At 68.8% G+C, this 56720-nt stretch carries 52 protein-coding genes, 1 tRNA gene and 2 pseudogenes (2 of these 55 running past the window's edge); 30 read left to right on the forward strand and 25 right to left on the reverse strand.

Features of this window, described 5'->3' with window-relative positions; translation table 11 throughout:
* From PFX91_RS02295 to PFX91_RS02305, 3 genes are all read right to left on the reverse strand, one after another.
* A protein-coding gene (locus PFX91_RS02295; protein ID WP_285729049.1) for a styrene monooxygenase/indole monooxygenase family protein crosses the window boundary here: on the reverse strand, window positions 1-1174 show its 5' portion. 155 nt of this gene lie to the left of the window's left edge; only the first 1174 of its 1329 coding nucleotides appear in the window; it begins with the start codon at window positions 1172-1174; its stop codon lies beyond the left edge, outside the window.
* On the reverse strand, window positions 1171-1860 hold the full coding sequence (locus PFX91_RS02300) for a hypothetical protein (RefSeq protein WP_285729050.1): 690 nt from the start codon (window positions 1858-1860) through the stop codon (window positions 1171-1173). Before PFX91_RS02300 ends, PFX91_RS02295 begins: the two co-directional genes overlap by 4 nt.
* Before the next feature lie 290 nt (window positions 1861-2150).
* Window positions 2151-2618: a roadblock/LC7 domain-containing protein gene (locus PFX91_RS02305; RefSeq protein WP_285729051.1), complete on the reverse strand. Its 468-nt coding sequence runs from the start codon at window positions 2616-2618 to the stop codon at window positions 2151-2153.
* Between the two features lie 360 nt (window positions 2619-2978).
* On the opposite strand from PFX91_RS02305, the gene PFX91_RS02310 reads away from it, so the two are divergent.
* Window positions 2979-3743: a transposase family protein gene (locus PFX91_RS02310; RefSeq protein WP_285729052.1), complete on the forward strand. Its 765-nt coding sequence runs from the start codon at window positions 2979-2981 to the stop codon at window positions 3741-3743.
* A gap of 108 nt (window positions 3744-3851) precedes the next feature.
* A pseudogene (locus PFX91_RS02315) lies at window positions 3852-4178 on the forward strand (integrase core domain-containing protein); the annotation flags it as partial.
* Here PFX91_RS02315 and PFX91_RS02320 read toward each other — a convergent pair.
* A complete protein-coding gene (locus PFX91_RS02320) occupies window positions 4175-4399 on the reverse strand; it encodes a hypothetical protein (protein WP_285729053.1) in 225 nt (74 codons plus the stop codon). The pseudogene PFX91_RS02315 and the gene PFX91_RS02320 overlap by 4 nt on opposite strands.
* 160 nt (window positions 4400-4559) lie before the next feature.
* Here PFX91_RS02320 and PFX91_RS02325 point away from each other — a divergent pair, with 160 nt between their 5' ends.
* On the forward strand, window positions 4560-5282 hold the full coding sequence (locus PFX91_RS02325; protein ID WP_285729054.1) for a hypothetical protein: 723 nt from the start codon (window positions 4560-4562) through the stop codon (window positions 5280-5282).
* 12 nt (window positions 5283-5294) lie between these two features.
* On the forward strand, window positions 5295-5969 hold the full coding sequence (locus tag PFX91_RS02330; RefSeq protein WP_285729055.1) for a tyrosine-type recombinase/integrase: 675 nt from the start codon (window positions 5295-5297) through the stop codon (window positions 5967-5969).
* Window positions 5970-6212: 243 nt separating this feature from the next.
* Here the strand turns inward: PFX91_RS02330 and PFX91_RS02335 are convergent.
* From PFX91_RS02335 to PFX91_RS02345, 3 genes are all read right to left on the reverse strand, one after another.
* Window positions 6213-6288: transfer RNA gene (locus PFX91_RS02335), tRNA-Arg, on the reverse strand.
* A 305-nt stretch (window positions 6289-6593) separates the two neighbouring features.
* Window positions 6594-7778, reverse strand: a complete 1185-nt coding sequence (locus PFX91_RS02340) for a glycoside hydrolase family 64 protein (protein ID WP_285729056.1) — start codon at window positions 7776-7778, stop codon at window positions 6594-6596.
* Between the two features lie 337 nt (window positions 7779-8115).
* Complete coding sequence (locus tag PFX91_RS02345; protein ID WP_285729057.1) at window positions 8116-9369, reverse strand: aspartate aminotransferase family protein; 1254 nt, start codon at window positions 9367-9369, stop codon at window positions 8116-8118.
* Between the two features lie 146 nt (window positions 9370-9515).
* Between PFX91_RS02345 and PFX91_RS02350 the strand changes: the two genes are divergently transcribed.
* Window positions 9516-10979 (forward strand): NAD-dependent succinate-semialdehyde dehydrogenase, encoded by a 1464-nt coding sequence (locus PFX91_RS02350; protein ID WP_285729059.1) that lies wholly within the window; start codon window positions 9516-9518, stop codon window positions 10977-10979.
* Window positions 10980-11587: 608 nt separating this feature from the next.
* On the opposite strand, the gene PFX91_RS02360 is transcribed toward PFX91_RS02350, so the two are convergent.
* The 4 genes from PFX91_RS02360 to PFX91_RS02375 all read right to left on the reverse strand — a co-directional run bounded on the left by PFX91_RS02360 (window position 11588) and on the right by PFX91_RS02375 (window position 14536).
* The gene (locus tag PFX91_RS02360; protein WP_285729060.1) at window positions 11588-12274 is read right to left on the reverse strand and encodes a GntR family transcriptional regulator; all 687 of its coding nucleotides are present in this window, start codon (window positions 12272-12274) and stop codon (window positions 11588-11590) included.
* 54 nt (window positions 12275-12328) lie between these two features.
* Window positions 12329-13081: a maleate cis-trans isomerase family protein gene (locus PFX91_RS02365; protein ID WP_285729061.1), complete on the reverse strand. Its 753-nt coding sequence runs from the start codon at window positions 13079-13081 to the stop codon at window positions 12329-12331.
* A gap of 29 nt (window positions 13082-13110) precedes the next feature.
* Complete coding sequence (locus PFX91_RS02370) at window positions 13111-13905, reverse strand: maleate cis-trans isomerase family protein (RefSeq protein ID WP_285729062.1); 795 nt, start codon at window positions 13903-13905, stop codon at window positions 13111-13113.
* Window positions 13906-14053: 148 nt separating this feature from the next.
* Window positions 14054-14536, reverse strand: coding sequence for a DUF3830 family protein (locus tag PFX91_RS02375; RefSeq protein ID WP_285729530.1), 483 nt, complete (start codon window positions 14534-14536; stop codon window positions 14054-14056).
* 305 nt (window positions 14537-14841) lie between these two features.
* Here PFX91_RS02375 and PFX91_RS02380 point away from each other — a divergent pair, with 305 nt between their 5' ends.
* The 3 genes from PFX91_RS02380 (at window position 14842) to PFX91_RS02390 (ending at window position 18290) form a co-directional block, all read left to right on the forward strand.
* The gene (locus PFX91_RS02380; protein ID WP_285729063.1) at window positions 14842-15861 is read left to right on the forward strand and encodes a D-2-hydroxyacid dehydrogenase; all 1020 of its coding nucleotides are present in this window, start codon (window positions 14842-14844) and stop codon (window positions 15859-15861) included.
* A gap of 29 nt (window positions 15862-15890) precedes the next feature.
* Window positions 15891-17393 (forward strand): amidase, encoded by a 1503-nt coding sequence (locus PFX91_RS02385; protein ID WP_285729064.1) that lies wholly within the window; start codon window positions 15891-15893, stop codon window positions 17391-17393.
* A gap of 225 nt (window positions 17394-17618) precedes the next feature.
* Window positions 17619-18290: a response regulator gene (locus PFX91_RS02390; RefSeq protein WP_285729065.1), complete on the forward strand. Its 672-nt coding sequence runs from the start codon at window positions 17619-17621 to the stop codon at window positions 18288-18290.
* A 5-nt stretch (window positions 18291-18295) separates the two neighbouring features.
* On the opposite strand, the gene PFX91_RS02395 is transcribed toward PFX91_RS02390, so the two are convergent.
* On the reverse strand, window positions 18296-18751 hold the full coding sequence (locus PFX91_RS02395; protein ID WP_285729066.1) for a hypothetical protein: 456 nt from the start codon (window positions 18749-18751) through the stop codon (window positions 18296-18298).
* Between the two features lie 349 nt (window positions 18752-19100).
* The gene (locus PFX91_RS02400) at window positions 19101-20840 is read right to left on the reverse strand and encodes a sensor histidine kinase (RefSeq protein ID WP_285729067.1); all 1740 of its coding nucleotides are present in this window, start codon (window positions 20838-20840) and stop codon (window positions 19101-19103) included.
* Between the two features lie 900 nt (window positions 20841-21740).
* Here PFX91_RS02400 and PFX91_RS02405 point away from each other — a divergent pair.
* Both PFX91_RS02405 and PFX91_RS02410 read left to right on the forward strand, forming a co-directional pair.
* Window positions 21741-22757, forward strand: a complete 1017-nt coding sequence (locus PFX91_RS02405) for a hypothetical protein (protein ID WP_285729069.1) — start codon at window positions 21741-21743, stop codon at window positions 22755-22757.
* Window positions 22758-23101: 344 nt separating this feature from the next.
* On the forward strand, window positions 23102-24157 hold the full coding sequence (locus tag PFX91_RS02410) for a hypothetical protein (protein WP_285729071.1): 1056 nt from the start codon (window positions 23102-23104) through the stop codon (window positions 24155-24157).
* Between the two features lie 361 nt (window positions 24158-24518).
* Here the strand turns inward: PFX91_RS02410 and PFX91_RS02415 are convergent, their stop codons facing one another.
* The 3 genes from PFX91_RS02415 to PFX91_RS02425 all read right to left on the reverse strand — a co-directional run bounded on the left by PFX91_RS02415 (window position 24519) and on the right by PFX91_RS02425 (window position 28714).
* A complete protein-coding gene (locus PFX91_RS02415) occupies window positions 24519-26117 on the reverse strand; it encodes an LCP family protein (RefSeq protein ID WP_285729073.1) in 1599 nt (532 codons plus the stop codon).
* A gap of 449 nt (window positions 26118-26566) precedes the next feature.
* The gene (locus PFX91_RS02420) at window positions 26567-27232 is read right to left on the reverse strand and encodes a hypothetical protein (RefSeq protein ID WP_285729075.1); all 666 of its coding nucleotides are present in this window, start codon (window positions 27230-27232) and stop codon (window positions 26567-26569) included.
* Window positions 27233-27526: 294 nt separating this feature from the next.
* On the reverse strand, window positions 27527-28714 hold the full coding sequence (locus PFX91_RS02425; RefSeq protein WP_285729077.1) for an ROK family transcriptional regulator: 1188 nt from the start codon (window positions 28712-28714) through the stop codon (window positions 27527-27529).
* Window positions 28715-28914: 200 nt separating this feature from the next.
* Here PFX91_RS02425 and zwf point away from each other — a divergent pair, with 200 nt between their 5' ends.
* From zwf to eda, 3 genes are all read left to right on the forward strand, one after another.
* Window positions 28915-30393 (forward strand): glucose-6-phosphate dehydrogenase, encoded by a 1479-nt coding sequence (zwf, locus tag PFX91_RS02430; RefSeq protein ID WP_285729078.1) that lies wholly within the window; start codon window positions 28915-28917, stop codon window positions 30391-30393.
* A complete protein-coding gene (gene edd, locus PFX91_RS02435) occupies window positions 30390-32231 on the forward strand; it encodes a phosphogluconate dehydratase (protein WP_285729080.1) in 1842 nt (613 codons plus the stop codon). The genes zwf and edd overlap by 4 nt, the downstream gene beginning before the upstream one ends.
* An 82-nt stretch (window positions 32232-32313) precedes the next feature.
* The gene (gene eda, locus PFX91_RS02440) at window positions 32314-32946 is read left to right on the forward strand and encodes a bifunctional 4-hydroxy-2-oxoglutarate aldolase/2-dehydro-3-deoxy-phosphogluconate aldolase (RefSeq protein ID WP_285729081.1); all 633 of its coding nucleotides are present in this window, start codon (window positions 32314-32316) and stop codon (window positions 32944-32946) included.
* A 98-nt stretch (window positions 32947-33044) separates the two neighbouring features.
* Here the strand turns inward: eda and PFX91_RS02445 are convergent, their stop codons facing one another.
* From PFX91_RS02445 to PFX91_RS02455, 3 genes and pseudogenes are all read right to left on the reverse strand, one after another.
* Window positions 33045-33791 carry a class I SAM-dependent methyltransferase gene (locus PFX91_RS02445; protein ID WP_285729082.1) on the reverse strand — a complete coding sequence of 249 codons (747 nt, stop codon included), beginning with the start codon at window positions 33789-33791 and terminating at the stop codon, window positions 33045-33047.
* Between the two features lie 179 nt (window positions 33792-33970).
* Window positions 33971-34735: a TetR/AcrR family transcriptional regulator gene (locus tag PFX91_RS02450; RefSeq protein WP_285729083.1), complete on the reverse strand. Its 765-nt coding sequence runs from the start codon at window positions 34733-34735 to the stop codon at window positions 33971-33973.
* A gap of 141 nt (window positions 34736-34876) precedes the next feature.
* Window positions 34877-35431: pseudogene (locus PFX91_RS02455) on the reverse strand (DNA-3-methyladenine glycosylase I); the annotation flags it as partial.
* 248 nt (window positions 35432-35679) lie between these two features.
* Here PFX91_RS02455 and PFX91_RS02460 point away from each other — a divergent pair.
* From PFX91_RS02460 to PFX91_RS02475, 4 genes are read left to right on the forward strand one after another with little or no spacing between them, the layout of a single operon-like run.
* Entirely contained in the window at window positions 35680-36621 is a 942-nt protein-coding gene (locus tag PFX91_RS02460) for an ABC transporter ATP-binding protein (RefSeq protein ID WP_285729084.1), read from the forward strand.
* Complete coding sequence (locus PFX91_RS02465; RefSeq protein WP_285729085.1) at window positions 36618-37397, forward strand: ABC transporter permease; 780 nt, start codon at window positions 36618-36620, stop codon at window positions 37395-37397. The genes PFX91_RS02460 and PFX91_RS02465 overlap by 4 nt, the downstream gene beginning before the upstream one ends.
* A gap of 10 nt (window positions 37398-37407) precedes the next feature.
* Window positions 37408-38199, forward strand: a complete 792-nt coding sequence (locus PFX91_RS02470) for an ABC transporter permease (RefSeq protein WP_285729086.1) — start codon at window positions 37408-37410, stop codon at window positions 38197-38199.
* 20 nt (window positions 38200-38219) lie between these two features.
* Window positions 38220-38738 carry a DUF3995 domain-containing protein gene (locus tag PFX91_RS02475; RefSeq protein WP_285729087.1) on the forward strand — a complete coding sequence of 173 codons (519 nt, stop codon included), beginning with the start codon at window positions 38220-38222 and terminating at the stop codon, window positions 38736-38738.
* Between the two features lie 273 nt (window positions 38739-39011).
* On the opposite strand, the gene PFX91_RS02480 is transcribed toward PFX91_RS02475, so the two are convergent.
* The gene (locus PFX91_RS02480; protein ID WP_285729088.1) at window positions 39012-39632 is read right to left on the reverse strand and encodes a hypothetical protein; all 621 of its coding nucleotides are present in this window, start codon (window positions 39630-39632) and stop codon (window positions 39012-39014) included.
* A complete protein-coding gene (locus PFX91_RS02485; protein ID WP_285729089.1) occupies window positions 39629-40300 on the reverse strand; it encodes a hypothetical protein in 672 nt (223 codons plus the stop codon). Before PFX91_RS02485 ends, PFX91_RS02480 begins: the two co-directional genes overlap by 4 nt.
* Before the next feature lie 181 nt (window positions 40301-40481).
* Here PFX91_RS02485 and PFX91_RS02490 point away from each other — a divergent pair, with 181 nt between their 5' ends.
* The 11 genes from PFX91_RS02490 (at window position 40482) to PFX91_RS02540 (ending at window position 47884) form a co-directional block, all read left to right on the forward strand.
* Window positions 40482-41738, forward strand: coding sequence for an FAD-dependent oxidoreductase (locus PFX91_RS02490; RefSeq protein ID WP_285729090.1), 1257 nt, complete (start codon window positions 40482-40484; stop codon window positions 41736-41738).
* A gap of 454 nt (window positions 41739-42192) precedes the next feature.
* Window positions 42193-42501, forward strand: coding sequence for a gas vesicle protein GvpO (locus tag PFX91_RS02495; protein WP_285729091.1), 309 nt, complete (start codon window positions 42193-42195; stop codon window positions 42499-42501).
* Between the two features lie 75 nt (window positions 42502-42576).
* Complete coding sequence (locus tag PFX91_RS02500; RefSeq protein ID WP_285729093.1) at window positions 42577-43011, forward strand: gas vesicle structural protein GvpA; 435 nt, start codon at window positions 42577-42579, stop codon at window positions 43009-43011.
* Window positions 43008-43739, forward strand: a complete 732-nt coding sequence (locus tag PFX91_RS02505) for a GvpL/GvpF family gas vesicle protein (RefSeq protein WP_285729095.1) — start codon at window positions 43008-43010, stop codon at window positions 43737-43739. The genes PFX91_RS02500 and PFX91_RS02505 overlap by 4 nt, the downstream gene beginning before the upstream one ends.
* A 37-nt stretch (window positions 43740-43776) precedes the next feature.
* Window positions 43777-44031 carry a gas vesicle protein GvpG gene (locus PFX91_RS02510; protein WP_285729097.1) on the forward strand — a complete coding sequence of 85 codons (255 nt, stop codon included), beginning with the start codon at window positions 43777-43779 and terminating at the stop codon, window positions 44029-44031.
* Window positions 44032-44042: 11 nt separating this feature from the next.
* Window positions 44043-44702 (forward strand): hypothetical protein, encoded by a 660-nt coding sequence (locus PFX91_RS02515; protein WP_285729100.1) that lies wholly within the window; start codon window positions 44043-44045, stop codon window positions 44700-44702.
* Window positions 44689-45834 carry an SRPBCC family protein gene (locus PFX91_RS02520; protein WP_285729102.1) on the forward strand — a complete coding sequence of 382 codons (1146 nt, stop codon included), beginning with the start codon at window positions 44689-44691 and terminating at the stop codon, window positions 45832-45834. The genes PFX91_RS02515 and PFX91_RS02520 overlap by 14 nt, the downstream gene beginning before the upstream one ends.
* 101 nt (window positions 45835-45935) lie before the next feature.
* Window positions 45936-46334, forward strand: coding sequence for a gas vesicle protein (locus PFX91_RS02525; protein ID WP_285729104.1), 399 nt, complete (start codon window positions 45936-45938; stop codon window positions 46332-46334).
* Entirely contained in the window at window positions 46331-47134 is an 804-nt protein-coding gene (locus tag PFX91_RS02530; RefSeq protein WP_285729106.1) for a GvpL/GvpF family gas vesicle protein, read from the forward strand. The genes PFX91_RS02525 and PFX91_RS02530 overlap by 4 nt, the downstream gene beginning before the upstream one ends.
* Window positions 47131-47442: a gas vesicle protein gene (locus PFX91_RS02535; RefSeq protein WP_285729107.1), complete on the forward strand. Its 312-nt coding sequence runs from the start codon at window positions 47131-47133 to the stop codon at window positions 47440-47442. The genes PFX91_RS02530 and PFX91_RS02535 overlap by 4 nt, the downstream gene beginning before the upstream one ends.
* Window positions 47435-47884, forward strand: coding sequence for a gas vesicle protein K (locus PFX91_RS02540; RefSeq protein WP_285729108.1), 450 nt, complete (start codon window positions 47435-47437; stop codon window positions 47882-47884). The genes PFX91_RS02535 and PFX91_RS02540 overlap by 8 nt, the downstream gene beginning before the upstream one ends.
* Window positions 47885-47906: 22 nt before the next feature.
* Here PFX91_RS02540 and PFX91_RS02545 read toward each other — a convergent pair whose 3' ends face one another.
* The 4 genes from PFX91_RS02545 to PFX91_RS02560 all read right to left on the reverse strand — a co-directional run bounded on the left by PFX91_RS02545 (window position 47907) and on the right by PFX91_RS02560 (window position 52202).
* Window positions 47907-48380 (reverse strand): hypothetical protein, encoded by a 474-nt coding sequence (locus PFX91_RS02545; protein WP_285729110.1) that lies wholly within the window; start codon window positions 48378-48380, stop codon window positions 47907-47909.
* The gene (locus PFX91_RS02550; protein WP_285729532.1) at window positions 48377-50746 is read right to left on the reverse strand and encodes a molybdopterin oxidoreductase family protein; all 2370 of its coding nucleotides are present in this window, start codon (window positions 50744-50746) and stop codon (window positions 48377-48379) included. The genes PFX91_RS02545 and PFX91_RS02550 overlap by 4 nt, the downstream gene beginning before the upstream one ends.
* A gap of 408 nt (window positions 50747-51154) precedes the next feature.
* Window positions 51155-51886: a hypothetical protein gene (locus PFX91_RS02555; RefSeq protein ID WP_285729111.1), complete on the reverse strand. Its 732-nt coding sequence runs from the start codon at window positions 51884-51886 to the stop codon at window positions 51155-51157.
* Window positions 51870-52202 carry an ArsR/SmtB family transcription factor gene (locus PFX91_RS02560; protein WP_285729112.1) on the reverse strand — a complete coding sequence of 111 codons (333 nt, stop codon included), beginning with the start codon at window positions 52200-52202 and terminating at the stop codon, window positions 51870-51872. The genes PFX91_RS02555 and PFX91_RS02560 overlap by 17 nt, the downstream gene beginning before the upstream one ends.
* 169 nt (window positions 52203-52371) lie before the next feature.
* On the opposite strand from PFX91_RS02560, the gene PFX91_RS02565 reads away from it, so the two are divergent.
* Window positions 52372-53628, forward strand: a complete 1257-nt coding sequence (locus tag PFX91_RS02565) for a sensor histidine kinase (RefSeq protein ID WP_285729113.1) — start codon at window positions 52372-52374, stop codon at window positions 53626-53628.
* A gap of 830 nt (window positions 53629-54458) precedes the next feature.
* On the forward strand, window positions 54459-56720 hold the 5' portion of the coding sequence (gene lanKC, locus PFX91_RS02570) for a class III lanthionine synthetase LanKC (RefSeq protein WP_285729114.1). 351 nt of this gene lie beyond the right edge of the window; only the first 2262 of its 2613 coding nucleotides appear in the window; it begins with the start codon at window positions 54459-54461; the stop codon falls past the right edge of the window.

Here is a 56720-nt window from a genome sequence, read left to right on the forward strand (position 1 = left end):
CCTGTGGGCTCCAGATCTGGTCGAGGACCTGGCTCAGACCAGCGGCGGCCTGCCCCATGCCGGCGAAGGGGAGCTCCTCATCGGGGGTCCCCGCCCAGTGCCCGATGAAGGTCTCGGTCATCCACGCACGGTCGAACGGGGCGTTGCCGTGGGCGAGGATGCGGGACAGGTAGTGGTTCGCGCTGGCCGTGCTCACGTTCGCGGCCTGAGCCGCGACCGGGTCGTCCGTGCTGACCACGGCGTCGGCCATCCCCAGAACGAGTCCGCCCGAGGGCAAGGTGGCCACAGGGGTGCGTACGTGGGGGTTGTACTGGTGGACGCTGACGTCCTGATCGTTGAGCGGCGATGCCTCGGCCACCCTGTCAGCGAGCACGGGGGCGTGTTCGCGCACCAGACGCTTCATCAGCCGCAACAACTCCTCAGGGTCGGGGCGGTCGGGCCAGGCGTCCATCTCTCCGCCCACAGGCCCCATGAGCTGGAGTACGTGCTGGGGGCCGGCGTCGATCAGGACTGGGGAGAGGATCGCCCGCACCTGAGGAGTGGACACCACTTCGGCGTAGTCGGACACCACCGGTTCGGGCTTGTACCCGGGATGTGAGCCTGCGGGGGCTGCGACCGGGTGCCACTGGGCGTGCTCGGTGTGGGGGACACCGTCCAGGATCGCCTGGGCGACCGCTCGGCGGGGCGGCTGCCCCGACTCACTCACACCCTGGTCGAAGAGCTGTCCCAGCTCGCCGTGTCCCGTCGCGAGGATGACCAGGTCGAACATCCGCGAGAAGTAGTCGAGGTCGGTGACGGTGACGCCGTGGATGACGACCTTGCCACCCCGGTCCTCGAACGCCTCCAGCCAGTCGGCCATCTTCTCCCGGCGGTCCACACTGACCCCGTAGGCATCGAAAGGGGCACTCACCGTCACCGGTTCCGCCCCCGGCGGGTGCAGGTGCAGGTTGGTGCCGGTGATTCGCGGGGCCACGTGTTCCCACATCGCCAGGCCGGCCGCTTCCTCATAAGCCAGAGCGCTCGGGAGTGTGAACTGGGTGATCGACGGGCGGCTCGCGCGGATCTCCCCGCTGCTGGACCCGTTGATGACCGTGACGTCGTAGTCGAAGCGAGCCAGACCATGGGCAAGGTGGAGACCGGCGGTACCGGCCCCCACGATCAGGATCTTCCTCATCGGTGACCTTCCTCAGGGAGCCCGGACGCGGACTCTTGGCCCTCGTCCTCGGTGGGGTGGTGCGGGGTGCGCAGGTGGATCCGGTCAGGACGTCGAGGGTCTTGGTGAATGAGATCGCGCAAAGCGGTGCGGGAGGCCGGGACGGAGCGCACGTCGGCCAACGTCACCTCCTCGGGGGAGAGCCCAAGGGCCGCGGCCACCGCCACCGGGTCCGGAGCGGTGCCGTCGGGGTGGTGGAGCACGACCTGTACGGGTAACTCCAAGCGGCGCGGTACCACCAGTGCCCGCTCGGCGGCGTCGAGATGGTCGGGGTGGGAGAGCAGGATCGTGCCGTAGGCGTCACGGATCGCGCTCGGCCACAACGCGTCCCATACCTCCGGTTCGGGGAAGGCGAGCAGGCGCAGGTGTAGGGGACCGAGTGGGAGCGAGCCCAGGGAGATCAACAAGGACCCGGAGCGGATCCTCCCAGTCCCGTTTTCGGTGTCATCATCAGGGGTGATGACCGTTTCCTGCACGGCCAGAGGTCGGGTGTGGGAGCAGGCCCCCACGAACCGGCGGGCCAGAACCTCGGGTGAGCCCAAAACCAGGATCTTCGCCGACCTCAGAGCAGGGTCGTAGTGGGTGGCGGGCAGGCCGTCGCGCACCTCCTCGATGGGGATGCGGGGGGCGGTGTGAGGACGACTCACCCGAACCCGCCCACGCCGCAGGAGTTCAGTGACGGCCAGAATGACCGTGCCGCGACTGAGTCCGGACCGGGAAGCGATCTCCAACACCGACAACGGATGTGTCCGGCCCCCTCCGAGATCGTGGACGAGCCGCCACAGGGACGCCATCAGGTGGTCCAGCTCGGTCGCTCCGGAAACCGCACCTGCGCCGACCGAGCGGACGAGCGTGTGTTCCCCGACCAGGGGCAGTGGAGGGTTCTCCGGGAGGTAGGGGGAAGGGGCGGTTGAAGAACGCAAAGATCGGGAGGTGGTCACCGTCGGGCCCCGTTCCCGGCGTCCGCCAACGCCACTGCGGGCAGGCTCAACCCCACCTCGCTGGGGACCAGGGACATGATCCGCTCGGTGAACAGGGACAGTGTGTGAGCGGTGTCGCTCACCCGACCGAGTTCCGCCAGACAACCCGCCCAGATCACCTCGTTCACGGGTAGCAGGACCAGGGCCCCTCCGGCATATCGGGTGACCAGACGCTCTACGCCTCCGATCTGAGCACGGTCACCGTAGCCGCGTGCCCCGTTGACCAGACCGGAGCTGGAGGCAGCGATCTGCTCGATCGTCTGGGTGTGGCATCCGAGGCTGGCACCGATGAGGCGCCCCTCAGCGGCGAAGACGAACACATCAAGGCCCTGTTCAATAGCCAGTGCAGCGATTTCTTCGTGCAGGAACTGATAGGGGTCATCGGTGCTCGGCCGGTTCGGTGCCTGGGGGCGGGCTTTGTTCATGAGTCCCATCGTGGAATCGCGCATGTTCTGGAGGTATCGGTGAGCCGATAAAGAATATCGGGATCACCGATGGCTAATCCTCAGATATGGTACTAGCGGAATGGTTTAGTGGCTGACATTGGTCCTTTTTCGGACATGCGTGGCCATGGGTGTCGGTGTGTGGTTACCGTTGTTCTCTGTGTCCCCGCCCCTCACCCGGTAGGTCCAGGTCCACCATGGCGACGTCCTCCAATGAGCCTTTTTCATCTTGAAGGCACAGGTCACAGCCGTGTACCGACCACGTAGAAGCACCCCTGACAACAAGAAGCCCCTGGTAGGTGGGTTAACGACCAAGAAAACCTGCCACACCAAGGGCTCTGCATGCTGTTCTACCGCTCCGCGCTGCCGTTGTCACGCCGCACCCTGAACCTGGCAGCCCTTACCATCCGCGCCCACCGCTCCCGAGCCGGGTCCCGGTGGCGCCGCCTGGATCCGGCACAACAGGCCCTGCTGGTGCTGGTCCACCTGTCCAAGGGCGAGCCGTTCACCCACCTCGCGGCCGGGTTCGGCATCGGCACCACCACCGCCTGGCGGTACGTGCAAGAAACCATCGGTCTGCCGGCTGAGCAGGCGCCCACCCTGGAACAAGGGCTGCGCCGCGCCCGCCGCAAAGACTGGGCGTACGTGATCGTCGACGGGACCCTCCTCGCCTGTGACCGGGTGGCGGCCGACCGGCCGTTCTCCTCCGGCAAGCACAAACAGCACGGCATGAACATCCAGGTCGTCGCGGCCCCCGACGGTGAACCGCTGTGGACCTCCTGGTCGCTGCCCGAAGCGGTACACGACACCAAGGCCGCCCGGATCTGGAAGATCGCCGAGCGCATCGAGGACGCCGGCCTGCTCGGCCTGGGCGACAAGGGCTACGCAGGCCTGGCCGAGGTGGTGTTCTGCCCGTTCAAGGGCCGCGGCAAGCCGCGGTGGAAGAAGGACGCCAACGCCGCCCACGCCAAGCTCCGCTCACCGGGTGAACGCGCGATCGCCCAGCTCAAGCAGTGGCACATCCTGCGCCGCCTACGCTGCTGCCCGCACCGAGCCGGCCAGATCACCCGCGCGGCGCTGGTCCTTCAGCTCCGAGAAGCAGGATGAAAAAGGCTCACTCCCGCCGCGTGGTGGGCTGGCAGACTCCGGCCGAGGTCTTCGAAGAGCAACTACGCTCACTCCAGCAGCCCGGTGTTGCAACGACCGATTGAACTCACCCAATATCTGGCGGTGCGCTATACCCAGCGGCTGGCCGAGGCGGGGGCGGGGGCGGTGGCCTCGGCCGGCTCCACCGGCGATTCCTACGACAACGCTCTGGCCGAGGCGTTCCACTCGCTGTTCAAGGCCGAGCTGGTCCGTAACCGGGGTCCGTGGCGGGGGCTGGACGAAGTGGAGATCGCGGTGGCCGAGTACGTGGACTGGTTCAACCACCGCCGTCTGCACGGCGAGATCGGGCTGGTCCCGCCAGCGGAGTTCGAAGACAACTTCTACCAGCAGGAATCGATGTCAGAGCAGGACGAAGCGTTGGTTCCGAGCCTCTAAAGAACCCGGCACGAAACACGGGAGATGTGGTTGTCCCTGGCCAGGGCCTCGATGGCGGTGTCGTCACGAAACCAGCGCAGGAGCAGGACGGCCTGCTTGTAGCAGGTCAGGGCACGGGAGCGGGCGGGGGTGCCGATGCGGCGGCGTTCGGCCGCTAGGAGGGCGGGAACGTGCCAAACGGTGGCCTGGTCCACGTCGAGGGTGGCAGTATAGGGAACCACGTGGAGCCTTTCATGGTGGTCCGGCGGAAATTCGACACCTCGCCTTCTACCTGGGGCTCCACGCCCGTGTCAGGGGAACGACGGTTCACACCCCGGTATCACCTTTCAGCTGTTCTCGGCTTTCCTCCCGGCCTCTGAACTCATTGAGATCACCTCACTGATGGAGAACACTACCTACGATGTGAAAATCTGGAGCGCCAGGAAGTACAAAGGAAAGAACGGAACCACCTCCACTGTCAGGTGGAAAGTTGGAAAAAAGGCGTGGCCGGAAACCTTTCCCACAAGCGCCCTGGCGGATTCTTTCCGCTCGGAACTCAAGACTGCCGTCAACCGCGGCGAAGCTTTCTCCCTCACCACCGGGCGACCGGTCTCCTGGACAAAGAGAGAAGAGGTGAGCTGGTACGCCTTCGTCTGCAGGTATGTCGATGACCACTGGAAGGGGGTCTCTGGAAATCATCGCAAGGACCGCGCCCGGATCCTCACGGATGCCACAGAGGTCCTGTGGAAGAAGACCACCGGAAAGCCGCAGCGCGACCTCATCAGGAAGGCCCTGCAGGCATGGTCATATAACGCCGAGCACAGGGGTACAGACAAACCCGCCGACATCGCTTCCGCGATCCACTGGATCGAACAGAACACTGTTCCGCTGAGTGCCTTTGAGGATAACGCGACCACCCGTACTTTCCTGGCGAGGGTCAGCGAGAAGAAAGACGGAACACGAGTCGCGGCGAGAAGTGCCATCAAGGCCAAGCGAGTCCTGTCCCATCTCTTTGACTACGCCGTTGAGTGCGGGCACCTCAAGGTCAATCCCCTGTCCCAGGTGAAGTGGAAGGCTCCCAAGGTGAGCCAAGAGCTCGATCAGACCTCGGTGCCCAACCCGTAACAGGTGCGTGCCATGGTCGACGCGATTGCAGCTCAGAGACCGAGTGGGCCCCGGCTGGAGGCGTTCTTCTCCACTCTCTATCTGTCAGCCCTGAGACCGGAGGAGGCCGTCAACCTCAAGTGGTCCGCGGTGCACCTGCAGCCTCGGGTATGGGATCCCGAGCAGGAGCAGTGGTGCGATCCCGAGCCTGAAGAGGACTGGGGGCGACTCATCGTCCGCGAAGTCACGCCCGATGTCGGTAAGCGATGGACGGACTCCGGCCGGCAGCGCGATCGCCGGCAACCCAAGGGGCGAGCCGAGAACGAAAGCAGGCCCGTGCCCTGCTCGCCGCGCCTGTCCCGGATCCTGCGGGCTCACCGGGACGAGTTCGGAGAAGGTCCGGACGGGTTGGTCTTCTTCGGTGTGCGTGGCCACCAGTTGGCCACAGGTGTCTACCGGCAGGCGTGGCACCGGGCTCGCAAGACCGTATTCACCAAGGAGCAGCAGGAGAGCACGCTCGCCCAGGTGCCCTACGACCTGCGACGCGCGTGCGTGTCCACCTGGCTCAACGAGGGCATCAGCCCCGCCCAGGTGGCGGCTTGGGCTGGCCACAGCCAAGAGGTGCTCCTGCGGGTCTACGCCAAGTGCATCGACGGCAACGAAGAACGCGACAAGCGTCGTGGGGCGAAGGGTTTTGAGGGTTTCTGACCATCACGCCCGTATCGGACCGCACCTCAGGACACAGAAAACCATGAGTGACCAGGCTCATATCCCTGGTCGAGCCAAGCGTCTCTGTGGAACCTGGGGCGCTGAAAACTTCACCACGTATTCGCCACAGCCGTCCGTAGGAGGCCGGATCCGGTCGCTGCCAGCCGGATGCCCTGCCCTGGCACAAAAGGGAACGCCCGGCCTGTTGGTGCAGGTCCGGGCGCTCTCTCCACTGTCTCAAGGTGGCGCACTCGGGAGGATTCGAACCCCCAACCTTCTGATCCGTAGTCAGATGCTCTATCCATTGAGCTACGAGTGCCTGCTGTTCAGTTGTGTGTCGCTTGGTCTCCCCGGCGACGTCTCCGACTCTATCACGATGAAGGAAGCGGTCCGACCGGATTCTCCGTGTGAGGCGGGTCATGGACGGGGCGTGACGACATCGGCCCGCCCCCGGAGAGAAACGCCCTCGCGGTGGGGGAGGGGACCGCGTCGAGGGGCGGGTAGGCCGCGCGCCGGCCGACCCGCCCCTCGATCCCTCGACGGTTCGCACCGTGGGAGCACGGTCCCCGTCGCCGCCCCTCCTCGCGCCTTCGTCGGAGGGTCCGGGCGCTGGACGGGGGCCTGTCAGAACGGAGTGAGGGTCACGTGCAGCGACACCGGGGCGTGGTCCTGGATGTAGGAGGCGAAGTCCGACACGTCGTCGAACGCGAAGCCGTAGGCCTTGCCGTCCACGGTGTTGTCGTGGAAGGCGGCCGCGTACCGGTTGGTGATCTCGTGGCCGTAGAAGGCCGCGGGGTCGGTGACGGGGTGTTCGGCGGTGTCGAGCAGGGTGGAGCGGTTGAACGCCGCGCCCAGGATCGCGGCCACCGGGCCGGTGATCCCGTCGTTGGGAGCGTGCAGCGCCCCGTCGCAGAAGAACACGTCGCGGGTGCTGGGCTTGGCGATCGGGGCCACGCCGCCGTCGAAGACCAGCATGCCCGAACCGTCCACGCGGCCGGTGAAAGTGCCCGCGTTGGTGGTCACGCGCAGGTCGGTCGTGCTGTAACGCGACCACACCTCGTCGATGTAGGAGTCGTAGAAGTCGGACGGGAAGAGGCCGGCGTCCATTCCGTGTCCCGGCGAGATGACACGTCGGCCGTTCCCGACCACGAGCGGGGAGAAGTCGGGATCGGCGGACAGCGTCGCGAACACGGCGTCGCGTCCGCCCGGCTTGAACGTGCCCGTGGTCTGGTCCGCCTCGCCTTGGAGCCGGATGCCCAGCGGCACGCTGAACTGGTCGACCATGCTGGTGTTGCAGTACATGCCGGTCTCGTCGTGGGTGAACTCCACCGTGTCGTGCAGAACCCCGTGGCCGGGGTCGGACTCCACCCATCCCGCCGGGTACTGCAAGGCGGGACGGCCGTTGCCGTCGATGACCACCTTGAACCCCAGCTTGCCGCCGAGGGCGAAGTAGATGCGGCCCGACATGAAGGGCAGGGAGAACTCACCGACCGAGGAGAGCGGGATCGCGTAGTCGGTGAACCCGTCGTCGGTGTTGTCGGACTCGCTGATCGGGTGCGCGATCCCGTCGGCGTCGACTCTGCACGGCCGGTCCGTGGTCAGGTCGGTCCCCACGATGTACACCAGGATCTCACCGTCGGAGAAGGCGCCGCTCTCGTTGGAGACGGTGACCGGGAGCGCTCCCGGATTGCCTGTCTCGGAGGTGAGCTCGGCCCCTTCCTCGAGGGAGGAGCAGCCGGCGGCGGAGAGGAGGGGGACGCTCACGGCGGCGAGGGAGGCGCCGCCGAGGAACAGTCTTCGGTCGATCATGGGGTTTCCTCACTGGTGTGCGGGAGGGAGGGGCCCCAATGTCTCCGTAGTGGGACGGTTACGTCAAGTGTCGACGAGGGTCGTGCCGGGCCCGGGTCGCATCCTTACTGGTAACAAAGTTGTCATGTGACTCAAGTCATATATTTTCCGAGTGACCCTCGGTTTAGCGGAACAGGGGCGGATGTCTGTGGGGTCGATGTGAAAGGGGTGATGTGGAGGGGTCGAGAAGCCCCCGACTTCGCACTCCAGGGACACACGAGACCGCCGGGTTCTCCGGACTCGCAGGAGGGGCGGACGGCCCGTGGCCGCCCGCCCCCGCACAGGAGCGTCCCCTCGCTCAGGAGACCGCCTCCTTCACGGAGGCCTCCCACAGCGACACCGCGTCGTCGACCTGGTCCTCGGTCACGATCAACGGCGGGATCATCCGCACCACGTTCGCCTCAGGGGCGCAGGTCAGCAGCAACAGTCCGTTCTTGACCGCGGCCTGCTGGGCGCGCTGCGCGGTCGCACCGTCGGCGGTGCCGTCCGCGGCGGTGAACTCGCTGCCGATCATCAGCCCCCGTCCGCGCACGTCGCCGATCACCGGGTTGGCCTTGGCGACCCTCTCCAGTCCCTGGCGCAGCCGCTCGCCCATGCGCGCGGCGTTCTCCACCAGGCCCTCCTCCTGGATCACGTCCAGCGTGGCCAGCGCCGCGGCGCAGGACACCGCGTTGCCGCCGTAGGTGCCGCCCTGGGAGCCCGGCCACGCCTTCTCCATGATCGAGGCCGGGGCGGCGATCGCGGACAGCGGGAAGCCGCTGGCCAGCCCCTTGGCGGTGATGACCACGTCCGGGCGGACACCCGAAGGCTCGTGCCCCCAGAACGTGCCCGTGCGTCCGAAGCCGGTCTGCACCTCGTCCGCGACCAGGAGGAAACCGTGCTGGTCCGCGCGCTCGCGAAGTCCCTGGAAGAAGGCGTCCGGGACGGGGACGTAACCGCCCTCCCCCAGCACCGGCTCGACGAACACGGCCGCGGTGTCCCGGGGCGAGGTCACGGTGGAGAACAGGTAGTCCAGTTCGCGCAGCGCGTAGGCGACCGCGTCGGCCTCCGACATCCCCAGTCGATAGGCGTGCGGGAACGGTGACACCACCACGCCGGGCATCAGCGGGCCGATGCCCGCCCGGAGCCTGACCCCGGACGTGGTCAGCGACGCCGCGCCCATGGTCCGGCCGTGGAACGAACCCTGGAGCACGATGACGTTCTGCCGTCCGGTCGCCTGGCGGGACAGTCGGAGGGCCGCCTCCACGGCCTCGCTGCCCGAGTTGACGTAGAACAGTCGGTCCAGTCCCTGGGGCAGCACCTCTCCGAGTCGCTCGGTGAGTCGCAGCAGTGGCCGGTGCATCACGGTGGTGTACTGGCCGTGGATCAGGGTCGCCACCTGTTCCTGGGCGGCGGCCACCACCCGGGGATGGCAGTGGCCGGTGCTGGTGACACCGATGCCGGCGGTGAAGTCGAGATAGCGGCGGTCGTCCTCGTCGTAGATGTAGGCGCCCTCGCCTCGGGCGGCGACGACCGGTGTCGCCTGTTTGAGGATCGGGGAGAGCTCCGCCATGCGATGCCTCGATTCCTTGTCACGAGTTCCGTAGGATTGTTGACAATCGACGCTGCTATGGAAACATCCGTGCCGCGACGGTGTCCAGTGGGCGCACGTTGGGCAGTTCTGACCACAGGCCGATTCTCGACCGGGGAGTAGTGAACATGTCGGAGCAGGAAGCACGGGTCGTCGGGCAGGTGGACAAGCGGCTGTTCATCGGAGGCACGTGGCGCGACGCCGCTTCGGGTGCCACGTTCGAAGTGGAGGACCCCTCCACCCGTGAGACGCTCTGCGAGGTCGCGGACGCGGGCAAGGAGGACGCGCTCGACGCCTTGGACGCCGCGCACCGTGCCCAGCCGGGATGGGCGGCGACCGCGCCCCGGGAGCGCGGCGAGATCCTGCGTAGAAGCTACGAACTTCTCATGGAGCGTCAGGAGGACCTGGCGATCCTGATGACCCTGGAGATGGGCAAGCCCCTGGCCGAGGCCAAGGGCGAGATCGCCTACGCCGCCGATTTCCTGCGCTGGTTCTCCGAGGAGGCCGTCCGTATCGAGGGTGGGTTCTCCATCTCCCCCGACGGCAAGTCGCGCTTTCTCGTCATGCGCCAGCCGGTCGGTCCCTCCATGCTCATCACCCCCTGGAACTTCCCCATGGCGATGGGCACCCGCAAGATCGGTCCCGCCATCGCGGCCGGATGCACCATGGTGCTCAAGCCCGCCCAGCAGACACCCCTGTCGGCACTCGCTCTGGCGGGGATCCTGGCCGAGGCCGGGCTGCCGGAGGGTGTTCTCAGCGTCATCCCCGCCACGGACCCGGGTGCGGTCACCGAACCGCTGTTGAGCGACGGGCGCATCCGGAAGCTGTCCTTCACCGGTTCCACCGGGGTGGGGCGCAAGCTCATCGAGCAGAGCGCACCTCAGGTCCTGCGCACGTCCATGGAACTGGGCGGCAACGCGCCCTTCCTGGTCTTCGACGACGCGGACCTGGACGCCGCGGTGGACGGCGCGATGCTCGCCAAGATGCGCAACATCGGTGAGGCGTGCACGGCCGCGAACCGCATCTACGTGCAGGCCGGGGTGGCCGAGGAGTTCTCCGAGCGGCTCAGCCGGCGCATGGGCGCACTGCGTATGGGACGTGGCCTGGACGAGGGCGTCAACGTGGGTCCGCTCATCGACGACAAGGCGCGTGACAAGGTGCAGCACCTGGTGGACGACGCGGTGAACCGGGGTGCCCGCGTGCTGGTCGGCGGTGGGCCGGGCGATGGTCCGGGGCACTTCTACCAGCCCACGGTGCTCGCCGACGTGCCCTTCGCGGCCGAACTCTCCTCCACCGAGATCTTCGGCCCGGTGGCCCCGGTGCTCCCCTTCGAGACAGAGGAGGAGGTGTTGCGGGCCGCCAACGACACCGAGTACGGCCTGGTGAGCTACGTCTACACCCGTGACCTCAACCGGGCGCTGCGGGTCAGTGAGTCGTTGGAGACCGGCATGGTCGGTCTCAACCAGGGTGTCGTCTCCAACCCGGCGGCTCCCTTCGGCGGGGTGAAGCACTCCGGCCTGGGCCGCGAGGGCGGCAACGTCGGTATCGAGGAGTTCCTGGAGACCAAGTACGTGGGGATCGGCGGCATCTGACCTCGCGGCGACCCGGTCCCGGCCCGCGCCGAGGCCTCGGACGGCTCAGGGAGGCGGGCGTCCACGGTTCGTGTGGACGGCCGAAGAACCGTTCGTTCCACCGGAGGCCGAGCCCGCCGCTCCAGGCATGGACCGCTTGCCGCTCCGTCCCCGTTCTCACCCCGTCACGGCTCACGTGGCGGGGCTTTTCCACGCCCTCGCGAGGTCGGGGTGAACGTCGAGGCCGGGCCGGGTGTTCACGCGACGCGACCCCGCCCTTCCCCTGAGGGGAGCAGTCGGGGCTCTCGTTGTCCTGGACGGCTCGCTCCGTGAGGAGCACGAACACCCCACGACCATGCACCGTGCGCGCACGCGTCCGTGTTCTGCGAGGTATCGCGTCGTCTTGCGGATGGTCCCGCGTGCGACACCGAACTCCTGGACAAGGTGCGTGAAGCTCGGAACGGGCCTGTGCGGCGGGTGGTCGCCACGCTCGACCCTTGCCACGAGGACGGTTGCGAGCTGCGACCACACGGGGTCCGGCCCTTCCTTGTCCAGTTCGCCGTCTGCTGTGTGACCAGCGAGGATGTTCGGTCCCCTATGGGGTTCCCGTCACCCGGACGGACTCCCTCCTACCGGTCTTCGGAGCCCGGTTCCGCGACGTCACCGTTGATGCGGGCGACCGTGTCCACCATGTGCGCCTCGATGAGACGCATCAGCTCCTCCTCGTCCCCGTCCACGATCGCGTCCAGGATGCGACGGTGCTCGTCGAGGAGTTCCCCCGGTTCCGGATACACCTTCTGCATCACCGTCAGGCACATCCGCGTCTCCACCAGCAGCGTCTGCGCCATCCGCTCCAGGCGTCCGTTGCCCGCACAGCTCACCAGGGTCTGGTGGAAGGCCTGATCGGCGTCGCTCATGGCGTCGCGATCCCCGCCGTTCGCCGCCGCGGCGAGCCGGTCCAGGGCCGGTGTGAGCCGGGCGACCGCCTCGCCGCGGTTGCCGCGCATGATCAGCTCGCACGCGGTCCGCTCGACGGCGAGTCGTGCCACATAGATGTCCTGGACGTCGGTGGGGGTGAGTTCACGGACGAACAGGCCCCTGTGCCGCTCACTGCGCAGCAGCCCCTCCTGGACGAGGCGCTGCATCGCCTCGCGCAGAGGGCCGCGGCTCACCCCGAGCCGTCCGGCCAACTCCGCCTCGCCGAGTTGGTCCCCCGGGGCGAGCGAACCGTACATGATCGCCGCCCGCAGCTGTTCGGCTATCAGCTCCGCTGTGGAGCGCCGGGGCACGGGTCTGAGCTGACCTGGGGCGGTCATGTTCGGCGTGTCCTTTCGGTCCGGGACAGGGATGAAACGGGCATCCCGTCGAGACTAACGGGTGGTCAGAACGCTGTTGACGATGGTCGAGCCCGAGCGGAACAGGGTCCCGGGGCCGGAGCCGCGAGCGGCGGTGAGACCCGCCAGACGCAGCCCCTCCCACACGCTGACCTGGTTGGCGGTGAGCACGGTCTTGCCGAGCAACGCCTCCATGGGTTCGACCAGGTGGGCGCTGTACAGAGCGGTGTCCGGGACCAGAACGGCCTCGGCCCGTGGATGGTCGTTGGAGATGACGAAGTCCAGGACGTCGTCGGGGTCCAGGTCGCCCACCTCGGCCGCGGTGGCGACGCCGTGGCTGGCCATCGACAGTACGGTCACCCCGGCCGCGGTCAGGAAGTCCACGAAGCGCCGGGCGACGTCCTCGGGGTAGGTGGCGGCGACCGCCACCCGTGACACGCGCAGTTGTCCCAACGCGTGCACGAAGGCGAAGGAGGTGCTCGACGACGGCGCCCCGATCACCCGGCGCATCCTCCGGACCTGGTCGCGGGCACCGTCCCAGCCGAGAACGAAGCTTCCGCTGGTGCAGGCCCACACCGCGGCGTCCACCTCCAACATGGCCAGTTTCCGGGCTCCTTCGGCGAGCACCTCCTCACTGCCGACGTCGAGCAGGGCGTCCACCCGGTGTGCGTCCACACGCATGAGCGTGTGCACCACGGGGAGTTCGACATCTCCTCCGAGCAGTTCGGCGAAGGCCCCGTAATCGTCCTGGGCACTGAATCCGGGGTACAGGAATCCGACTCTGGTCATGACGCTCTCCTTCGGTCGCGCCCCGCGGGTCAGACGGCACTGGTGGCGGCGACGTCGATCAGGCTCTGTCCCCGGGCCACGGCCCGGCGCTCCACGGCCCTCATCACCGCCCACATGGTCACCTGGTTGGCCGCGATCACCGGTTTGCCCAGCTCCCCCTCCAAAGGCGCGATGATGTCGTAGGTCAGTACGTTCGTGCAGCTGATGAAGATCGCCTGGGCCTCGGGGCGGTCCGCCGAGTGCACCGCGGACGACACCTCGTCGTAGGTCACCCGCCAGATGTGGTCGAGCAGCCCCAGGCCCACGCTGGAGGTCACCGCGACGCGGTGTTCGGCGAGGTAGGCCAGGAGTCGGTCGGTCACACTGTCCACGTACGGCGTGACGACCGCGATCCGGTCCACGCCGAGCGCGTCCAGGGCCTGGAGCAGCGCTCCGGAGGTGGTGACGGCGGCGGACGCCCCCGCGTCCACAAGGGTGCGGTGCAGGTGTCGTTCACCCTCCAGGCCGTGTACGAAGCTGCCCGAGGCGCACGCGTAACCGATGGCCAAAGGCTCGGGGGCGAGCAGCGCGCGGACGGCCGGCGCCACGTGCTCCTCCCGGCACAGGGCGGCGGCCTGGTCGACCGTCACCGGTACGTGGACGTACGGCAGTCGCGTGATGTACAGCGAGACGTCGTCGGGCGCCCAGCGCCACAGTTCGCGGTCGAGCGCGAAGTCGTAGGGCGCGATGACGCCGACCCCCGCCTGCCACGGTGTCCGCGTGGTCGCGGCCAGCTTCAGGATCTGTTGCCGCGTACCGGTGCCCTGGTCTTCTTCGGTCCGCATCGGTCACTCACCTCCCGGGAACGTGTCGTCGTTCGTCTTCCGCGCGAGGACGTGTTCTCCCACGGAAGGGGTCGTCGGTGTGGTCTTCCGGTTCGGGGTCCGCGATCCACGCGGACGTGTGGGCCCCGTGTGGTCCTCTCCGGCCGGGTCAGCGCTCCAGCCGCTCGTACAACAGCCGCTCGCCGACGCTCCCGGAGCGCCAGACGTCGTTACAGGCCTCGGCCATGGCGGGCAGGTTCTCGACGACGGTGGCGAACACGTTGCCGGGGACCCATCCGACGTCGCCGTTGAGAAGGAGGTTGTTACGTCCGTAGAAGAGGGCGAGGTCGATGACGCCGGGGAGGTGGTCGATCCCCTTGTCCTCCTTGAAACCGCGGTCGAGCATGCCCTCGTCGAAGGAGAAGTAGACGACGTCGCCGGGGATCGGCGTGACGGTGGGGTTCTCCCGACCGGGCTCGGTCGCCGCGAACCTCGGCACCATCGTGTAGACCTCGTTGCGCGCGTACTTGGCGTGCTGGACGGCGTCGCCCTGAGGGAGGGCGCCCCACACCGCCTCGCAGGTGCGGGGTGCGTCCTTGTCCAGGAGTTCGGCCACGCAGGAGACTCCGCGTCGGGCCAGGGTGATGGTCATGTACCTGGGCAATGAGTGGTCCCTTCGGCGTCGGAGAGCGGGCCTGCGGGAACGGCTCTGTGGTCGAACTGTTTATTGTTGACAATCCTAGGGTCCATGGCCTGGGTGCGGCAATAACCCCGGTGTGAGTGGGTATCTCGGGAGTGTTACATCAGTGGTGCGAGAGGTGCTGGTTACGAGGGGAACCGCCGATTTGTGGATTGTTGACAATCCTATGTCGGCTCCCTAGCGTTTTCCGTGCAGGGCGATCCCCGTAATTCCCGACGACCTCTCTGAAACCGCCGCCGACCGGAGAGTGCACGCCCGTGAACAGTCCCGTTCCCCACGACCGCCCCAGAGTCCTCGTCCTCCACGGGGACGACCTTCCTCCCGGCCATGAGCGGATGGACGACGACCCCCGGTTGGGCGGGGTCGTCTACGCCACCGCCGACGAACTCCCGGCCAGGTTGCCCGGGGCCCACGTGCTGCTGGTGTGGGACCTGTTCACCGAGGCGCTCGCCTCGGCCTGGTCCAAGGCCGACTCCCTGGACTGGGTGCACGCGGCCACCGCCGGCGTGGACAACCTCATGTTCCCCGAACTGGTCGACAGCGACGTCACGGTCACCAATTCCCGGGGGGTGTTCGACGAGCCCATCGCCGAATACGTGCTCGGGCAGGTCATCGCGTTCGCCAAGGACTTCCAGAGGACCTGGGACCACCAGCGCGAACACCGCTGGGAGCACCGGGAGACCGAGCGCGTGGCGGGCAAGCGGGCCCTCGTGGTGGGGACCGGGCCCATCGGTCGACAGATCGCACGCAAGCTGACGGCCGTGGGGATGCGGGTGAGCGCCTCGGGCAGTCGCGCCCGTGAGGGCGATCCCGACTTCGGCACCGTGGTCGAGTCCAGTCTCGCCGAGCGCGGGTCCGACGGCGGTCCCACCCTGGTGAGCGTGCTCCCCGAAGCCGACTACGTCGTGATCGCGGCACCGCTCACCGACGCCACCCGCGGTCTGGTCGACCGCCGCTTCCTGGGATCGATGAAGCACACCGCGCGCCTGATCAACGTGGCACGCGGACCCATCGTGGTCCAGGACGACCTGGTCAGGGCGCTCGACGGCGGGAGCATCGCCGGGGCGGCGTTGGACGTGTTCGAGAACGAGCCGCTCAAGGCGATCTCTCCCCTGTGGGGGCTGCCGGGCTCGGTGGTCTCACCCCACATGGCCGGTGACGTCGTCGGCTGGCGCGACGACCTCATGGACCTGTTCCTCGACAACCTGGCCCGACGTCTGGACGGGCGGGAACTGCTCAACGTGGTCGACAAGAGCCGCGGCTACGTGCCCGGCTGACCCCTGACGGCGTGACATGGGAGGCTGAAGTGACGATCCGTTCCGGCCGGGCCGGGACCGAGGGCGCGGGGGCGGCCGAGGCCGTCCCCGAAACGACCGCGATCCCGCGCGCGAGGCCAGGTGTGCCCACCACACCGGCCGACATGTCCGCCGAGCAGTTGCTCACGGCCTACGCCACCGGGGAACTGTCCCCGGTGGAGGCCGTGGACGCCGTCCTGGAACGTGTGGAGAGGAGCGATCCGGCCCTCAACGCCTTCTGCCTGGTGCGTCCGGAGGAGGCCCGCGAGGCGGCTCGCGCGTCCACCGAACGGTGGCGGCGCAAAGAACCCCGTGGGGACCTGGACGGGGTGCCGACCGCGGTCAAGGACATCCACCTCACCAGGGGGTGGCCCACCCTGAAGGGGTCGGTCACCACTCCCCAGGAGGGGCCGTGGGAGGAGGACTCTCCCGTGGTGGCCCGGCTGCGGGAGAACGGAGCGGTCTTCGTCGGCAAGACGACCACGCCCGAACTGGCGTGGAAGGGCGTCACCGACGGCCCCCTCACCGGCGTCACCCGCAACCCGTGGGACCTGTCCACCACCCCGGGCGGTTCCAGCGGAGGGTCGGCGGCGGCGGTCGCGGCCGGGATGTCCCCGCTGGCCACGGGCACGGACGGGGGCGGGTCGATCCGTATCCCGGCCGGCTTCACCGGTACCTGCGGGATCAAGCCCACCTGGGGGTTGGTGCCGCACTACCCCGCCAGTCCCTTCGGCTCGCTCGCGCACACCGGGCCGATGACCCGCACGGTGGGCGACATGGCCCTGATGCTGGAGGTCGTCTCCCGACCCGACCCGCGTGACTGGGCCGCACTGGCCCCGCCGGAGCCCGGTCTCGGCGACGTCCGGCGGAGCACCGACGCCGAGGAACTGGTGCGCGGCATGCGGATCGCCTACAGCCCCACTCTGGGCGGGCTGGACGTGGACCCGGAGGTGGCCCGGGCGGTCGCCGACGCGGTCGCCGTCTTCGAGCGGTTGGGCGCCCGGGTGGAGGAGACCGACCCCGACCTGCCCGACTCACGGGCGCAGTTCCACGTGCTGTGGTTCTCCGGCGTGGCCAAGGCCACGGAGAGACTGACCGCACGGCAGCGGGACCTGCTCGATCCGGGACTGCGCGCGGTGATCGAGGAGGGACTGACCTACTCGGCGCAGGACTACCTGACCGCGATGGCCCTGCGGATGGAGATGGGCGCCCGGATGGGGCGCTTCCACACCGAGTACGACCTGCTGCTGACACCGACGACGCCGATCCCGGCCTTCGAGGCGGGGCTCGAGTCACCGCCCGGTCTGGAGGGTGAACGGTGGACCTCGTGGGCGGGGTTCAGTTATCCGTTCAACATGACCCAACAGCCCGCCGCGAGCGTGCCCTGCGGATTCACCACGGCGGGGCTTCCGGTGGGGCTCCAGGTGGTGGGGCCACGGCACGCCGACGCGCGGGTGCTGGCTGCCTGCCGTGCCTTCGAACTCGCCCGGCCCTGGGCGGATCGGAGGCCGTGACACCGAGGCCGCGGCGCGGTGAATGCGGTGAATGACGCGGGTGACGATGCCCATATCGGGTGTGATCAGGTGGTTTGCGTCTCAGGCAGGGGTGAATTGTCCTTTTGGGGACCTTTGGCTGGGCGGTTCCGTGCCTAACGACCCAGGTGTCGCCCTCCACACGTATTACCGTCTTCCTCGAAGCGGTGTGTGGATCGCGGTGGACGCGAGGATGAGGGTGAGCCGATGACGGGCGGTGGAGCAGAGGGCGCTCGCAAGCCGATCAGGGTGTTTCTGGTGGACGACCACGAGGTGGTCCGGCGCGGTGTCGCCGCCCTGTTGGAGACCGAGGACGACATGACCGTGGTCGGCGAGGCCGGGACGGCCGAGCAGGCGCTGGCCCGGATCCCGGTGGTGCTGCCCGACGTCGCGGTCCTCGACGTGCGACTGCCCGGCGGATCGGGGGTGCAGGTGTGCAGGGAGATCCGCTCGGACCATCCCGACATCGCCTGCCTGATGCTGACGTCGTTCGCCGACGACGACGCGCTGTACGACGCGGTCATGGCCGGTGCGGCCGGATACGTGCTCAAGCAGATCCACGGCGCCGACCTCGTGGGCGCCGTGCGCACGGTCGCCTCCGGTGGCTCCCTCCTGGACTCGGGCAGCACCGGCGCGATGCTGGAGAGGCTGCGCGGAGCCCAGGCCGAACCGGACCCGTTGGCCGAACTGACCCCGCAGGAACGGCAGATCCTCGACCTCATCGGTGAGGGGATGACCAACCGGCAGATCGGGGAGCGCCTGTACCTGGCGGAGAAGACCGTGAAGAACTACGTGTCCGCCCTGCTCTCCAAACTGGATCTCAAGCGTCGCACGCAGGCCGCCGTGCTCGTGGCGGAGCTGCGCGGTCGCCGTTACTGACCCCGTCACCGGAGTCGGTCCCGGGTCAGGGGGAAGGCGCCGAGCGGCCCCTTGACGTCCTCGTGGTCGAACACGGCCGCGCACCAGGTGAGGCGCCCGTCCCCGGCGGCGGAGTCGTAGGCGTCGGCTCCCGCCACGGCGTAGGCGGCTCGGTGGAGCACCCACGGATCGCGAGAGCGGCCCGTCAGGCGTTCCAGGAGACCGTCGTCGTGTGAACACGGGTCGGGGCCGGACATGTCGCAGGCACCCCTGGCCGTGGAGGCGTCGAAGGCGTCGACCCCGGCCGTGGTGACCGAGCCTTGGTCGAGTGCCGTCCTCGGACGTCCGGCCGAGTCCACGAGGATGTCCTCCGGGCACGGATCACCGTGGACCACCGACCTCCGGACCTTCACGTGGTCGCTCCGGTCGCCTGTGCTCCCGGTGCCCGACGGAGTGCCGGTCGGCTCGCTTTCGACGCTCACCGACGTGTCCCCGTGTCGACGGGCTCCCGCGAGGGAGGGAACGGCGAACGGAGGTCCCCGCGCCGACGGCCCGCGGTGGAAGTCCCGTGACCGGCGCGGCTCCGCCTCGGAGCGAGGGGACCACGCCTCGACCACGGGGCGTCGCTCAGGCGGTGGGCGATCCCCTCCGTTTCCCCGTCCCGAGGAGCGCGACGGAGGAGCGCCCCCGGCCTTCGTGGTCCGTGTACGCGGTCGCGTCCACCATCGCCCTCCGGTCGTTCCGGGAGCGCTTCCACGACCCCCGGCCGTTCCGGGAGCGCTTCCACGACCCCCCGGGGTCTCCGTGGTCGTCGGGCTCCGTCGTGAGTACTCAGAAGTCGTTCGCGGGCGGCGCCTGGGAGACGGGCACCCGCCACACCAGCACCGTGCCCCCGCCGTCCTGTCTTCGCGCGGTGAACCCGCCGCCCAGCGCCTGGGCCCGCTGTTCCAGGTTGCGCAGACCGCTGCGCCGCCCCTCCTCGGGCAGGCCCACGCCGTTGTCGGTCACCGTCAGCGTGAGCGTCGTGGGGCGTCCGGTGGTCGAGGTCTCCTCCACCGTCACCGACACGTGCACCTCCGTGGCCTTGGCGTGCCGGGCCACGTTGGTCAGCCCTTCTCCGAGCACCGCGAGCAGCTGCTCGCCGATCTCGTCGGGCACGGAGGCGTCGATCGGCCCGTCCAGGCTCACCCCCGGATGACAGCCGAGGCTGTGCGCGGTGTTCTCGGCCAACCGCAGGATGCGTTCACGCAGCGAGGAGTCCATACGGCTCGGCGGGTTCTGTAGGTCGAAGATCGTCGACCGGATCTCCCGGATGGTGCCGTCCAGTTCGTCGATGGTCCGCTGGACCCGTTCCTCGGCCTCGGACGAGGTGACCAGGCGCATGGTGCTCATCAGAGTCATCGCCGACGCGAACAGCCGCTGGATCACCACGTCGTGGAGGTCCTTGGCTATCCGGTCGCGCTCCTCCAGCACCGCGAGCCGCTCGGTGTCATGTCGGGCCTCGGCCAGTTCGAGGGCCACCGCGGCCTGTACCGAGAATCCGTGCAGCATCTTCCGGATGGTCGAGGTGAACGGTGGCCTGTCGGACAGTTTGCCCAGCAGCAGGACTCCGCGCGTGTTGCCGGGGGTGCCCAGCGGCACCACCAGGCCGGGACCGTAACCGTGGTGGGAGAGCATCGGGCAGCTCGCCTGTTCCAGGTCGGGGATGCCCTTGGCCTCACCCGTTTCGTACACCCAGCCGCACACCGAGTCGTGGATGGCGACGGCCGTGCCCAGGATCTCCTTGGCGACGGGGCCGTCCGCGATCTCGGCGAACAGGTGCCCTCGGGCGTGGGGGTCGGGCAGCATGATCACGGCCGTGTCGGCGCCGCCGATGTCCCGGGCCTGTTCGGCCATGTGGGCGAGCACGTCGGTGGTCCCCGCGCCCGACAGCAGGCGGGTGGTGACCTCGGTGGACGCCGCCAGCCATCGCTCGCGCAGCCGCGCCTCCTCGTACAGCCGGGCGTTCTCGATGGCCACGCCGGCGGCGGTGGCCAGCGCGGTGACCATCGCCTCGTCCTCCTCGTCGAACTCTCCGCCGACGACCTTGTCGGTGAGGTAGAGGTTGCCGAACACCTCGTTGCGCACCTGGATGGGCACTCCGAGGAAACTGCTCATGTGCGGATGTCCCTCGGGGAAACCCTCGAACTCGGGGTGTTCGCTCAGGTCGGACAGTCGCAGCGGTGCCCGCTCGTTCAGGGGCACTCTGAGGACGCCTCTTCCGTGGGGGAAGCGGTGGATGCGCGCGGCCTGTTCCTTGTCGAGTCCCACGGGGATGAACTCGCTGAAGTCTCCCTCGTCGTCCACCACGCCCAACCCCGCGTACCGCGCACCGGTCAACGTGGCCGCGGCCTCGGTCAGTCTGCGCAGCACCGTCGCCAGGTCCAGATCACTGCCGATGGTCAGGACGGCCTGCAACAGGGAGCGCACCCGGCTGTGCGCGGACATGCGCGAGTCCAGCGAGCGCACCTCCGTGAGCAGGTCTTTCAGGTTGTCGGGGGACAAGGAGTGACTCTGGGGGCTCTCGGGCATCTGATGTGGGGCGGACACCCCCGCCTTCAGGCGGGGAAGGAAGCCCCTGCCTCCTTCCGCGTGCTGTAGGTGTGACCGTCCGCTCGCCGCGGCAGGCGCAGGTTCTTCCCTGAGGTCGTGGTGGTCTCCGGCTCGCCGAGGGACGGCGTGCCGGGGGCTCTTCCGAGAGGGGCGGGTCTCGGGAGAGTGCCGTGGGCGTGTATGACGAACGCGCACGGCCACCGATCGCGGAGCGGTCGGTCCTCATCCGCCGTCTCCCCGCCGCTGGGGGGAAGGAGGGCGACGTGCTCGACACCGGGTGAGGAATCAAGTATCTCCCCTTGTACACGTTCCGCACCGGATGTCACACTCACATGGCCTCCATGCCCCGTTTCGTCACCGTTCTCCGAGAGGGTCCCGTCGTTCGTCGTGGCAGCCGTCGACGGGGATCGCCGAGGTCGCTGAGGAGAGACCGAGCAACGGACCCTCTCGTCCGTGGGAAACGTGACCATGGTCCACCCCCTCGGGTGTCGATTGACGCCGGTGACGGCAGGTCCTCGGCCACCAGGGTCGGAGATTCCCGCCTTCGGACAGGAGAACCCCGAACAGGGTGGTCGAGCTCCGCAGAACCGGTCGGATGATCTGGCAATGCGAGTTATTTCTTGGGTGTAATGGTCGAATTGTCGTTGGTTTTTCGCCGGTTTGCCACATCCTTCTGATCAGTAACCGGTTCCGGCGGGCAGGAATTAACGAAGATTCGGGGTTCCGGTCGTCTAATTCATGCTAACGTCGCGGTCAGCGGACGCACCAAGGCCCTTCGGGGTCCGCGTCCCACGCCCCCGAACGCGCTGCTCCGCGGCGTCGTCCCGGCCCTGACGGTTTTCGCGTGTGGGGCCCGCACCCCTGATGGAAGGAACCCCGGTGTCTGGAGTTCACGGTCTCACGAGCGCCCACGGCGTTCGTTCCGCCGTGCTCCCCGCACCGGTCCGGCGGGCGCTGTTGCTCATCGCGCTGCTCTGCGCGACCCTGATCGCCGCCTGGCTGGCGGCCTCCGAGCCCGTCCGGGCCGAGGAGGGGCCGGTGGGCGCCGATCTGGTGCGGGAGACCACGGCCCTGCTCGGTCAGGGCGCGGCCTCCCAGAGCGCGCAGGGGGACTCCGAAGAACAGCGGGACCCGGGCCGCTCCGAGCACCCCACGGCGGATCGGACGCGGCCGGACACGGAACCGTCCGGCACGAACGGGGCGGGCGTGCTCCCGGCCACCGTGGCGGGCACCGCGCAGTCCTCCGTTCCGCGGACGGACGTCGAGCACATGGACGTCGTGGGTCGGATCCCGACGACCGCGACCAAGGTCAACGAGCCGCTGACCGAGACGGTCATGGCCGTGGGCGAGGGCGCCACACGTATGGTGTTCGCCCGCCCGGCCCCCGTCGTCCCGGCTCTGGCGTCCGTGGGCGACGGCGTCACGCGGCAGGTCCACGACATGATCCGGACGACGACCGACCCGGGGGAGGGACACCTCCTCTGGAGTCCCGTTCCCGGCACGGCACCTTCCGACGAGGGACGCCCCGCCGCCCGCTCCGGGACCGGAGACGGTACGCCGACGAAGGACCAGGACACCGTAGAGCCTCACGAGGACACCGGACCGCGGCTCCTTCCGGTCTACACGGACCCGGTCACCACGGCGCCGTACGACGCCGAACCGGCCGCCGAGAAGACCTTCACGCCACTCGCGGCCGAAGGTTCGGCGCATCCGGCCCAGAACAGCGCCGCCACCGGTACCGCCACGGGGGGCCCGGTCTCCGGCACCGCCTTCGCGGGTTACCTGACCGGCACCGGCGCCCCGGCCCCGGCCCCCGGCCGACTCCAGGCCGCCTGGCACGTCCTGCGCTCGGTCCCGGCCGAGTCCGCCGACGAGCCGACCTTCTCGCCCGACTAGCGGGCTCCCCTCCCAGGTCGCTCCGCGACCTTCTCAGGCGCGCACCCTCCCAGCCCCGGAACGCTCACGAACCGTCACGGTGAGCGATCGATCCGGACTTCTCTGGGAACTGACGTGAGCCGCGCACCTCGACGGCGAGGTTCACGTCAGGCCGTGGTCAGCCAGACCCACGACTGAAGACCGGCCGAGCCGGTCGCTCCCGCCAGGAGCGACGGGCCTTCCCCGGAAAGCTCGCAACGGACGGATCCCTCCCCGCCAGGGGAACGGGCCGTCGGACGAGGGGAACGACACCCGCTCCGACGTCCACACGACGGCCACGTACGCAACTCCGGAAGGACCACACGATGTTCAACACAGCCCGTACCTCCGCCAGGACCCTCCTGATGGCCGCCGGCACCGCGGGTTTCGTCGCCCTCGGTACCGGGATCGCGGGGGCGGACGTCCTCGGCGACGCCACCGGCGGCCTGGCCCTGGACGACCTGGGCGGTCAGGTCCCGGCTCCGTTGACGGAGGGCCTGACCACGCCTTTGGGTGAACTGGCCAAGATCGAACCCGGGCAGATCTCCGCTCGACCCGACGTGCGTCACCAGTCCGCGCCCGAGGCCCTGGGCGTGGGGCTCGGTGACCTCGTCTCCACGGACGCACCGATCACCACCGGGCAGGACAACGCCGCCGACATCGGTCCGCTGAGCACGGTCCTGGACTCCGGCCAGGACGTGCTGCCGTTGGCCCAGGCCGCGCCCACCACCGATCCGCTGTCGGGTCTGCTCGGCGGGAACCTGTTGGGTGGGGATCTGCTGAGCGGTCTGGGCGTGGGTGGTGGGACTCTGCCGTTGGCCCAGGCCGCGCCCACCGCCGACAGCCCCGCGTCGGGTCTGCTGACGAGTCTGTTCAGTTCGAATTTCCTGGGCGATCTGTACGAGCCGAGTGAGCCTCAGCGGTCGGCTCAGGCCGCGCCCGCCGCCGATCCGCTGTCGGACCTGCTCGGCGAAGGTCTGCTGAGCGAGGGGACGCTGCCCCTGGCCGCTGCGGAAAGTCCCGTCACCCTCGTCGACAGTCAGAACACCGACCTGACCGGAGGCGCCGCCGGTCTGGTCTCCGACCTGGTGCTGTCCGACGACGTGTTGCCCATGTCCGCCGGCCGTGGTGACCTGCCCCAGCCCATCGGAGACGCCCCGATCGAGCTGCTGCCGGTTCCCGAGGACGCCCTGCCCGTGGCGGGCCCCGAGGTGGCCTCCGCCACCGAACTCCTCGTCGACACCGTCCGTACGACGCAGCTCTCTCCCAGTGGTGACACCTTCGGCAACGACCTGGTCGGGGTCAAGGGCATGCCCGATCTGGGTCTGCCCGCCGTCGACACCGGTGCGCTGGACGACACACTGTCCGGCGACCTCGTCTGACCTTTCTGGAACGTGCGTCCGCCGGTCGTGGCGGACGCACAGGCCTCGGGCGGCGCGCGGGACCACCTTCCACTGACGAAGCGCCATGGGGAACTGTGGGGGTTCCAGGCGCGTACCGGTGGAAGGGCGGGAGTCCCCGTCGCCCGAGGTACGACCGCGGCTCCGGACCGGGGGGACCGGGGCCGCGGTCTCTGCTGTGTCCGTGCGGTCCATGGGCGGGTCCGACGCGGAGCACGCTCGCCGAGTCTGGCCGATGCCCCGACACGGGTGGCGGACTCCTCGTCCCGACGAGGTTCCTCGCCCCGGCACCGGGGCGGGCACCGGGAGCGGATCCGACCGCGGACCCGCCGGGGTCACCGCTTTACTCGGACTCGTCCTCCGTACCGAAGCCCAGACCGTCGGAGCACGGGTCGGAGGTGGCGTCGCGTCCCTGGCCCGGCCGGGCGGGATCGTCCTGGTCCGAGGGCGGAGACGCGTTCGCGGAGTCCTCGTCCAGCGGGGACGGCGAGGCGCCCGGCGGATCCTGCGGCGCCGGGGCGTCGTCCGCCATCAACATGGGCAGGGGGCGGTCCTCGCGAATGGCGGTGAACAGCTCCGCGGCCTCGTCCTCGTACCACATGACCCGGTTGGGGTTGAAGGGCGCCTGGTACCAGGGGACCGTGTGGAACTCGATGTCGGTGAGGTCCACGTCCGCCATGGTCACGGCGATCGAGAGCATCCTGTCGAACGTGAGCGCGTGGTCGGTGGTGCTGTTCTGGGCTATCGCCTGGAGGACGCCGTTCAGCTTGGTCGGACTGGTGAGCACGTCGTCGCCGGTGACCTGGTCGGCCAAGGCGGACAGGAACATCTGTTGGCGGTCGATGCGACCGATGTCGCCACCGTCACCGATCTCGTAGCGTGCCCGGACGAACGACAGCGCCTGTTCACCGTCGAGTGTCTGCCGGCCCGCGTCGAGGTCGAGCTTGGAGCGACGGTCCCGCATCGGCTCGGGGATGCACATCTCCACACCACCGATGGCGTCCACGACGTCGCGGAAGCTCATGAAGCTCAGGTGCACGAAGTGATCGATCCGAATGTCGGTGAGAGACTCGATGGTGTGCACCACACAGGGCGGTCCGCCGTGGTACATCGCGGCGTTGATCATGCCGAAGTAGCCCTGCGTTCCCTCGGCGTCGCCGTAGGGGTCGCACTGGGGCAGGTCGACCAGGGAGTCCCGCGGGAAGCTGAGCACCGAGACGCGTTTCTCGGGGGAGATGTGCGCCAGCATGATCGCGTCCGAGCGTTCGCCCTCGAACTCGCTGGAGTAGGCGGTGCTCCCCTCCTCGTAGCCGTCGGTGCCGATGAAGAGGACGTTGACCGCGTCGTTGATGCGTTCGGGACGGTCCTCCTCCTTCAGTACCGAGTCGATGTCGTGCCGGACCATGTCCGAACGCAGCGAGCGGTAGTAGCCGTAGGCGGTGGCGACCCCGGCGATCAGGACCAGGGCCAGGCTCGCGGCGGTCCACAGCAGGATCCGGCGCAGGCGGCGCCGCCTCCTCGGGGACACGGGGACGGCGGCGACCTTCTCGCCGGCGCTCCCCGCTTCCTCACCGTGCTCCGTCGTGTCGGCGGAGGACGTGGCGGACTCGCCGTCGTCCCCGTCCTTCCCTCGGTCCTTCGGGGGCTCGGTGTCGGGGACGTCCGCACGTCCCTCGCCTTCCCGGTCGTCCGGGGCGGGACTCTCGCCCTGAGCCTCCTGGTCCTTCCGGTCGTCTTGGGCGCCCCGGTCGTCCGGACCGGGGCGTTCACTCCGGTCCTCCTGCCCGTCCGTGCCGTCGGGGGCGTCGCCGTCGTCCCGACAGCGGTCGTCGCCACCGGGGTCGGCCTGGGCCGGGTCGGTGGTCTCGGAACCGGTCGTGGGCTCCTCGTCGGGTGTGTGCTCCGCGCCTGGGTCGGCGGCGGGATTCTCGTCAGCGGGCATTGTGCAATCTCGGTGAGTTCGGACGGCGGGGCGTGCCAACGGTCGGACGACGGCCGGGGGAGGCACGTGCTCCGTGTCCGGAGGAAGATGGAGGCCGCGCGAGGTACCGGATGTGAGGGTCCGCCGGATCCGGGATCTCCGGAAGGGTCGTGAGTGGCCCACGAGTGGTGGCGGTGCCGGAGAACGTGTGTCGCCGACAACACGGGAAAAACGCGCGTGGCAGAGATCCTAGGTGAAGTCCCTCGCAGCCGCGCGTCAGGGTTGTCCTCGCGCCGGTGATCTGACCACGATGACGCCGCACGATTCCTCAGCTCCGCGGTTGTCTCATGGAGCCCGTGTGCCTGGTTTTCCCCTCGATGTCGGTATGAAACCGTTCGGCGTCGCCCGGTGGGCGCGGGCGGGGGACCGACGTGAGGGACGACGGTGCGGTGTGCGAGCCCCTTCGGGGATCAGTCGTCCCAGAAGGCGCTCTCCTTCTCGGCGCCCTCCGTGGCGGTCGAACGTCCGCTCTTGGGCGTGGGCTTCGTGGTGGACTTGCCCGAGGCGGTCTTGGTGGTCTTGCGGGCGGGTGTCGTGGTCTTGCCGCCGGTGTGCCGCGGACGCGCGGTGACCGCGCTCTTGGTGATGGGTTCGCTGGGGCGCGGCGCCTCTCCGGAGTGGATGCTCAGTGCCTCCTCCTCCACGGACAGCATCTTGCGCACCGGCGCGGGGATCTCGGGGAGCCGCTCGGAGCGCAGGTGCGCGCCGAGCACCTCCAGGGCGTGATCGCACAGCAGGTGGCGGGCGCGCTCGGACTTGATGCCGCTCAGTTCCTCGATCTCGGGCAGGCTCCGTTCACGCAGCAGGCGGATGACGTCGCGCAGCCGGTCCCGGGTCTTGCGGTCGGTCATCGACATGACGGTCAGCTCGGCCTCGGCGAGGAAGCTCTCCTTGCTGTCACCGGAGTCGCGCTCGGCGATGAAAGCACTGGTGAGCGCGCGTGCGGAGGTACGGGAGGAGGCGCGGATGTCGTCGCGTCTGACGATGCGGGCCTGGAGGCCGGTCACGACGGCGCTGGTGACCAGGCTGATTCCGGCACCCAACAGGATCAACACGAGTGGGTTCTCTAGGGGCACGGCAGGGACCTTTCCGGGCGGGGGCCCGCCCGGGCGCGATCACGGAGTGACGGAGGTGTGCGGTGGGGCGGGACCGGTGCGGGGTGACTATTCGCCACACGAGGGGTGATTGTCAAGTACGGGCGCCGTGGGTCCCACCGGCGGTCGCCTCCTCGTGGGCGGGCCGGGAGGTCGGTGGCACGGACGAGGGGATCCGGGCGGTCGTTCGGAGGGGACGTCCTCCCTCAGGCATGCCCGGTCGGGAGGGAAGGTAACTCCCCTCCGCGTCCCGGGGGTGCGCCGGGGAGGCGGACCCTACTCGGCCAGGAGCTTGTTCACCGCGTCCGGCGACAGGATCTCCTCGGTCACCATGGCGGCGCAGCCGCGCACACCGGCGTCGTCCCACAGGGAGCCGGCCACCACGCGCAGTTGTCGGGTGGCCAGGGCGGTGCACTGTTGGAACACCACCTCGCGTACGCCGGCGACCAGGTGGTCGTAGGCCTGGGACAGGTCGCCGCCCAGCACGATCACCTCGGGGTTGAGCAGGTTCACCGCTCCGGCCAGTGCCTGGCCGAGTCGTCTTCCGGCCTCCCGGATCAGCGTCACCGCCACCGGATCGCCCTCGACGGCCAACGCCACCAACTCCTGGAGCGTGGTGACCCGGCGGCCCTGCTCGGTGGCGGCGGCCAGAAGCCGTCGCCCTCCCGCGACCGCCTCCAGACAGTCGGTGTTGCCGCAGCGGCAGGGGAGTCCGCCGCCGTCGCGCACCGGGATGTGCCCGATCTCCCCGGCGGCGCCCAGCGCCCCGCGCAGGAGCCGCCCGCCGGACAGCAGTCCGGCGCCGATGCCGGTGGAGACCTTCACGAACACCATGTCGTCGGGGTGGCCGTGCCCGCCCGCGATGTGCTCGCCGAGCGCCATCACGTTCACGTCGTTGTCCACCATGACGGGTACGGGGAAGCGTTCGGCTACCAGGGGGGCCAGGGGGATTCCCGCCCACTTGCCGAGGAAGGGACGGTCGTCGGCGCGTCCCGCGTGGAACTCGACCGTTCCGGGCAGGCCGATGCCCACCCCGCGCACGTCCCGGGGGTCACGCCCCAGGGAGGCCAGCTGCTCGGACCAGGTGTCCAGAAGCCAGGGGAGGGTGGCGTCCGGTCCCCGTTCCATGTCGGGCGCCCCCGGGGTGCGGACCAGGATGTCGCCGTTGAGGTCGCACACGGCGGCCTGGCTGCGGACCATGCCCAGCGCGCCGGTGAGGATGAGCCCGCTGCCGGCGTTGAACTCCAACAGGATCGGCGGACGTCCGCCGCTGGAGACGGCCCCGGGCCCCTCGGTGACGAGCCCGCTGTCGAGCAGTTCGGTCACGCGCAGGGAGACGGAGGGGCGGGACAGACCCGTGACCCGACCGATCTCGGAGCGGCTGGTGGCGGTGCCGGAACGGATGAGCTCCAGGATGTGGCCGCTGGTGACTGAGGAGGACAGGCGTCCCCGGGTTCTGGCCATATCTCATTCAATCATGGGGTTCGGCCGGGAAGGCTGGGAGGTTATGTAAATAATTGTTCTGAAGTGTGCTTGGTTTTTTACCATAGTCGGGCGTACTCTCGAAAGGGGACAACGGCTCCGAGGTGATCCGTTCCGTCCCCCTCGTGTCGCACTCCACCCCCCGTCCCCCACCCCTTCCTCTTCGCTGGAGCAGACCGAAGATGTCGCAGCAGTCCGCGCCCCACCCCACCGACCTGGTGGTCTTCGGGGGTACCGGCGACCTGTCCATGCGCAAACTCCTTCCCTCCCTGTACCTGCTGGACCGCGACGGCCACCTGGACGCGCGTACCCGCGTCGTCGCGGTCTCGCGCGAGGGCCTCACGGACGCGGACTTCAGGGACAAGGCCGCCGCCGCGGTCCGTGGCCACCGCGCCGTCCAGGTCACCGAACCCGACGTGCTCCGACGCTTCCTGGACCGCCTGTCCCACGTCACCGTGGACGTCGGTGGAGAGCAGGAGGGGTGGGACGCCCTCACCGGCGCCCTGGACCCCGGACGCGACCGCGTCTTCTACCTCGCGGTCCCGCCGATGATCTCCGGCCGGATCTGCCACGGCCTGAACGAGGCCGGACTCGTCACCGGGGGCTCCCGCGTGGTCATGGAAAAGCCCCTGGGCCGTGACCTGGCCTCGGCCCGGGCCGTCAACGACGCGGTGGGCGCGGTCTTCGAGGAGTCGCGGATCTATCGGATCGACCACTACCTGGGCAAGGAGACCGTGCAGAACCTGCTCGTGCTGCGGTTCGCCAACGTCTTCCTCGAACCCCTGTGGAACTCCCGTTGGATCGACCACGTGCAGATCACCGCCGCCGAGACGGTCGGAGTGGGCGGGCGGCGCGGCTACTACGACTCCGCCGGGGCCATGCGCGACATGGTCCAGAACCACCTCCTCCAGCTGCTCTGCCTGACCGCCATGGAACCCCCGGCCAGCTATGACCGCGACGCCGTACGCGACGAGAAGCTCAAGGTCCTCCAGTCCCTGCGCCCGCTGACGGGCGACCGCGTCGTCGAGGACACCGTGCGCGGCCAGTACGGGCGCGGCACCGTCCGGGGGACCGAGGTGCTCGGTTACCTCGACGAGCCCGGTGGGCCGGCCGTCAGCGACACCGAGACCTTCGTGGCGCTGCGCGCCGAGATCGCCAACTGGCGCTGGGCGGGTGTGCCCTTCTACCTGCGCACCGGCAAACGCATGTCCCACGCACGCTCCGAGATCGTGATCCGCTTCCGCGAGGTGCCGCACACGATCTTTCCCGGAACGAACCTTCCGGGGGCCGGCAGCCTCGTCATCCGACTCCAGCCGGACGAGGGCATACACCTGACGACGCTGGCCAAGGCGCCCGGAGCCGGAGCGCTGCGGCTGCGGTCGGTCCCCCTGGAACTCAGTTTCGCCAACACGTTCGCCACCCGCTCACCCGAGGCCTACGAGCGGCTGTTGACGGACGTCCTGGCGGGAGACCCCACCCTCTTCATGCGCCGCGACGAGGTCGAGGCGGCCTGGCACTGGGTGGATCCCGTCATCGAGGCCTGGAACGGCCTGAGCATCACCCCCGAGACCTATCCGGCCGGGAGCGCCGGCCCCGCGGGCGCGCACCGGCTCATCGGCCGTACAGGCCGGACGTGGTACGAAGAGGAGCGACCCCGATGACCGCGCACATTCCCGACGACACCGGACACGGAGCCACCGTCCACCCCGTCGTCGCCGACGTCACCCGGCGCCTCGCGGAGCGCAGCGCCCCGACCCGTTCCGCCTATCTGGCGCGGATCGACGCGGCGGCGGCCGAGGGACCGGCCCGGGCGGCCCTGGGCTGCGCCAACCTCGCCCATGGGTTCGCGGCCTGTGGTGTCTCCGACAAGCTCAAGCTGTCCGGCGACGTCACCCCCAACCTGGCGATCGTCTCCTCCTACAACGACATGCTCTCCGCCCATCAACCGCTGGAGTCCTACCCCGCGCTGATCAAGGCGGCCGTGTCCGAGGCGGGCGGGGTCGCCCAGTTCGCGGGCGGGGTTCCCGCCATGTGCGACGGCATCACCCAGGGACGCGCGGGCATGGAGCTCTCGCTGTTCAGCCGGGACGTCATCGCGATGGCCACCGCGGTGGCCCTGTCCCACGACATGTTCGACGGTGCCCTGATGCTCGGGGTGTGCGACAAGATCGTGCCCGGCCTGCTCATCGGCGCGCTGTCCTTCGGCCACCTGCCGGTGGCCTTCGTGCCGGCCGGTCCCATGCCCTCGGGGTTGCCCAACAAGGACAAGGCGCGTGTGCGACAGGAGTTCGCTCAGGGCAGGGTGGGCCGTCGTGAGCTTCTCCAGGCCGAGTCCGCGGCCTACCACGCCCCGGGCACCTGCACCTTCTACGGCACGGCCAACTCCAACCAGATGCTCATGGAGGTCATGGGCCTGCACCTGGCCGGGGCCAGTTTCGAGCAGCCGGGCACCCCGTTGCGCGAGGCCCTGACCGCCGAGGCCGGGCGTCGTGTCCTCGCTCGGACCGCGCTGGGGGACGACCACAACCCCGTCGGACGCCAGATCGACGAGCGCGCCATCGTCAACGCGGTGGTCGCCCTGTTGGCGACCGGAGGGTCCACCAACCACACGCTGCACCTGGTGGCCGTGGCCCGCGCCGCCGGGATCGAACTGACCTGGGACGACTTCGCCGCGTTGTCCGAGGTGGTGCCGTTGCTCACCCGTATGTACCCCAACGGCGCCGCCGACGTGAACCGGTTCCACGAGGTGGGCGGCATGGCCTACCTGATCGGTTCCCTGCTGGACGCGGGGTTGTTGCACGAGGACGTGCGCACCCTGATGGGCGAGGGCCTGGGCCGCTACAGGCGGACCCCGAGGCTCGACGGGGGCGAACTGGTCTGGGAGGAGGGGCCCAAGGAGAGCGGTGACACCACCGTGCTGCGCGGTGCGCACGAACCCTTCGCCCCCGACGGCGGCCTGCGCATGCTCTCGGGCAACCTGGGACGCGCCGTCATCAAGGTGTCCGCGGTCGACCCCGACCGCCACGTCGTCGAGGCCCCCGCCCGCGTCTTCGAGGACCAGTCCGAGCTTCAGGAGGCCTTCACCGCCGGCGAGTTGACCGGTGACTTCGTCGCGGTGGTCCGTTTCCAGGGGCCGCGTGCCAACGGCATGCCCGAACTGCACAAACTCACCCCGCCGCTGGCGGTGCTCCAGGACAGGGGACAGAAGGTGGCCCTGGTCACGGACGGGCGCATGTCCGGTGCCTCGGGCAAGGTGCCCGCCGCCATCCACGTGTCCCCCGAGGCCGAGGCGGGCGGAGCACTGGCGTACGTGCGCGACGGGGATCCGATCCGCCTGGACGCCACCAAGGGAACACTGGAGGTGTTGGCGGACCTGTCCGGGCGTGAGGCCGCTCGCCCCGGTGCGGACGCCTCCACCGGCACCGGCCGTGAGCTCTTCGCCGCTCTGCGCGGCGCGGTCGGCCCCGCCGAGACGGGGGCCGGGGTCTTCGGATCCTGAACCCCGGGGCGCGCCGGGGGACCGGCTCGCACAGCCGCGGCGCGCCCTCCCACGACCTTCGACCGATCTTGGAGAAGACGACATGACGACGAGTCCGCGTTCGGGCGCCGACATCCTCGACCTGGCCCCGGTGATGCCGGTGGTGGTCGTCCAGGAGGCCGAGAGCGCCGTGCCGCTGGCGCGGGCACTGGTGGCCGGGGGGCTGACGGGCATCGAGGTGACCCTGCGCACCCCCGTGGCGTTGGAGGCCATCGAGCGGATCGCCGCCGAGGTGCCCGAGGCCGTGGTGGGCGCGGGCACGGTGGTCACCCCCGACCAGGCGCGTGCGGCGGCCGGGGCCGGTGCCCGCTTCCTGGTCAGCCCCGGCTGTACGGACGCGCTCGCCTCGGCGATGGCGGACACGGGTCTGCCCTTCCTGCCCGGAGTGAGCACCGTGTCCGAGGCGATGGCGCTGTTGGAACGCGGTGTGTCGGAGATGAAGTTCTTCCCCGCCCAGGCCGCGGGCGGCGCCGCGTTCCTGAAGTCGCTGACGGGTCCCCTGCCGCAGGTGCGGTTCTGTCCCACCGGTGGGATCACGGTCGATTCGGCCCCCGCCTATCTCGCCCTGCCGAACGTGGGCTGTGTGGGCGGCAGTTGGCTGACCCCGGCCGACGCGGTCGCTTCGGGGGATTGGGAACGGATCACCGATCTGGCCGGGCGGGCGGCGGCCCTGTGAGATGGGAACTCCGTGAATCCCCCGGTCGGGGCCGGGGGACCCGTTCTTCTTCGAGGAAGGCGCGCGTCGTCGCTTCCGTGAAATGCGCGCTTCTTGTCTCAGTTTCCCGTCGTTGTGGTCCCGGGCGACGTTTTCTCCGCGCGCTTTCCCGGCATTCGGAAGAAGATCATCGGATTGTCTTCGCCGGTGTGCACCGGTTCGCCCAGGCCCAGTTTCTCCCGTAGTTCGAGAAGGGCGATGTGGGGGGCGGGCGCACGCTTACGGGAGGGGGTGAAGAAGTCCGTTCCGGTCCGGCGCAGCCACGACAGCACCACGGCGCCCTCGGTCAGCGGCAGGGCCCTCCTGCCGTGGAAGACGTCATGGACGCTGACCGGGGTGCCCGGGGCGACCCGGGGGAAGAGTTCGGCCAGGTACCACTTGGCGAACCGACCGTTGTGCGCGGCGTCCACGAACAGGTAGCCGATGTCCGTCGGAACCTGCGCCAGGTTCTGGCGGATGTCGCCCTTGTGGAACTCCCAGCGGCCCAGGGACAGGTCGGAGGGCACGTTCGTCACCACGTCGTCCACGATGTCGAAGGAGTGCAGCCTTCCCGTGCCGTTGTCGCGCAGCGCCGACAGGATCCAGGTGGTGGACCAGCCGTGGAAGGTGCCCAGTTCCATCACCGTCTCAGGCCGCGTCTCGCGCAGCAGCATGTAGGTGATCTCCGCCTCCAGGTCATCGAGCTGCGCAGTCATGCGTCCCCGCGTGCGACGGAGGAGATCGCGCTGTGAGTTCCGGACCCGGGCCAGTGGTTCTCGGTACCTGCGGTACAGGTCCCCGATCAACGACAGGTCGATATCGTCCATATCGTTCCTTCCAGTGTTGCACGCAGGTGGGAATGCGGGCTTCACCGTACCCTGGAAGGAGCGGGTCACACCGTTCTGTCCGTGGATACTCGACTGTTTTCCTGTCTTATATGACACGGAAAAGGAAATAACTCCCTTCATTCTTCATGAAGGGGGTGCCGGTGAAGAGGGAAAAGCGCTCAGGAGGCCATGCGGGAGTCCACCAGGACCTGGACGCCGTCCAGGACGCGCTCCAGACCGAAGTCGAACTCGCGCTCCGGCGAGTACACCGTGCCGCGCTCCACCCCCACCGAGGTGCCCACACGTGAGGCGATCGGGTAGTCGCCGTCGCGCATGAACGTGGCCAGTATCGGACCGTGGGAGCGCCACCACTGACCATCGGTCATGCCCGAGGTCCGTTGGGACTCCCCACCGGCCACGGCCTGGGCGGCGGCACCCTCCGCGTAGCTGTTGACGAGGCCGACGGTGGAGTCCATCTCCATGTCGGTCAGGCCCAGACCCTCCACCGCGGACAGTTCGTATTCGTACTTGGCGAGGAAGTGCGGTCCCAGCAGGCGTCCGCGCGGCGTCTGCAACATCCACGGGTGGCGGAGGAACAACCACCAGTTCGCACGGGCCACCGCGCTCAACCGAGCACGCCAGCCCTCGGGACGCTCCTCGTCCGCGTACATGTCGGCGTAGGCGGCGTCGAGCATCAGATCGACCAGTTCGCCCTTGCCGGGGACGTAGGTGTACAGCGACATGGTCCCCACGCCCAGACGTTCGGCGACCTTGCGCATGGACAGCGCACCGAGCCCGTCGACGTCGGCCATCTCCGAGGCGGTCGCCACGATCCGGTCCACGCTCAGGTCCGGTTTGCTCCGTCGGCTGACCGGTTCCTGGGTCCGCCACAGCAGGGCGAGGCTGCGCGCGGGGTCCCCGCTGCTGGTGTTTCGCGTGGGCATCGGCCGTCCTGCTCCGGGTCCGGGGTACCGGTCAGTCTAGGGAGTGGGTCCACGCGCCGTGGCCCCACGGTGTACGGGCGCCCGCCCCGAAGGCCGCCCTCGGTCCGTGTCGGAAGCCCAGGAGGGGCGGGGTCGGCCGGACCTGGAGGGACAGCCGACCAGGTGGTCGTCGACCACGCCGACGGCCTGGAGGTAGGAGTAGACGATGGTGGGACCGACGAAGGTGAAGCCGCGTTTCCTCAGGTCCTTGCTGAGGCGGTCGGACAGCGGGGTGGTCGTCGGCACCTCGGACGGTTCGTCGAAGTGGTGGACCACGGGCGCACCGTCGACCCACCCCCACAGGTAGTCGGCGAAGGTGCCGAACTCCTCGCGTACCCGACGGAAGGCCCGGGCGTTACGGGACAGGGAGGCGATCTTGAGCCGGTTGCGGATGATCCCGGCGTCCCGCAGCAACCGCTCCTCGTCCCCTCGGTCGTACTCGGCGATCCGGTCGTGGTCGAACCCGTGCAGGGCCCGCCGGTAGTTCTCCCGTTTGGCGAGCACGGTGGACCAGGACAGCCCGGCCTGCGCGCCCTCCAGGACGAGCATCTCGAACAGATGGGCGTCGTCGTGGGAGGGCCTGCCCCACTCCTGGTCATGGTAGGCCCTCATCAGGTCCGACGCCTCCCGTGCCCAGGCGCAGCGCTGGTCGGACATGGCGGCTCCCGTGGGGTCGACGGATGGGGACGCGGTCCCGTCCATCGTGCCCGACCGTGGTGACGTTCGGCCGTGACCCTCGACGGGAGGGCCGGTGGAGAAGTCCTCGTGTCCGGAAGCGGCCACGCGTCGGAATGGTCCGTGGCGTAGGATGACCAAAGTATCTCGATGTCGAGATACATGGAGGCGACCCGCCCGGCGCCTCGCATCCGTGACGACCCCCCGGAGGCCGGAAACCCTTGTGCGCCTTGGAGATCACCCAGCTCAGACGCGTCTACCGGCGCAGAGGAGGTGAGGAGTCGGAAGCGCTGCGCGGAATCGACCTGGAGGTCACCAGGGGCGAGGTACACGGCCTGCTCGGTCCCAACGGCGCGGGCAAGACCACGCTGTGCAAGATCATCTCGACCGTGCTGCTGCCCACCTCCGGAACCGTCAGGGTGCTCGGGCACGACGTGGTCACCGACAGCGCGCGGGTGAAGGAATCCCTCGGCATCGTGTTCGGCGGCGACAAGGGCGCCTACGACCGACTCACCGCTCGACAGAACCTCGCCTTCTGGGCCGGGGCGTACGGACTCACGGGCGCCCGGCGGCGCAGACGGGTGGACGAGCTCCTGGAGCGCGTGGGACTGAAGGGCCGGGCGGAGGAGCGCGTGGGCTCCTTCTCCCGAGGGATGAAACAGCGTCTGCACCTGGCGCGCGGTCTGGTCCGCGACCCGGGTGTGCTCATCCTGGACGAGCCGACGGTCGGGATGGACCCGGTGGCCGCGCACGACTTCCGCGCGCTCGTCGGCGAACTACGAGGCAACGGCACCACGATCCTCATGACCACCCACGACATGGCCGAGGCGGCGGCGCTCAGCGACCGGGTGTCCCTCATCGACCAGGGCCGGCTCGTGCTCACCGAGAGTCCGGACACCGTGGGCCGTCTGGTCTCCTCCTACGAACGGGTGGACGCCGGGAACGTACCCGACCCCCTGCGCGAACGGCTGGCCGCGATGCCCGGCGTGGTGTCGGTGCGGCGGGTGGGCCGGGCGGTGACACGTGTGGAGACCGACGACCCGGACGCCACCCTCGCCGTGCTGCGGGAGCTGGTGGAGGCCGGGATCGGCGACGTGTCCCGCAGCACCCCGGATCTGGAGGAGGTCTACCTGCACCTGGTGGGCCGGCGCGGAATGGCGGTGGACGGTTGAGGCCCCTCGTACTCGGCCTCTGGTCGGGTCTCACCTTCCAGACCCGCCAGATGACCCGGAGCGTGGACAGCTACTTCGCGCTGGTCGGAGCGCCCTTCCACACCGTGGTGTTCCTGTCGATGGTGCTCTATTCCGGACGCACGGACCTGGCCTCCTACACGGTGATCGCCCCCACCCTGATGACCCTGTGGACGGCGGCGCTGATGTTCTCCGGCGAGATGATCAGCGAGGACCGAGAGAACGGACGACTGGAGCCTCTCGTCGCCTCGCCACTCTCCTTCCCGGCACTGGTCTTCGGCCGTCTGTGCGGGGCGATGCTGATCTCGGTCCCCGCCTTCGTCCTGGCCATCGGGGTCGCCGGGGTCTTCTTCGGCCACTGGGTCACCGTGCACCATCCGGTGGTGTTCGTGCTCGCGGCGGTGACGACCGCCCTGTCCACCGCGGCTACGGCCACGGCCCTCTCGGCGCTGTTCATCGTCGCCCCCGGAGCGCGGATCGTGCAGAACACCCTGTCCATGCCGATGTTCCTGCTCAGCGGTGTGATGGTCCCGGTCGCGCTCTTCCCCGGCTGGTTGGAGGGTCTGAGCCGCGTGCTCTACCTGTCCTGGGGGGCGGACCTGATGCGCGACGCGCTCGCGCCCGGCCCCGTGGAGTCGGCCGCGTTCCGGCTCGCCATGGTGGTCCTCCTGGGTGCGCTGGCGCTCGCCTTCGGATCCGCCACCCTCGTCCGCTTCCTTCGGCGTGCCCGCGCGGAGGGCACCTTGTCCCGCGTCTGAGAGGAGGACCGTGATCTCACGCGCCGCCACCACGGTCCGCCAGGCCGCCGTCCTGGCCCGTGTCGACATGTCCGTCATCTACACGTGGAGGACCTGGCTCTTCGGCTGGCTGGTGCGCCTGCTGTGCCAGGTGGTCTTCTACAGCCTCATCGGCGTCCTCGTCGGTGACCCCGAGTACACCGTGTACGTCGTCCTCGGAGCCGCCGTGCTCATCTGCGTGGCGGAGACGATGATGGCCACCGCCTCCACCTGCTGGGACAGGCACCAGGGAACACTGGGCCTGCTGGCCGCCTCCCCGATCGAACCGGGCCTGTTCTTCTTCGGGCGCAGCCTCCAATGGCCGGCCTCGGCCACCGTCACCACGTCGATCGCCCTGCTGGCCGTACCGCCCTTCTTCGGAGTGACCTGGTCGCCGTGGCAGGTGCCGGTCCTGGTGGGCATCGCGGCGCTGGCCTCCCTGAGCGGCTACTGCATGACGTTGGTGCTGGGGTCGGTCGCCTTGGTGTTCTCCGGGGCGCGTAACGTCATCAGCACGATCGCGACCCTCTACATCACCGCCTTCTGCGGAGCCGTGGTGCCGCTGCACTACTGGCCCGCCCCGATCCGCTGGGCGGCCCAGGCACTGCCCGCCACGCATGCCTTGGAGGCGGTACGCCTGGTGGAGGGCGGCGGCAGCGCCGTCCAGGTCCTCACGGCCCTGGGTCTGATGGTGACGGCGGGACTGGCCTGGTTCACGGTGGCCTTCTTCTCCTTCCGGCTGGTGTTCGCCCGAGCCCGAGCGGGAAACCGCCTCCTGGACTGATCCGTCGACGAAAGGCCCCCATGACGACCCCCAGCGCCCCCGTCGGACGCCCCTCCCCTCTCACCTCCGTGGTGGCACCCCGCCGGCACGCCTACGCGGCGGCCCTGTGGGCCTTCCTGTTCGCCCTGATCAGCCTCCACTGGGCGCTGGGCGGTGAGTGGCTGCTGGAGACCATCGGAGAGGCGGTCACCCGGCCGGCCCGCGACGGGGATCCGGCGATGGTGGCGGCCGTATGGGCGTCCGTCCTGGTCAAGTTCGCCGCCGTGGTGGCGGCGCTCGGTCTCGTCCAGGCGTGGGGGCGGGCCTTTCCTCGCTGGTTCCTCGTGGGCGGCGGGTGGCTGGCGGCCGCACTGCTGCTGCTGTACGGCGGAGCCGGTCTCGTCCAGCAGCTCCTGATGGTGGCGGGGATCGTCGGGGTCTCGGAGACCTTCGCCCCCGTCCTCCACTGGCACCTGTTCCTGTGGAGCCCCTACTGGCTGGCGGGGGGCGTGCTGTTCGCGCTGGCCACAGCCGCCCTGGCACGGGCCACACGCCGCTGAAGGACACCGGTTCCCCATGGACACCCGGCCCGGTGACCTTGTCGTCCTCCGTCACGGCCGCCCGATCGACGTCGTGCGCGGTGTGCGGGCGGTGCGCGGTCGCGATCACCGTGCACTCCTTCCCACGGCCCTCGTACGTAGACCGTCGTCTCCCGAGCGTGCGGGGGAGGCGCCACCGTGCCGGTGATCCGGACGGCGCCTCGTCGGCCTGCTCTTCCCGCTCTGCGTCCGCGGGTTCCGGGGCCTGGGGTCCTGACCGGCGGCGGGCTCATCTCAGGGGACGTCGCGCGGCACCCCCGGCGCATCCTCCGAGGCGATGAGGAAGGCCCGGGCCCTTCCGCGTTCCTCTGCGAGGTGCGGCAGCAGGAGGCACAACAGGAGGAGGAACGACAGGACTCCGAAGACGTGGATCCAGGGCACCGGTCCACTGGAGTTCCCCAGAGCCCACGCGTTCGACGCCAGGCCCACGGAGAGCAGAAAGATCGCGGTTCTGGGCAGGTAGGGGACCCTCAGTAGCGCTTCGGCCCGGATGCGGGCGAGGCGGTTGGCCACGGGATCGGGCCCGGGGGCCCCGGCGCGGAGCAGCCGCCCGACCTCACGCTTCCGGGCGCGGTCGGTGCCAGGGGGAAGAGGCGTCGAGGTCGCGGTGGCGGCGAAGAACACCCCCATGATCACTCCGAAGACCACCCCCGAGATCACGCTCAAGGGCAGGATTTCGGGGGTGAACCCTCCCGTGTTCCGAAAGGTGAACGGGGTGAGGAGTGCCATGGAGAGGCCGAAGAAGACGCCGCAGAAGATCCCGTTGACGATTCCGATGGCGACCCTGTACCGGCGAGGGTCGCGTTGGGCGAGGCACTGGAGTCGGGAGGACGAGGGCGGGCGTTTGCGGTTCACCGTGGCATCCCTCGGTAGGTCGAGTCGTAGAGGTGGCAGAAGTCGCGCATACGCCTGATCTGGGCTCTCGTCACAAAGCTCATCAGGATCGCGCAGAGAAGGACGAGGATTCCGTACAGCTGGAGCGCGAGAGCGCCCGGATCCTGTTCCCGTACGGCCCGCGCCATCGCGAACACGCCTGGGACGATCCACAGACAGCACAGGAGGGAACAGGCGGCCGGCAGGCACTTCGTCAGCCGGCCTCCCCAGTACAGCCGGACACCGGCATAGGAGCGGGCGAGCAGGTCGGTCCAGGGGTCGCCGCTCAACGCATGGTCGCGGATGAGGGCTCGCGCCCGGCGCAGCCGCTCCCCGGTGGTCCAGGGAGGCAGGAGCTTCGGTCCCACGGGCCGTACCGTGGCGAGGAGGACCGTTCCCACGATCACGCACACCGGTGAGAGCGCCAGCGAGACGATTCCGAGGGTGTGGGCCAGGGCTTCGGCCGCCGCCGCCCATACCGGGTCCAGACCGAACCAGAGGGCGTCGTCGACGACGAAGGCCAGAAGTCTCGCACCCATCGCGACGAGCACGAGAGAACCGGCCGTGACCCAGCAGAAGGCGAGGACCTCGAACGGTCGGCCGTACAGTTCCGTGTGGCTCGGGAACCGGAGGGGCGGGGGCTGGTGCACGCGGGTCCTCCCCGGGCCCGGGGAGAGGGGGAGGGCGGGCCGGGCCGGTGCCGCGCCTGTGCGCACATCCTAGCGACTCGGTCGCAGGGGGCTCTTCGCGCCGGCCGAGGTGTGCGGAGTGCGACACGGCTCGCCGGCCGACGTACGGGCCAGGCGGACACCGCTGACCTACGCTGGCCGAATGAGCGATCTGCCGCAGAGCTGCGACGTCGTGGTCGTGGGGGCGGGTGTGGCCGGCCTGGTGGCCGCCGCCGACCTCGCGGATTCCGGGCTCGACGTGACCGTCGTGGAGGCCGAGGAGAGCGTGGGAGGGCGGGTCCGCAGCGGGAAACAGGACGGCTACGTGCTCGACCGGGGCTTCCAGGTCCTCAACACCGCCTATCCGGCGGTCCGCCGCCGCCTGGATCTGGACGCCCTGCGCCTGCGCTCCTTCCCCAAGGGGATGGCCGTACGCACCGACCGCGGACTGCTGCGTCTGCACGCGTCCCCCTCCGGGGCCCTGTCCTCGCTGTCGCTGTTCTCCGGCACGCTCGTGCGTCCCTCCGACCTCTTCCGCCTGCTGGGCATGGTGGCCGGGGACGCCCTGGAACCGGCGGACCGGCTCAAGAAGCGGCCCGAGACCGACATCATCACCGCGCTGCGCCGTCGCGGTCTGGGCAAGCGCGCGGTCGACACCCTGGTACGCCCCTTTCTGACGGGGGTCTTCCTCGACGAGTCCCTCGCCACCTCCAGCCGGGTCAACGACCTGGTCTGGCGCAGTTTCGCCCGCGGGCGGCTGACGGTCCCCCACGCGGGGATGCAGGCCGTGTCCGACCAGCTCGCCGCACGGGCCGGGGGCGCACGGATCCTGACGGGCACACCCGTGCACGAGGTGGCTCCCGGAAGGGCGGTCACCGAGGCCGGGACCGTGAACGCCCGCGCCGTGGTGGTCGCGGTCGGCCCGGTCGCGGTCGCCCGGCTTGTGCCCTCACTGCCCGCGCCGGTGCCGAGACCGGCCACCACCTACTTCCACAGCCGTCCCGCCCGAAGACACGAGGACCCGCTTTTGCACGTGGACGGTCGCGGCCGGCGGCGGGGGCCCCGCCTGAGCAGCGTCATGGTGATGACGGCCACCGCCCCCTCCTACGCGCCCCCGGGACGCGCGCTGATCGCCTCCTCCACGGTGGGTCCGCACCGGCCGTCCGCGTCCGAGGTCCGCGTCGAGGCCGCCCGGATCCTGGGCACCGGCGGCGGCGACTGGGAACACGTGAGCACGGTGCACGTACCGGACGCCCTGCCCGCGGCGCCACCGCCTCTGGGGGACCTCCGTCGCCCCGTGCGTCTGGAGGAGGGGCTCTACGTCGCCGGGGACCATCGCGACACGCCCTCGCTCCAGGGGGCCCTGGTCAGCGGGGAGCGGGTGGCCGCCGCGGTCCTGGTCGATCTCGCCGGACGCTGAGGGACGACCTTCCGAACCCACCGTCCTCCAGGGATCGTCGACCTTCTCGCCGACTCCGGGGAGAGAGTTCGCTCGGGGCCTTCGGCACGTGGACGCTTCCCGGCGGATTCTCGGTGCCGACCATACGTCCCGCCGTGTGCACGGTGTGGTGCCCGTGCGGCCGGCCGGTCCCACTTCTCCTCCCGTCCGCGCGTCCCGTAGTCCTGCCCTTGGCCACCGAACTGGCCTGTCTGATGTCTGAAATCTGACTATTCGCCCGCGTTTGCCGTCCTTTTTCAAGGTCGCTCTATTTTCGGGCAGATCGAAACCCCTTCTTCCTGTGGCGCGGGAGACCGCCCTCCCCCGCGAATCCTCTGTGATGAGAAGCGCTTTGTCTGGCTTTTTACTTTCGGTGCTTGGGCGGGAGAAAGGACACGGATAGGAAGGGACGGGCAACGTGCGGAGGAGGGGGCTCATGGGTCAGGAGGACGTGAGGGAGAAAGGTTTCCGGAAGCGCAGGGGGAGCTCGAAGAGCCTGGCCGAACGCGTGAACGCGACCCGGGACCGCTTCGAGGAGCTCACCGGGCTCCAGGTCGAGAGCGTCTCCGGATTCGAGCCGTCCGAGGACGGCTGGAACATGACCGTGGAGACACTCGAACTCAGACGGGTCCCGGACACGATGAGCCTGCTGGCCACGTACTCGGTGGACCTCGACTCCGAAGGAGAGATCCAGGGCTATCACCGGGCGAAGCGCTACACGCGGACCCGCTCCTACGGGGTGTGAACGCCTTCGGGAAAAGGAGTTCGACGAAAAGCACCACCCGCTTTCGGAGCGCACTGACGAAGGGAGCAAGGCCCGATGACGGTGATACAGGAAACGACGGCGATATGCCGGCCCAGCGGCACCCTTTACGAGGTCCTCGACCTCATCCTCGACAAGGGCCTGGTGATCGACGTGTTCGCCAGGGTCTCGCTCGTGGGAATCGAGATCCTCACCATCGACGTGCGCGTGGTGGTCGCCAGCGTCGACACCTACCTGCGCTTCGCGGAGGCCTGTAACCGCCTCGATCTCGGCACCAGTGGCGGTTCGGGCCTGCCCGACCTGCTCAGCGGCGGCGTGGAGAAGGGCGCGAAGAACAAGTCCAAGGGAGCGCTCTCGGGAGCCGTCGAGGCGGTCTCCGACACCCTGAGCAAGAAGAAGGGCGATGACGAGGATGGTGACGAGGAGAAGAAGCCGGCCCGCCGTTCCTCCAAGAGCAGCGGCAGGACCACCAGGAAGGCGAAAGAGGAGTGAGCACCTACGTCTACGGGATCGTCCACGACGACGAGTCACTGGACGGCCTGGAACTGTCCGGCGTCGGCCGTGAACCGGCCCCCGTGCGGTTCGTGCGCGCCCGCGGGATCGCCGCCGTGGTCAGTGACGCTCCCGAGGGACTACGGGCCAAGCGACGGGACCTGACGGCGCACCAGGAGGTGCTCCAGGAACTGACCCGGCGTCGCGGAGTCCTGCCCATGCGCTTCGGCGTGGTGAGTCAGGACGACGACGCGGTCACCGAGCAGCTCCGCGACAAGGGGGACCACTACTCCGCACTGCTCTCCCGACTGGAGGGCCGGGTGGAGTTCAACGTCAAGGCCGTGTACGTCGAGGAGGAGGTCCTCAAGGCCCTGCTCAGAGACGACAGGGCGTTGAGGGAGCGCAACGAGTCCCTGCGAAGGAGCGGAGGAGGCACCCCCGCGGAACGGATGGCCTTCGGGGAGAGGGTCGCCCGGGCTCTGGAGGAACGCAAGGGACGTGACGCCGCCACCGTCGTCCGGCCCTTGACGGAGCACGCCGAGCGCGTGGCCACGGGACCGCTCGTGGACGATTGCCTGACCAACACGTCCTTCCTGCTGCCCTGGAAGGGACGCGAGGAGTTCCTACGTCGGGCGGCCACGGTCCAGCGGGAGACGGACGCCTACATGGACGTACGCGTCAACGGTCCCATGCCCCCGTACAGCTTCGTGGAACCGCCGCGGAACTGACCCGCCCGCGGGGCACCGATCGGAAGAAGAGAGGGATATGGGCCTCATCAGCGCCATCATCACCGCGCCCATCGCTCCGGTCCGCTTCGTCGAATGGACGGCACGCCAGGCCCTGGACGTGGCCGAACAGGAACTCCACGATCCCGTGCGCGTCCGACGACAGCTGACGGAGCTGGCGGAGCGTTTCGACAACGGCGAGTTGTCCGAGGAGGAGTTCGACCGGCTGGAGGACGAGCTGTTGGACCGACTGGAGGAAGCCGCGAGGTTCCAGGGTCTTCGACAAGGATATTGAGGTGAGGTTCCGTGGGCACCACGGCGAAAATCGTGGCCGCGGCAGTGGGCGGTTACCTGCTCGGTCGCAAGAAGAAACTCAAGATGGCCATCGGCCTCGGACTCTACTTCGGGGCCAAGAAGCTGGACATCAAACCCCAGCAGTTCGTACAGGGACTCGTGAAGGACGTCTCCTCCCTGCCCGGGGTGAGCGAGCTGAAGGATCAGTCGAAGGAGCAACTGCTCGACGCGGGCAAGTCCGCGGCCGGCGACCTCCTGGGCAAATGGGCCGGCGACCTGGCCGAATCGCTCAACAGCAAGGCCGAGGACCTTCGCTCCGATAACGGCGGGGAGGAGGCGGAGAAGAACGGTGCCGCGTCCGACACCACCGCCGAGGAGGACGAACAGACCGGCAGGGCGGAGGAGGAGTCCGACACCGCTTCCGAGGAGGAACCCGAAAGGGACGAGGAGACTAACGGCACGGAGGAGTCGGAGAAGGAACCCGACACCGCCTCTGAGGAGGACGCGAAAGGCTCCGGGACGCGCAAGAGGTCTCGCGGCACCGCCTCGGGTTCCGACAAAAGCGCGTCCGGCACGGGCAAACGCTCCTCGGGGACCGCCAAACGCGGCGGAGGCAAGGGCGGCAGGACCACCCGCCGGAAGAGTGAGGGGGACGAGGGTGAACGGGACTGACTCCGAGGGACCTTTGACGAAGCTGCGCTCGTTCGCCGACAAGAACGAGGGCACGGCCAAACTCGCCGACGCGGTGGAGAACTACCTCAAGGCCAAGGCCGGCAGCGTGGTGAGCGGGGCCACGGGCAAGCTCGGTGACGTCGTGAAGCGGTTCACCAGCGAGGACTCGGCCGTGGGCGAGGCCGGACGCAAGCTCTCCGAGGGCAAGGGCGTGGCGAGTGCGGTGGCCTCCGGCGGAGCCAAGGGGGTCAAGGAGAAGGCCAAACAGGCCCTCGGCGGGGGGTCGAAGGGCAAGAGCGGCGCGAAACCGTCCAAGTCCGTCAACATCGTCGAGAACATCGACGTGGGGGTCCCCGTTCGCGTGGCCTACAACCAGTGGACCCGTTTTCCCGACTTCGCCTCCTTCGCCAAGGGCGTGCAGAGCGTGGAGAAGGAGGACGAGGTCACCTCCAACTGGACGGGCAAGATTCTCTGGTCCAGTCGGAACTGGAAGGGCAAGGTCACCGAACAGGTCCAGGACGAACGGATCGCGTGGTCGACCGAGGCGGCCAAGGGGACCATGAAGGGCGTGGTCACCTTCCACCCCCTGGGTGAGAACCTCACCCGGATCCTGCTGGTGGTGGAGTACTACCCCCAGGGCTTCTTCGAGAAGACCGGCAACATCTGGCGTGCCCAGGGACGACGCCTGCGCCTGGACCTCAAGCTCTACCGACGCCGGGTCATGATGCTGACCCAACAGGAGGCGCAGGAGGTCGAGGGCTGGAGGGGCGAGATCCGTGAGGGAGAGGTGACCCTCTCCCACGACGACGCCATCGCCATGGAGGAGGCCGGGCTGACCGACGAGCAGTGGGCCGAACTGGAGGACCTGGACGAGGAGGAGGCGCAGGAGCTCGCCGAGCTGGAACCCGAGGAGAGGGAGGAGCTCGCCGCGTGGGCCGAGGCGTCCGAGGAGGGGGACGAGGAGGAGTCCGAGGAACCCGAGGAGGACGAGGAAGGCGACTACGAGGACGAGGAGCCCGAGGAACCCGAGGAGGACGAGGGGGAATTCGAGGAAGAGGACTACGAGGACGAGGAGGAACCCCTCGATGAGGAGCCGGAGGACGAGGAGCCCGAGGAACCGAACGAACGGTGAGCACCGGGTCGGAACGGCGGACCGAACCCGTCCAGCGGACCGGAACGGGTCGTTGAGCGCGGAGGCGGCACCACCGAGCGGCACCGAGGGAGCTGAGGGCCATGAGTGAGGTGGGACAGATCCGGCCCTACGGAGGGTCGGCGCCCTCCAACCTCGTCGATGTGCTGGAACGCGTGCTCGACAAGGGGATCGTGATCGCGGGGGACATCCAGATCAACCTGCTGGACATCGAACTCCTCACGGTCAAGCTCCGTCTGCTCGTCGCCTCGGTGGACAAGGCCAAGGAGATGGGCATCGACTGGTGGGAGCACGACGAGGCCCTGACCTCCGGAACGGGACGGCACCGGGACGAGGAGCTGGCCGAGGAGAACCGGCGCCTGCGAGAGCGCATAGCGGCCCTGGAGGAGAACAGCGGATCCGTGGAAAAGGGGTCGGGAAAGAGAGAACCGGCGGGGGCCTCCCGTGGCGGGTCCCGCGAGTCGAAGGGGGAGGAGCGGTGACATCGCACGGAACGGGGTACGCGAGCTATGTCTACGCGGTGTGCCGCCCCTTCGACGGCGAAGCGGTCGAGGGGACGGTCGGAGTCGGAGGCCGTCCACTCCACCTGGTGACGGAGGAGGACCTCACCGCGGTGGTCAGCGCCGTTCCGTTGGAGGAGTTCGACGAGGAGGCGTTGAAGTCCCGCCTGGAGGACCTGCGCCTGCTGGAGGAGATGGTCAGAGCCCACCACGGGGTCGTGGACACGGTCGCGCGTCTGGCGGTGACCGTTCCGCTGAGACTGGCCACCGTCTACCACGGGGACGAACGCGTGAGGGGGGTCCTGCGCGCGCACGCCGAGACCTTCGAGGCGACCCTGCGGGAACTGACGGGACGGGTCGAACTGGGGGTCAAGGTCTACGCCGACGCGGGCACACGCTCCCCGGTGACCGAACCCTCCGGCGGAAGCCTCCCCGGTGAGAGCCGAGGGCGAGCCTACCTGCGCAGACGCAAGGAACAACGGGAGCTTCGCGACGACACCTGGCGCAGGGCCGCCGTCCTGTGCGAACGGACCGACGAGGTGCTGAGCGGGCTCTCCCACGCGCGCGAGCAGCACCCACCCCAGAACGCCGCGCTGAGTGAGGTACCGGGCGAGAACGTGATGAACCACGCCTACCTCGTGGACCAGGAACGGGTGGAGGACTTCCTCGCCGCGGTGCGGGACCTGCGCTCCCACGCGCGCGAGGGCGTCAGGATCGAGGTCTCCGGGCCGTGGGTGCCCTACTCCTTCGCCTCACCGCGATCCTCGGAGGTGGGCGTGTGAACCGGTTGCCCGAGGTACGCGCCGCGGCCCATGGGCTCTCGGATCGGGGGTTTCCCCCGCGGGCCCATTCCCTCACCCGCATGCTGGACGAGGACCATCCCCTGGCCAACAGGGAGATCTCCCTGGTCGACGTGCTCGACCGTGTCCTGGGCAAGGGGGTGGTGCTCACCGGGGACCTGACGGTCTCCATCGCCGGGATCGACCTGGTCCGGATCTCCCTGAGGGCACTGGTGTCGTCGGTCAACGAGAACGTGCCCTCGCCCTGGGAGGGCGGCCATCCCCTGAACGGAAGGATCCGCCATGGCTGAGTCGCGTACCCGCGGGGGAGGGACGCCCGTGACCACCACCGGCGGAACCGTCGCCTTCGACCTCGACGACGGAGGACACGACATCCTGGGCGAACTCCAGGGCGCCCTGGACCGCACGGCGCGCGGTGGCGGGGACCCGCCTTCGTCGGACACGGGGCGGCAGGGGTTGCGCGAGCGGATCGAGGTCGAACCCGACACGGTCGAGCGTGACCTGATCAAGTTGGTGCTCACGGTGGTGGAGTTGGTGCGTCAGCTCATGGAGAGGCAGGCCTTGCGTCGTGTGGACGTGGGCGACCTGACCGAGGAGCAGGAGGAGCGCATCGGGATGACCCTGATGTTGCTGGAGGAGCGCATGACCGAGCTGCGTGAGCGCTACGGGCTGTCCGTCGCCGACCTGAACCTGGACCTGGGCCCCTTGGGGTCCCTGCTGCCCAAGAGTTGAGGGAGGGAACTCCGCGACGGGCTCAACCGGCCAGGATCTGAGGCGAGACCGTCCTGAGCATCGCGTCGGCCCACTTCATCTGACGCAGCGACCGGGGGTGGCACCGCTTGGTGAGCGCGAGCAGCTCGGTGTCCGCGGTCACCTGGGCTCCCTGGCCGAGCAGATCCCAGTCCAGCGACACCCCCGCGGCCATGCGATAGAGCCGACGTAGGTCCGCGAGCAGCAGCATGTCCGGGTCGGAGTCGTCTCCAGGGAGTTCACCCGACTCCTCGGTGGGCGGCTCGGGATCGCGTGCCGCCGACTCCCCCAGGTCAAGACCGTAGCGGGACCCGGCCCCGACGAGTTCGCGTACGTGCTCACCGGACCAGGCGGCCAGGTCGGTGGCCACGTGGTGGATCTCGTGTTCCCGCGCGTGCCGTTCGGCCACCCGGAGAAGTTCGGCCTCCAACGCGCTCTCCGAACCGTGGAGTTCACGCAGCGCCACACCGATCCTCATGCCCCACCTCCGTCGATGAGTTCCTCCGCGAGGGTGTCGGGACCGCCCTCGGTCGCGGGGACTTCGGGATCGACGGGCCGGGACGCCGCCGTCGTGGGCGCGGGCGCCACCACGCCGCCGCCTTTCTCCACCAGACGCAGTCCGGCCGCGGAGGTCTTGAACAGGGGCTGCTTGGACACCGGATCCCAGTCGGTGACGGTCGTCTCGTTGGCCGCGCGTTCCCTGGCACCGTCCCCCGGGATGTCCCAATAGCCGTAGTGGAACGGGACGAACAGCACGCCGGGGCGGATGTCGCTGATCCGCGCCCGTGCCCGGATACGCCCACGCGGCGACGTCACCTCGACGAGATCGCCCTCGGCCACCCCGATCTCCCGGGCGTCGGAGGGGGAGACCTCCACCCAGACGTCGGGGGCGGCCTCGCGCAGCTGCGGAGCGCGCCCGGTCTTGGTGCGCGTGTGGAAGTGGTAGACCGTGCGACCGGTGATGAGCGCGAAGGGGTGCTCCCCCTCCGGTTCCTCGTGCGCAGGTATGTACTCGGCGGCCCTGATGATCGCCCGGCCCTCGGGGTTCATCGCCCCGTACTCGGTGGGGCTCATGGGAGCGCCGGTGACCAGGTCGCGGCCGTAGCTCTCGCAGTCCTCGGGAGCGGCCCAGAACCGGCCGTTGGCGTAGAGACGCTCGGTGCCGTCCGGGTTCTCGGCGTTGCACGGCCACTGGACGCCGCTGCCGCCACGCAGCTTGTCGTAGGTGATGCCCGTGTAGTCGCACAGCCGTCCGGCACTGGCCCGCTTCCACGCCTCGAAGGCCGACTCGGGATCGTGCCACTGCGGGAAGGGCGCACCGTCCCTGTCCCGGAAGTCCATCCGCCGCGCGTAGTCCAGGAAGACGTCCAGGTCGGGCCGGGCCTCACCGGGTGGGTCCACGGCCTTCTCCGACAGGTGCACCGTGCGGTCGGTGTTGGTGAACGTGCCCGTCTTCTCTCCCCAGGTCGCGGCGGGCAGCACCACGTCGGCGAGTTCGGCGGTCTCGGTCATGAAGATGTCCTGCACCACCAGGAAGAGTCCCTGTCGGGCCAGCAGGGCGCGGATCCGTCGCAGCTCGGGCAGCGACACCGCCGGGTTGGTGGCGCTGACCCACAGCAGCCTCACCGACCCCTTCTCCGCGTAACGCATGATCTGCATCGCGTGCGTGGGCGGAGCGTAGTGCGGGATGTGCATCGGATCGATGTTCCACACCGCGGCGAGATCGGCGATGTGATCGTCGTTGTTCCAGTTGCGAAAACCGGTGAGGTCGCCGTCGGCCCCACACTCACGCGTGTTCTCCGCCGTGGGCTGTCCGTTCATCTGGAGGACGCCGGCCCCGGGGCGACCGAGCATGCCGCGGACCAGGTGGAGGTTGTTGACCTGCACGGCCGCCGCGGTGGCCTGGTGCGACTGGTAGAAGCCCTGGAGGACGGTCGACAGCAGCCTCTCGGCGGTGCCGAGAAGCTCGGCCGCCGCTCGGATCCGCTCGGCGGGGACATCACAGATCCGGGCGACGTGGTCGGGTGTGTAGTCGACGACCCCCGCGACCAGGTCGTCGTAGCCGACGGTGTGGGCGTCGACGTAGTCGCGGTCGACCATGCCCCGGCGGACGACCTCGTGCAGGAGGCCGTTCATCAGCGCGACGTTGGTCCCCGGACGCGGCGCCAGGTGCACCTCCGCCTCCCGGGCCACCGGGGTCGTCCGGGGATCGACGCACAGGAGGCGGGGAGGGTTGGGGCCGGTCAACCGGTCGAGGACGCGTTCCCACAACACCGTCTGAGTCTCGGCCACGTTGTGGCCGTAGAACGCGATGACGTCGGCGTGGTCGACGTCGGTGTAGGAGCCGGGCTGGCCGTCGCACCCGAACGACTCCTTGAGCGCCGCGGCGGCGGTGGCCGTGCACAGGCGGGTGTTGCCGTCCATGTGGTTGGTGCCGATCGCGCCGTGGCCGATGGCGGCGAGCGTGTAGTACTCCTCAAGGAACAGCTGTCCACTGGTGTAGAAGGCCAGCGCGCTGGGCCCCCGTTCGTCGAGCAGCTCCTTGCTGCGCCGCACGACCAGGTCCATCGCGGTGTCCCAGTCGGTCTCGACCAGTGCGCCGTCCCGGCGCACCAGCGGTCGGGTGAGCCGATCGGGGGAATCGCCCGCTTGCCACCCGTAGAGGTCCTTGGGTCCGAGGCGGCCGTGGTTGACCCGGTCCTGGGCCCTGCCCCGCACCCCCACGATGCGATCGTCCTTGACCGCGATGTCGAGTGCGTCGCCGTTGGAGTGCAGGATCGTCGCGGACCGCACCCAGCGGTCCACCTGGTCGGGACTCACGCCTTCGGCGAGGTGGCTGTCCACCCTGACGGGCCACTCCTGCCCCGGTCCGTAGGGAGTCCTGGACCCCCAGGGGTCGGCGATCCGATCTCTCCAGGCCACGGCCACCACCCTTTTCCACAGCTGTGGGAAGTCTGCTGGCCGCTACCCGAGGGGCAGGCGGGTAAACGGTGGGGGTCGGCGGCGGGTGTCCAGGGTGAGGGAGACGGTCGCGGCGGCGAACGGACCGAGAGTCGCCCCTTCCCGCCTTCGTGTGATGATGTCGCTCCTGGAACTTTTTTCGAGGGATGTCGCGGCCCCAGGAGCGACGTCGTCGTGAGAACCGCTCCCGCGCCTTTCCTCGATCACACCTCGGATCGCCCCCGTGCCACGAAACCCGAAGATCGTCCATGTCTCCGACGCGGGCACACCGTCACCGGTCGGCCTGCCGGCTCAGTCCGACCCGTCCCGGCGCACCTCCGAGGCGGCGCGTACCAGCCCCGCCCCGAAAGGGAGCAGGGTGGCCGCCACGGTCACCGCGGCCATCACCGCGTTTCCGAGAAGAGGACCCGGAAGAAGGACGAACGCGGCGGGCGCGGCAAGTGCGAGCAGTCCCCCGGAAACAGCCATCACCCTTCCCGTCAGGGGTTGTGCACGCCGCCACGCTTCGGACCACTTCCTGAGGGAGGGGGCCTCGGGCATCGACCACGATCGTGTGGAAACGGACATCAGCACGCCCACCACCATGAGCACCACCCCGCCGAGAGAGGCCGCGATCGGAAGTACGGGCACGGAAGCGTTGGTTCCCACCGCGATCACCAGGAAATGCAACACGAGGAAGAGCAGGCTCATGACGACCAGGACGGCATCGAGGGTGCGCGCCCTGGCGCGGGCGTCTCCACCCACCCTCAATCCCACGCGATGTTCGATCACCCGGTCGAGGGGAGCCACCGCCACCAGTAGGGAGGTGACCAGAACAGTGACGGCGGGAGCCAGGGAGAGGAACAGGGGGCGGGGCACGTGTACGGCGTCGCGTTGTCCGCTCGCCTCCCGCGTGGTCACCGTCTCGGGCACCAGATCCCAGACCATCCAGCTCGTGCCCGCCATCGCGAGCAGGCAGGCCACAGCACACACCAGACCGAGTACGGGAACGGTGCGTGCCGGGAGCTCAGATCGCTGCGTCACAAGGGTCTCCTTTCCTCCTCGAACCAGTGTTCTCGGGCGAAGCGTCCCTTTCCAGTCCCGCGAGACGCAGCATCCCCCTCACACCTTCCAGAAGAACGGCTTTGTTCACGCGATAGTGAATACGCACTCCCGCTCTCCTCGCCACGACCAGCCCCGCCTCGCGCAACGTACGCAGATGGGCGGACAACGTCGGCTTATTGATGCGGAGGCGTTCGGAAATTGCGCTGACAGTCATGTCAGGCTCTTCCTGGATGAGCTCCAGGAGCCTGCGCCGAGAGGGATGACCGACTGCGAGGTAGAAGGAATCCTCCGTCATGCTCCCGCCTTCCTGCCGAGGTTTCCCGCCATCCTAGGAACGGCGGAGGCGCCCACACATCCACCTGGTGGCACGAAGTTGCACGGCTGGACGTCCTCGTGTGCGTGCCTGTCGTCATGTGCGTCGAGCACAAAAGGACCTGGCGGAGGGTTCGGATATGTTGTGGCTCATGTCCGAAAGAAGAAACGTCCTGTCGGATTGGCTTGCTTTAGACGGTGAGCGCGCACCGCGCGTCCTTTCCCTGTGCTTTTGGGGGGCGATGACGCTGTTCACCCTTGTCAACGCCGTCTCCTCCATCCTGAGAACGGAGGGGACACAGGACGTTCGGTTGCCAGAGGAGATGTGGAACTTCCTGAGGATCTCCAGTCTCGCCGCAGTGGTGCTGCTCTCGGCGCTCTGGCTCATGCTTCCCTGGTCCGCCGACACCAGGGCCGGACGCAGAGCGGCGGCCCTGCTCTTCTATCTCGGCACCCTGTACTTCCTCCTGTGGGGCGGTTTCCCGGCGTTCGTGCTCACGATGCTCGCCATCTGCAACGCCGTCCTCGTCTTCGGCACCCCGACCGCCGTCGCCTACATCGTGATCGTGGCGCTCACGGCATTCATCACCGTCATCTTCAGCCCCGGGCAGACCCCTGCTGCGGCGCTGTTGAGTACGGTCCTGGTCACCTTCCAGTCGTTGGCCGTGCTCATCGTCTTCGGTGCGCTCATGGAGGTGCGCCGGGGGATGACCGAGAGGGAGAGGCTGATGTCGGAGCTCCAACGTGCGCATGAGCAACTGACGAGATACGCCGACCGGGTCGGCGAGTTGACCGTCACCACGGAGCGCACGCGCATGGCGCGTGAGATGCACGACTCCGTCGGCCACTATCTGACGGTGATCAACCTGACCCTGGCCAACGCACAACGTTTTCGGTCGCTGCGACCGGAGGAGGCGTGGACGGAGGTGGAGAACGCTCGGGGGCTGACTCAAGAGGCGTTACAGGACACGCGCCGCTGGGTGCACGCGCTGCGTCCTTTGAAGCTGGAGGGGCGCGCGGGCGCGGAGGCCATGCGCTCTCTTGCCGAGGCGCTCTCAGGGCCGGACATCGACATCGACTTCGTCCAGGAGGGGGAATGGCCCTCCGCGACCGACGAGGTCGAGCTCGCGTGTTACCGCATGCTGCAGGAGGCCCTGACCAACGCCCTTCGCCACTCCGACGCAGACCGGGTCCGGGTGCGCGTGCGGTGCTCCGACGATATCGAGGTGGACGTCAGCGACAACGGGGTGGGGGCTCGTGCGGCCGAACTCGACAGGGGCACCGGGCTCACCGGTCTCAGGGAGCGGATCGGCTCGCTCGGCGGCGAGCTGTCGGTGGAGGAGAGAGGACCGGAAGGAGGTGTGCGGTTGCGGGCGCGCCTTCCGGTGTGCACGGCCGCACAACGGTGATCGGTCGTTGTGCGGAAGGTGGGCCCGGGCACGTGGGAGGACGGGGGAAGGCCACCGGTGGAACGGGCCATGGAGACGGTCTCCCAGGAAGGTGACCGGCTCGTCCGAAGAGATGAGCGGATCGTGTGGTGGACGTCGAGCGCGACCGCATCGGAAGGTCCTGGTCAGGGGAGGACGGGAAGATCGTCCGGAACCGCGCGGAGGGCAGGACCAGCGCGTCCCCTGTGCCAGCCGGCGCCCCGGCCGGACGCGGCGTACCCGTGTCCACGTGGTTCCGGCTGCCCTCGAACAAGCCGACGCTGCTCGTCGGCAGGTCCGTTGTGGAGCCTTTCAGGGGTCGAGGAGCTGCGTCTCACCCGGGACGCGGGAGTGAGGAGGACACCTCCCCGGCACGCTCCGCGGCGCAGGACGTGGTGACGCCGCTGTCGATGTGGCCGGGGACGACGGTGTCCCCAAGGTGGTGCGCCGGTCGCCGTATGAGACTTCCACCCGTCCCCTTGAGCCGCTTCAACCTCCCTGAACAGGGCGCACGCATCCCTCATCCGTCTTTGCAAAGCTCCAGAACAGGTCTTGAGGGGCTCTTGGCCGAAGCATCCTCATGACCTCAGTCACATACCTGGACCCATTTACTCCAAAGAGTTATCACTTGGTTTCATGGAGTTACTTCGATCCTTCGTGAATTATTGTGTGTGGCAGAACCGGGCTCCTTCTGCAAGAGGTGCATTGTGTCCGGATAAGGACTCTCCTCGGCTCTTTTCCGCTTGACTGCAAAGAACGGTCCTCATAGTGTTTCGCTCGGCCTGAAGAATCTCGTATCCCCAGGGCGGAAAATGAAGCTCCGGTATTTCGAATATTGCCTGGCTGACAGGCTCTTCTATGACGAGCCGAACAGATGGAACTCTGGTGAAGGCATGTACCAGCAGGCTTCCATGCCTGTGCCGGAGGGCTGGATCACCGCTACGAAGGGTCCGTGGTTCAATTATCTGAAGAAAGGGTCCACCCTACGGAGTCAGGGCTGGAAGGTGCATGTTTCAGCAAATCGAGAAACTGCACAGAAGGTTCTTGACATAGTTTCAGACTACTGTTTTTTGAACAATATATCATTCAAGTTCTTGATGGGGGAGTCAACTCTCATATCCAGGAATTTGAAATATGCGGACCGTGGGGGCAGTGGGAAGTTCATCACCATCTACCCCGAGGACGACACTCAGTTGAAGTGCGTCCTGGAAGACTTGGAGGGACCTCTCGCCGGTCTCGGGGGTGCCTATATCCTGAGCGATCTGCGCTGGAAAGAAGGCCCCCTCTACGTCCGTTACGGCGGTTTCTCCGAGCGCCACACCCGTAACGAACTGGGAGAACCCGTACCCGCGATCGAGACTCCCGAAGGTGAACTCGTCCCGGACAAGCGCGACCCTGTGTTCACCCTTCCCGACTGGGTCGCTGTCCCCGACTTCCTCCGACCCGCGGTCGAGGAGCGCGCTCAGAGCAGTGCGCCCCAGGGGTTTCCCTACACCATCGACTCCGCGCTGCACTTCTCCAACGGTGGGGGTATCTATCTCGCGACGCGGGTGGACGACCCCGACGGGCCCAAGGTCGTGCTCAAGGAGGCGCGTCCGCACGCCGGACTCGACCAGCTGGGTCGGGACGCCGTCAGCCGGCTCGAGCGCGAGTACGAGTTCCTGCGAAAGCTCGCAGACGTGGACACGGTCGTGGACGTCCACGACTACTTCGAACTGTGGGAGCACCACTTCCTGGTCCAGGAGTATGTGGAGGGGACCACCCTCAACAAGGAGATGGTCGCCCGGCTGCCGCTGATCAGACCGCACCAGGATGATGACGCTCTCGCCGAATACACCGCCTGGGCGGTGGACGTGGCCGACCAGGTGGAGTCCGCGGTGTCAGGGCTGCACCAGCGGGGGATCGCCTTCGGGGATCTGCACCCCAACAACGTGCTCCTGCGCGAGGACGGCCGAGTCTGCCTCGTGGACTTCGAGATATCGACCTACACCGACAGCGAGCAGCGGATCGGTATGGGCGCGCCCGGCTTCATGCCACCTGACAACCGTGAGGCCGTCGCTGCGGACCGCTATGCGTTGGCGTGTGTCAAGCTCGCCTTGTTCCTGCCGGTGACCGTCCTCCTGGGCTTGGACAGCCACAGCGCCGTGCGTCTGGTGGAGGAGGTGGAGCAGCGCTTTCCCGTCCCCGACGGATGGGGAGAGCGGGTGCTGTCCGATCTCGACCTCGGACCGTCGACATGGGCGGGAACTCGGCAGGAGATGGCCCGCAGTCACGAGCTCATCGTGGGTGGGGCGGAGCGTCGCCCCGACTGGACCGCTCTGGAGGAGTCCGTGGGCCGTGGGGTGTGGGCGAGCGCCACCCCCCACAGAACCGACAGGCTCTTTCCCGGCGACGTCGGTCAGTTCGACTTCGGCGGTCTCGGTATGGCCTACGGGGCGGCCGGAGTGCTCTACGCGATGGAGGTCGCCGGCCAGGGCAGGCGCCCTGAGCACGAGGACTGGCTCGTACGACGGGTTCGGGAGCACAAGGGGCCACACCGCTTGGGCTTCTACGACGGGCTGCACGGCATCGCCTTTGCCCTCGACCACTTGGGTAGGACCGAGGAGGCCCGGGAAGTCCTGGAGATGGCACAGGCCGACGCGCAGGTCGCCATGCCTCATGAGCTCTTCGGCGGACTCAGCGGTGTGGCCCTCAACCGCCTGCACTTCGCCGAACGTCTCGGTGACGAGGGCCTGCGCCGGCAGGCCCTCCGTGACGCCGATGAGATCGCCACCAGGCTTCGCGACGACCCCCCTCCCACCGTCGACGAGCAGGGTCGGCACCGAAAGGCCGGGCTGCTCTACGGATCTGCGGGCAGTGCCCTGCTCTTCCTTCGGCTCTACGACGCGACGGGGGACGGGGCCCATCTGGACAACGCGGCCCTGGCCATCGAGCACGACCTACAGACGTGTATCCACTCCGAGGAGGACGACACCCTTTTGTCGAACGAGGGCTGGCGAAGCATGCCCTACGTCGGAACGGGGTCTGCGGGCATCGGTGTCGTGATCACCGAGTACCTGCGCCACCGGGAGAAC

This window comes from Nocardiopsis sp. ATB16-24 (assembly GCF_030271535.1).
Classification (GTDB): domain Bacteria; phylum Actinomycetota; class Actinomycetes; order Streptosporangiales; family Streptosporangiaceae; genus Nocardiopsis.

Coding starts and splice junctions, on each gene's coding strand:
- PFX91_RS02330 (WP_285729055.1), top strand. CDS start 5,295: ATGGTCGACGCGATTGCAGCTCAGAGACCGAGTGGGCCCCGGCTGGAG.
- PFX91_RS02340 (WP_285729056.1), bottom strand. CDS start 7,778: ATGATCGACCGAAGACTGTTCCTCGGCGGCGCCTCCCTCGCCGCCGTG.
- PFX91_RS02310 (WP_285729052.1), top strand. CDS start 2,979: ATGCTGTTCTACCGCTCCGCGCTGCCGTTGTCACGCCGCACCCTGAAC.
- PFX91_RS02390 (WP_285729065.1), top strand. CDS start 17,619: ATGACGGGCGGTGGAGCAGAGGGCGCTCGCAAGCCGATCAGGGTGTTT.
- PFX91_RS02305 (WP_285729051.1), bottom strand. CDS start 2,618: ATGAACAAAGCCCGCCCCCAGGCACCGAACCGGCCGAGCACCGATGAC.
- PFX91_RS02360 (WP_285729060.1), bottom strand. CDS start 12,274: ATGACCGCCCCAGGTCAGCTCAGACCCGTGCCCCGGCGCTCCACAGCG.
- PFX91_RS02510 (WP_285729097.1), top strand. CDS start 43,777: ATGGGCCTCATCAGCGCCATCATCACCGCGCCCATCGCTCCGGTCCGC.
- PFX91_RS02345 (WP_285729057.1), bottom strand. CDS start 9,369: ATGGCGGAGCTCTCCCCGATCCTCAAACAGGCGACACCGGTCGTCGCC.
- edd (WP_285729080.1), top strand. CDS start 30,390: ATGACCGCGCACATTCCCGACGACACCGGACACGGAGCCACCGTCCAC.
- zwf (WP_285729078.1), top strand. CDS start 28,915: ATGTCGCAGCAGTCCGCGCCCCACCCCACCGACCTGGTGGTCTTCGGG.
- PFX91_RS02410 (WP_285729071.1), top strand. CDS start 23,102: ATGTTCAACACAGCCCGTACCTCCGCCAGGACCCTCCTGATGGCCGCC.
- PFX91_RS02350 (WP_285729059.1), top strand. CDS start 9,516: ATGTCGGAGCAGGAAGCACGGGTCGTCGGGCAGGTGGACAAGCGGCTG.
- eda (WP_285729081.1), top strand. CDS start 32,314: ATGACGACGAGTCCGCGTTCGGGCGCCGACATCCTCGACCTGGCCCCG.
- PFX91_RS02490 (WP_285729090.1), top strand. CDS start 40,482: ATGAGCGATCTGCCGCAGAGCTGCGACGTCGTGGTCGTGGGGGCGGGT.
- PFX91_RS02445 (WP_285729082.1), bottom strand. CDS start 33,791: ATGGACGATATCGACCTGTCGTTGATCGGGGACCTGTACCGCAGGTAC.
- PFX91_RS02425 (WP_285729077.1), bottom strand. CDS start 28,714: ATGGCCAGAACCCGGGGACGCCTGTCCTCCTCAGTCACCAGCGGCCAC.
- PFX91_RS02370 (WP_285729062.1), bottom strand. CDS start 13,905: ATGCGGACCGAAGAAGACCAGGGCACCGGTACGCGGCAACAGATCCTG.
- PFX91_RS02365 (WP_285729061.1), bottom strand. CDS start 13,081: ATGACCAGAGTCGGATTCCTGTACCCCGGATTCAGTGCCCAGGACGAT.
- PFX91_RS02415 (WP_285729073.1), bottom strand. CDS start 26,117: ATGCCCGCTGACGAGAATCCCGCCGCCGACCCAGGCGCGGAGCACACA.
- PFX91_RS02560 (WP_285729112.1), bottom strand. CDS start 52,202: ATGACGGAGGATTCCTTCTACCTCGCAGTCGGTCATCCCTCTCGGCGC.
- PFX91_RS02495 (WP_285729091.1), top strand. CDS start 42,193: ATGGGTCAGGAGGACGTGAGGGAGAAAGGTTTCCGGAAGCGCAGGGGG.
- PFX91_RS02475 (WP_285729087.1), top strand. CDS start 38,220: ATGACGACCCCCAGCGCCCCCGTCGGACGCCCCTCCCCTCTCACCTCC.
- PFX91_RS02540 (WP_285729108.1), top strand. CDS start 47,435: ATGGCTGAGTCGCGTACCCGCGGGGGAGGGACGCCCGTGACCACCACC.
- PFX91_RS02500 (WP_285729093.1), top strand. CDS start 42,577: ATGACGGTGATACAGGAAACGACGGCGATATGCCGGCCCAGCGGCACC.
- PFX91_RS02375 (WP_285729530.1), bottom strand. CDS start 14,536: ATGACCATCACCCTGGCCCGACGCGGAGTCTCCTGCGTGGCCGAACTC.
- PFX91_RS02525 (WP_285729104.1), top strand. CDS start 45,936: ATGAGTGAGGTGGGACAGATCCGGCCCTACGGAGGGTCGGCGCCCTCC.
- PFX91_RS02450 (WP_285729083.1), bottom strand. CDS start 34,735: ATGCCCACGCGAAACACCAGCAGCGGGGACCCCGCGCGCAGCCTCGCC.
- PFX91_RS02400 (WP_285729067.1), bottom strand. CDS start 20,840: ATGCCCGAGAGCCCCCAGAGTCACTCCTTGTCCCCCGACAACCTGAAA.
- PFX91_RS02325 (WP_285729054.1), top strand. CDS start 4,560: ATGGAGAACACTACCTACGATGTGAAAATCTGGAGCGCCAGGAAGTAC.
- PFX91_RS02545 (WP_285729110.1), bottom strand. CDS start 48,380: ATGAGGATCGGTGTGGCGCTGCGTGAACTCCACGGTTCGGAGAGCGCG.
- PFX91_RS02565 (WP_285729113.1), top strand. CDS start 52,372: ATGTCCGAAAGAAGAAACGTCCTGTCGGATTGGCTTGCTTTAGACGGT.